This is a genomic window from Vibrio cionasavignyae, assembly GCF_050337155.1.
Lineage (GTDB): Bacteria > Pseudomonadota > Gammaproteobacteria > Enterobacterales > Vibrionaceae > Vibrio > Vibrio nomapromontoriensis.
This window is the reverse complement of record NZ_JAKJSR010000019.1, coordinates 115,343-173,013: the sequence shown is the minus strand read 5'-3', so window position 1 is coordinate 173,013 and position 57,671 is coordinate 115,343. Positions and strand designations below refer to the sequence as shown.

53 protein-coding genes (2 of these 53 running past the window's edge) are annotated in these 57,671 nt (G+C 43.2%); 27 read left to right on the top strand and 26 right to left on the bottom strand.

The features are described 5' to 3' along the window. Window positions 1-43, top strand: the 3' end of a protein-coding gene (locus L4D74_RS15880; protein ID WP_428753196.1) for a BatD family protein. Its footprint begins 1,595 nt before the window's first position; only the last 43 of its 1,638 coding nucleotides appear in the window; its start codon lies beyond the left edge, outside the window; the stop codon is at window positions 41-43. A gap of 130 nt (window positions 44-173) precedes the next feature. On the opposite strand, the gene L4D74_RS15875 is transcribed toward L4D74_RS15880, so the two are convergent. Together L4D74_RS15875 and L4D74_RS15870 are read right to left on the bottom strand one after the other, a co-directional pair. Then, complete coding sequence (locus L4D74_RS15875) at window positions 174-1,247, bottom strand: porin (RefSeq protein ID WP_428753195.1); 1,074 nt, start codon at window positions 1,245-1,247, stop codon at window positions 174-176. A gap of 412 nt (window positions 1,248-1,659) precedes the next feature. Next, window positions 1,660-2,733: a porin gene (locus L4D74_RS15870; RefSeq protein WP_428753193.1), complete on the bottom strand. Its 1,074-nt coding sequence runs from the start codon at window positions 2,731-2,733 to the stop codon at window positions 1,660-1,662. 709 nt (window positions 2,734-3,442) lie between these two features. Between L4D74_RS15870 and L4D74_RS15865 the strand changes: the two genes are divergently transcribed. From L4D74_RS15865 to L4D74_RS15850, 4 genes are all read left to right on the top strand, one after another. Then, window positions 3,443-4,495: a porin gene (locus tag L4D74_RS15865; RefSeq protein ID WP_428753191.1), complete on the top strand. Its 1,053-nt coding sequence runs from the start codon at window positions 3,443-3,445 to the stop codon at window positions 4,493-4,495. 189 nt (window positions 4,496-4,684) lie between these two features. Continuing rightward, a complete protein-coding gene (locus tag L4D74_RS15860; protein ID WP_428753190.1) occupies window positions 4,685-5,743 on the top strand; it encodes a porin in 1,059 nt (352 codons plus the stop codon). Between the two features lie 236 nt (window positions 5,744-5,979). After that, entirely contained in the window at window positions 5,980-6,858 is an 879-nt protein-coding gene (locus L4D74_RS15855; protein WP_428753189.1) for a DMT family transporter, read from the top strand. A 112-nt stretch (window positions 6,859-6,970) separates the two neighbouring features. After that, window positions 6,971-7,588, top strand: a complete 618-nt coding sequence (locus L4D74_RS15850; protein ID WP_428753186.1) for a glutaredoxin family protein — start codon at window positions 6,971-6,973, stop codon at window positions 7,586-7,588. Between the two features lie 128 nt (window positions 7,589-7,716). On the opposite strand, the gene L4D74_RS15845 is transcribed toward L4D74_RS15850, so the two are convergent. Continuing rightward, window positions 7,717-7,851 carry a hypothetical protein gene (locus L4D74_RS15845; protein WP_428753185.1) on the bottom strand — a complete coding sequence of 45 codons (135 nt, stop codon included), beginning with the start codon at window positions 7,849-7,851 and terminating at the stop codon, window positions 7,717-7,719. Between the two features lie 475 nt (window positions 7,852-8,326). On the opposite strand from L4D74_RS15845, the gene L4D74_RS15840 reads away from it, so the two are divergent. Beyond that, on the top strand, window positions 8,327-8,953 hold the full coding sequence (locus tag L4D74_RS15840; protein ID WP_428753184.1) for a response regulator: 627 nt from the start codon (window positions 8,327-8,329) through the stop codon (window positions 8,951-8,953). A gap of 136 nt (window positions 8,954-9,089) precedes the next feature. Here L4D74_RS15840 and L4D74_RS15835 read toward each other — a convergent pair whose 3' ends face one another. Together L4D74_RS15835 and L4D74_RS15830 are read right to left on the bottom strand one after the other, a co-directional pair. Beyond that, window positions 9,090-9,983 (bottom strand): LysR family transcriptional regulator, encoded by an 894-nt coding sequence (locus L4D74_RS15835; protein ID WP_428753182.1) that lies wholly within the window; start codon window positions 9,981-9,983, stop codon window positions 9,090-9,092. A gap of 67 nt (window positions 9,984-10,050) precedes the next feature. Beyond that, the gene (locus L4D74_RS15830; RefSeq protein ID WP_428753180.1) at window positions 10,051-11,436 is read right to left on the bottom strand and encodes a sensor domain-containing diguanylate cyclase; all 1,386 of its coding nucleotides are present in this window, start codon (window positions 11,434-11,436) and stop codon (window positions 10,051-10,053) included. Between the two features lie 397 nt (window positions 11,437-11,833). Here L4D74_RS15830 and L4D74_RS15825 point away from each other — a divergent pair, with 397 nt between their 5' ends. Further along, window positions 11,834-12,442 (top strand): acyl-homoserine-lactone synthase, encoded by a 609-nt coding sequence (locus tag L4D74_RS15825; protein WP_428753178.1) that lies wholly within the window; start codon window positions 11,834-11,836, stop codon window positions 12,440-12,442. Here the strand turns inward: L4D74_RS15825 and L4D74_RS15820 are convergent. Both L4D74_RS15820 and L4D74_RS15815 read right to left on the bottom strand, forming a co-directional pair. Further along, window positions 12,383-13,162 carry an autoinducer binding domain-containing protein gene (locus tag L4D74_RS15820; RefSeq protein WP_428753176.1) on the bottom strand — a complete coding sequence of 260 codons (780 nt, stop codon included), beginning with the start codon at window positions 13,160-13,162 and terminating at the stop codon, window positions 12,383-12,385. The two genes, L4D74_RS15825 and L4D74_RS15820, sit on opposite strands and share 60 nt — an antisense overlap. Window positions 13,163-13,273: 111 nt before the next feature. Beyond that, window positions 13,274-14,173: a LysR family transcriptional regulator gene (locus L4D74_RS15815; protein ID WP_428753174.1), complete on the bottom strand. Its 900-nt coding sequence runs from the start codon at window positions 14,171-14,173 to the stop codon at window positions 13,274-13,276. 336 nt (window positions 14,174-14,509) lie between these two features. Here L4D74_RS15815 and dcuC point away from each other — a divergent pair, with 336 nt between their 5' ends. After that, window positions 14,510-15,877, top strand: coding sequence for an anaerobic C4-dicarboxylate transporter DcuC (gene dcuC, locus L4D74_RS15810; RefSeq protein ID WP_428753173.1), 1,368 nt, complete (start codon window positions 14,510-14,512; stop codon window positions 15,875-15,877). Between the two features lie 95 nt (window positions 15,878-15,972). Here dcuC and L4D74_RS15805 read toward each other — a convergent pair whose 3' ends face one another. From L4D74_RS15805 to L4D74_RS15795, 3 genes are all read right to left on the bottom strand, one after another. Next, window positions 15,973-17,037, bottom strand: coding sequence for a BamA/TamA family outer membrane protein (locus tag L4D74_RS15805; protein WP_428753171.1), 1,065 nt, complete (start codon window positions 17,035-17,037; stop codon window positions 15,973-15,975). Between the two features lie 245 nt (window positions 17,038-17,282). Next, window positions 17,283-20,327, bottom strand: a complete 3,045-nt coding sequence (locus L4D74_RS15800; protein WP_428753169.1) for an efflux RND transporter permease subunit — start codon at window positions 20,325-20,327, stop codon at window positions 17,283-17,285. Window positions 20,328-20,355: 28 nt separating this feature from the next. Continuing rightward, a complete protein-coding gene (locus tag L4D74_RS15795) occupies window positions 20,356-21,447 on the bottom strand; it encodes an efflux RND transporter periplasmic adaptor subunit (RefSeq protein ID WP_428753168.1) in 1,092 nt (363 codons plus the stop codon). A gap of 293 nt (window positions 21,448-21,740) precedes the next feature. Here L4D74_RS15795 and L4D74_RS15790 point away from each other — a divergent pair, with 293 nt between their 5' ends. The 3 genes from L4D74_RS15790 to L4D74_RS15780 all read left to right on the top strand — a co-directional run bounded on the left by L4D74_RS15790 (window position 21,741) and on the right by L4D74_RS15780 (window position 26,307). Continuing rightward, the gene (locus tag L4D74_RS15790; RefSeq protein WP_428753166.1) at window positions 21,741-22,790 is read left to right on the top strand and encodes a cytochrome-c peroxidase; all 1,050 of its coding nucleotides are present in this window, start codon (window positions 21,741-21,743) and stop codon (window positions 22,788-22,790) included. Further along, window positions 22,787-25,627: a PAS domain-containing hybrid sensor histidine kinase/response regulator gene (locus L4D74_RS15785; RefSeq protein ID WP_428753164.1), complete on the top strand. Its 2,841-nt coding sequence runs from the start codon at window positions 22,787-22,789 to the stop codon at window positions 25,625-25,627. Before L4D74_RS15790 ends, L4D74_RS15785 begins: the two co-directional genes overlap by 4 nt. 89 nt (window positions 25,628-25,716) lie before the next feature. Further along, window positions 25,717-26,307 (top strand): HAD family hydrolase, encoded by a 591-nt coding sequence (locus L4D74_RS15780; protein ID WP_428753162.1) that lies wholly within the window; start codon window positions 25,717-25,719, stop codon window positions 26,305-26,307. A gap of 26 nt (window positions 26,308-26,333) precedes the next feature. Here L4D74_RS15780 and L4D74_RS15775 read toward each other — a convergent pair whose 3' ends face one another. The 8 genes from L4D74_RS15775 to L4D74_RS15740 form a co-directional block, all read right to left on the bottom strand. Next, the gene (locus L4D74_RS15775) at window positions 26,334-27,287 is read right to left on the bottom strand and encodes a GGDEF domain-containing protein (RefSeq protein WP_428753160.1); all 954 of its coding nucleotides are present in this window, start codon (window positions 27,285-27,287) and stop codon (window positions 26,334-26,336) included. Window positions 27,288-27,545: 258 nt separating this feature from the next. Then, window positions 27,546-29,999: a family 20 glycosylhydrolase gene (locus L4D74_RS15770; RefSeq protein WP_428753158.1), complete on the bottom strand. Its 2,454-nt coding sequence runs from the start codon at window positions 29,997-29,999 to the stop codon at window positions 27,546-27,548. Window positions 30,000-30,009: 10 nt separating this feature from the next. Next, complete coding sequence (locus L4D74_RS15765) at window positions 30,010-30,729, bottom strand: oligogalacturonate-specific porin KdgM family protein (protein WP_428753157.1); 720 nt, start codon at window positions 30,727-30,729, stop codon at window positions 30,010-30,012. 152 nt (window positions 30,730-30,881) lie between these two features. Continuing rightward, a complete protein-coding gene (locus tag L4D74_RS15760; RefSeq protein WP_428753156.1) occupies window positions 30,882-31,505 on the bottom strand; it encodes a bifunctional 4-hydroxy-2-oxoglutarate aldolase/2-dehydro-3-deoxy-phosphogluconate aldolase in 624 nt (207 codons plus the stop codon). A gap of 10 nt (window positions 31,506-31,515) precedes the next feature. Beyond that, window positions 31,516-32,439, bottom strand: a complete 924-nt coding sequence (locus L4D74_RS15755) for a sugar kinase (protein ID WP_428753154.1) — start codon at window positions 32,437-32,439, stop codon at window positions 31,516-31,518. Window positions 32,440-32,530: 91 nt separating this feature from the next. Further along, window positions 32,531-34,024 carry a sodium:solute symporter family protein gene (locus L4D74_RS15750; RefSeq protein ID WP_428753152.1) on the bottom strand — a complete coding sequence of 498 codons (1,494 nt, stop codon included), beginning with the start codon at window positions 34,022-34,024 and terminating at the stop codon, window positions 32,531-32,533. Window positions 34,025-34,214: 190 nt separating this feature from the next. Continuing rightward, entirely contained in the window at window positions 34,215-34,607 is a 393-nt protein-coding gene (locus L4D74_RS15745) for a RidA family protein (RefSeq protein WP_265674154.1), read from the bottom strand. 54 nt (window positions 34,608-34,661) lie between these two features. Beyond that, complete coding sequence (locus tag L4D74_RS15740) at window positions 34,662-36,101, bottom strand: N-acyl-D-amino-acid deacylase family protein (protein WP_428753228.1); 1,440 nt, start codon at window positions 36,099-36,101, stop codon at window positions 34,662-34,664. A gap of 198 nt (window positions 36,102-36,299) precedes the next feature. On the opposite strand from L4D74_RS15740, the gene L4D74_RS15735 reads away from it, so the two are divergent. The 4 genes from L4D74_RS15735 to L4D74_RS15720 all read left to right on the top strand — a co-directional run bounded on the left by L4D74_RS15735 (window position 36,300) and on the right by L4D74_RS15720 (window position 39,145). Then, window positions 36,300-37,553, top strand: coding sequence for an amino acid deaminase (locus L4D74_RS15735; protein WP_428753151.1), 1,254 nt, complete (start codon window positions 36,300-36,302; stop codon window positions 37,551-37,553). 10 nt (window positions 37,554-37,563) lie between these two features. Beyond that, window positions 37,564-38,427 carry a MurR/RpiR family transcriptional regulator gene (locus tag L4D74_RS15730; RefSeq protein WP_428753150.1) on the top strand — a complete coding sequence of 288 codons (864 nt, stop codon included), beginning with the start codon at window positions 37,564-37,566 and terminating at the stop codon, window positions 38,425-38,427. Between the two features lie 231 nt (window positions 38,428-38,658). Next, on the top strand, window positions 38,659-38,877 hold the full coding sequence (locus L4D74_RS15725) for a hypothetical protein (RefSeq protein WP_428753148.1): 219 nt from the start codon (window positions 38,659-38,661) through the stop codon (window positions 38,875-38,877). Continuing rightward, the gene (locus tag L4D74_RS15720) at window positions 38,855-39,145 is read left to right on the top strand and encodes a hypothetical protein (protein WP_428753147.1); all 291 of its coding nucleotides are present in this window, start codon (window positions 38,855-38,857) and stop codon (window positions 39,143-39,145) included. Before L4D74_RS15725 ends, L4D74_RS15720 begins: the two co-directional genes overlap by 23 nt. On the opposite strand, the gene L4D74_RS15715 is transcribed toward L4D74_RS15720, so the two are convergent. Continuing rightward, window positions 39,108-40,118, bottom strand: coding sequence for an AraC family transcriptional regulator (locus L4D74_RS15715; RefSeq protein WP_428753227.1), 1,011 nt, complete (start codon window positions 40,116-40,118; stop codon window positions 39,108-39,110). The two genes, L4D74_RS15720 and L4D74_RS15715, sit on opposite strands and share 38 nt — an antisense overlap. 125 nt (window positions 40,119-40,243) lie before the next feature. Between L4D74_RS15715 and L4D74_RS15710 the strand changes: the two genes are divergently transcribed. The 4 genes from L4D74_RS15710 (at window position 40,244) to L4D74_RS15695 (ending at window position 44,783) form a co-directional block, all read left to right on the top strand. Continuing rightward, entirely contained in the window at window positions 40,244-40,564 is a 321-nt protein-coding gene (locus L4D74_RS15710; RefSeq protein ID WP_428753146.1) for an MFS transporter, read from the top strand. Next, window positions 40,558-41,781, top strand: coding sequence for an HlyD family secretion protein (locus L4D74_RS15705; protein ID WP_428753144.1), 1,224 nt, complete (start codon window positions 40,558-40,560; stop codon window positions 41,779-41,781). Before L4D74_RS15710 ends, L4D74_RS15705 begins: the two co-directional genes overlap by 7 nt. 282 nt (window positions 41,782-42,063) lie before the next feature. Beyond that, the gene (elbB, locus tag L4D74_RS15700; protein WP_428753142.1) at window positions 42,064-42,714 is read left to right on the top strand and encodes an isoprenoid biosynthesis glyoxalase ElbB; all 651 of its coding nucleotides are present in this window, start codon (window positions 42,064-42,066) and stop codon (window positions 42,712-42,714) included. 227 nt (window positions 42,715-42,941) lie between these two features. Beyond that, complete coding sequence (locus tag L4D74_RS15695) at window positions 42,942-44,783, top strand: DUF3413 domain-containing protein (protein WP_428753141.1); 1,842 nt, start codon at window positions 42,942-42,944, stop codon at window positions 44,781-44,783. Window positions 44,784-44,850: 67 nt separating this feature from the next. On the opposite strand, the gene L4D74_RS15690 is transcribed toward L4D74_RS15695, so the two are convergent. The 3 genes from L4D74_RS15690 to L4D74_RS15680 all read right to left on the bottom strand — a co-directional run bounded on the left by L4D74_RS15690 (window position 44,851) and on the right by L4D74_RS15680 (window position 47,969). After that, complete coding sequence (locus tag L4D74_RS15690) at window positions 44,851-46,212, bottom strand: alpha-amylase family protein (RefSeq protein WP_428753140.1); 1,362 nt, start codon at window positions 46,210-46,212, stop codon at window positions 44,851-44,853. A 253-nt stretch (window positions 46,213-46,465) separates the two neighbouring features. Continuing rightward, window positions 46,466-46,822, bottom strand: coding sequence for a YibL family ribosome-associated protein (locus tag L4D74_RS15685; protein WP_428753139.1), 357 nt, complete (start codon window positions 46,820-46,822; stop codon window positions 46,466-46,468). A 292-nt stretch (window positions 46,823-47,114) separates the two neighbouring features. After that, a complete protein-coding gene (locus L4D74_RS15680; RefSeq protein WP_428753138.1) occupies window positions 47,115-47,969 on the bottom strand; it encodes a LysR family transcriptional regulator in 855 nt (284 codons plus the stop codon). Window positions 47,970-48,073: 104 nt separating this feature from the next. On the opposite strand from L4D74_RS15680, the gene L4D74_RS15675 reads away from it, so the two are divergent. After that, window positions 48,074-49,048 (top strand): haloalkane dehalogenase, encoded by a 975-nt coding sequence (locus L4D74_RS15675; RefSeq protein ID WP_428753137.1) that lies wholly within the window; start codon window positions 48,074-48,076, stop codon window positions 49,046-49,048. 10 nt (window positions 49,049-49,058) lie between these two features. Further along, entirely contained in the window at window positions 49,059-49,976 is a 918-nt protein-coding gene (locus tag L4D74_RS15670) for a short chain dehydrogenase (protein WP_428753135.1), read from the top strand. Window positions 49,977-50,082: 106 nt separating this feature from the next. Here the strand turns inward: L4D74_RS15670 and L4D74_RS15665 are convergent, their stop codons facing one another. Further along, on the bottom strand, window positions 50,083-50,361 hold the full coding sequence (locus L4D74_RS15665; RefSeq protein ID WP_250616217.1) for a peptidylprolyl isomerase: 279 nt from the start codon (window positions 50,359-50,361) through the stop codon (window positions 50,083-50,085). 188 nt (window positions 50,362-50,549) lie between these two features. Here L4D74_RS15665 and L4D74_RS15660 point away from each other — a divergent pair, with 188 nt between their 5' ends. Then, a complete protein-coding gene (locus L4D74_RS15660) occupies window positions 50,550-51,467 on the top strand; it encodes a chemotaxis protein (protein ID WP_428753134.1) in 918 nt (305 codons plus the stop codon). 38 nt (window positions 51,468-51,505) lie between these two features. On the opposite strand, the gene hutZ is transcribed toward L4D74_RS15660, so the two are convergent. The 3 genes from hutZ to hutW all read right to left on the bottom strand — a co-directional run bounded on the left by hutZ (window position 51,506) and on the right by hutW (window position 54,074). Beyond that, complete coding sequence (gene hutZ, locus L4D74_RS15655) at window positions 51,506-52,048, bottom strand: heme utilization protein HutZ (RefSeq protein WP_428753133.1); 543 nt, start codon at window positions 52,046-52,048, stop codon at window positions 51,506-51,508. A 75-nt stretch (window positions 52,049-52,123) separates the two neighbouring features. Continuing rightward, window positions 52,124-52,624 (bottom strand): heme utilization cystosolic carrier protein HutX, encoded by a 501-nt coding sequence (hutX, locus tag L4D74_RS15650; RefSeq protein ID WP_428753132.1) that lies wholly within the window; start codon window positions 52,622-52,624, stop codon window positions 52,124-52,126. A 46-nt stretch (window positions 52,625-52,670) separates the two neighbouring features. Beyond that, on the bottom strand, window positions 52,671-54,074 hold the full coding sequence (gene hutW, locus L4D74_RS15645; RefSeq protein ID WP_428753131.1) for a heme anaerobic degradation radical SAM methyltransferase ChuW/HutW: 1,404 nt from the start codon (window positions 54,072-54,074) through the stop codon (window positions 52,671-52,673). A gap of 206 nt (window positions 54,075-54,280) precedes the next feature. On the opposite strand from hutW, the gene L4D74_RS15640 reads away from it, so the two are divergent. The 5 genes from L4D74_RS15640 to L4D74_RS15620 all read left to right on the top strand — a co-directional run. Further along, window positions 54,281-55,114 carry an energy transducer TonB gene (locus L4D74_RS15640; RefSeq protein ID WP_428753130.1) on the top strand — a complete coding sequence of 278 codons (834 nt, stop codon included), beginning with the start codon at window positions 54,281-54,283 and terminating at the stop codon, window positions 55,112-55,114. A gap of 2 nt (window positions 55,115-55,116) precedes the next feature. After that, window positions 55,117-55,812 (top strand): MotA/TolQ/ExbB proton channel family protein, encoded by a 696-nt coding sequence (locus L4D74_RS15635; protein ID WP_428753128.1) that lies wholly within the window; start codon window positions 55,117-55,119, stop codon window positions 55,810-55,812. Then, a complete protein-coding gene (locus tag L4D74_RS15630; RefSeq protein WP_428753127.1) occupies window positions 55,809-56,225 on the top strand; it encodes an ExbD/TolR family protein in 417 nt (138 codons plus the stop codon). The genes L4D74_RS15635 and L4D74_RS15630 overlap by 4 nt, the downstream gene beginning before the upstream one ends. A 17-nt stretch (window positions 56,226-56,242) precedes the next feature. Then, complete coding sequence (locus tag L4D74_RS15625) at window positions 56,243-57,136, top strand: heme/hemin ABC transporter substrate-binding protein (protein WP_428753126.1); 894 nt, start codon at window positions 56,243-56,245, stop codon at window positions 57,134-57,136. Window positions 57,137-57,269: 133 nt separating this feature from the next. Beyond that, on the top strand, window positions 57,270-57,671 hold the 5' portion of the coding sequence (locus tag L4D74_RS15620) for a FecCD family ABC transporter permease (protein WP_428753124.1). Its footprint extends 633 nt past the window's final position; only the first 402 of its 1,035 coding nucleotides appear in the window; it begins with the start codon at window positions 57,270-57,272; its stop codon lies off the right edge, out of view.

Genomic DNA, 57,671 nt, shown 5'->3' with positions numbered 1-57,671 from the left:
TGCAAGGTTAACCAAAGAAGACCATGAATTACCGCCGCTATAAGGCTATTCAATGTGATTTAATGGATGAATAATCTCGTAAGACTTGAAATACTGGAGTACTACCCATAAAAAAGCGCCCTTAAATGGGCGCTTTAAGCAATGATTAACTCATTGTTAACATCGATGGTCGCTTATAGGTAGAAACGAGTACCGATGATGAATTGGTGATCTTGCTGTTTCTTGTACTTGCCTTCACCTTGGTTGTCGTAGTTGTAACCAGTGTAGGCACGTAGACGAGGTGAGATAGTGTATTCAGCTTGAACAGATGTACCAGATTTAACGTTTAGACCTAGCTCGTCATCTTTCATCACTTCATGCTTAAGAATCAGGTTTAGACCCATGTCTAGACCGTATGCAAGAATTGAGTCGAACGCTTTAGTATCTTTAAGTAAAGCGTTGTTATAAGAGTTCATGTACTCGTTAGACGCGTAAGTCGCAGCTACGTAAAGACCAGCACCGAAGTTACCGTATTTACCAGAAACAAGGTGAGATTCAGCAGTGCGAGCAATACCACGCTCTGTTAGGTTACCAGAGTTAAAGGCGTAGTTTGCGTTAAAGCCGTCAATTGAGTAACCCGCAGCGATTTGTGCACGGTTTTGTGAGTGCAATACTACATTTTTTGATGTAGTTATAGCACCAGTCGTGGTATTGGCTTTAGAAACAGTTTCCGTTACTTGGTTAGCACCCTGCCAACCCGCACCAAGCGTCAATGCACCAGCGGTATCAAAATCGATAGTGTTTGAGTAAGCAACCATCTTCTCAGCACGTGCAGTACCGAAGAAACCGTGGTTGTCGTATAGGAACTCGTTTGACCAACCGATTGGTGTATCAACAACACCAGCTGCCATGTAGTATGGAGACCACTGTGTACCAGCTGCTAGACGACCGTAAGTCTCGTGACCAAGACCGATGTAGCCTAGACGAGTCTTGAACGTGTTTTCAGCACCTTCAAGCATGTTCATTTGCCATTCTGCTTTGAAGTCAGCCTTGAAGCCGTTACCAAGGTCTTGGATTACTTCGATGTTTATACGTGGCGATTTCTCTTCAACACGAGCGTCTTGACCCTTGTGCGCGCCAGTTAGACCAACAGTTACGTGACCGCCGATGTTCATCTGCGTGCCTTCTTTGTTGTAAACTTCTAGTGCGTTTGCTTGAGTACCGATTGCAGCAGCTGTTACTGCAAGTGCTAATAGTGTTTTGTTCATTACGATTTCCATATTGACGGCTTATTATCGAGCTGTATCGCCCGATAGGTGTTTAAAGTGTTTCCTTAACGAGAGAAGCTGGCAGGCCACTCGGTGTTAAAGACGCTAAAAACGTGAACTTGAAATATGGAATTACTTTAAATTGAGAGTTCCCGAATGTGTCGTGAAACAAACTGAAATTTTAGAGAGCCAGAAACAAGAAATTTACCCACTCAAAAACAACAAGTTACACATAAAGATTTATAAACAGTGAGAACCTTATACTTATTCGTAGGTTTTCTTTTATTTTTTTCATTGGTTCTATGAATTAAATGCAATCACTACCATTTACCACGCAAACACAAGACGCAAAAAAGCCGCTCACAAGGAGCGGCTTTCATCAAACTGTTGGAGCTAAATGATCATTTTTTCCTTATAGGAAGAAACGAACACCTGCCATCCATACGTTGTCACGAGTGTTGTCTTCTTTGAACTTGCCTGTACCTTCTAGGTCAAATTCGTAGCCTGCGTATGCACGCATGCGAGATGTTACATCGTACTCAGCTTGGATTGCTGTAGTTGAGTACATTGTTTCGCCATTGTAACCTTGACCAACTTTATCACCGTCATATTTAACAGCTTCGTAGTTGATCGATAGGTTTAGGCTGTTAGATAGACCGTATGCAAGAATTGCTTCGTATGCTTTAGTGTCATCAGCTTGGATGCCATCATAGCTATTCATATACTGATTCATTGCGTAAACACCAGCTACATAAACACCTTTACCGTAAGTACCGTACTTAGCAGAAACTAGGTGAGATGTTGCTTTATCATCAACAGATTCTGTTGCTGATGTGATATCACCACCAGTGTATGCGTAGTTAATGCCAAAGCCAGCTACATCATAACCAAGAGCTACTTGTGCACGTTGACCTAGATTGTACTTAGCTCCATTTTGGTTGCCTGCTGTATTATCAATCTCAGAAGCACCTTGCCAGCCTAGACCTACGTTCAACGCGCCAGCGTTAGCGAAATCAAAACCGTTAGAGTAAGCAACCATAGATTCAGCACGGCCAGTACCTAGCGCGCCGTGGTTGTCGTATAGGAAGTCATTCGCGAAAGCGATTGGAAGATCCGCAACGCCACCAGCATTGTAGTAAGGTGCCCATTGAGTACCTACTGCAACACGACCCATTTCTTCATGGCTCACACCGATGTAACCAAGACGAGTAGTGAAAGAGTTGTCACCGCCGTCAAGCATGTTTAGCGCCCACTCACCTTTAGCATCAGCAGTAAAGCCATTGCCTAGGTCTTGAGTTGCTTCGAAGTTGATACGTGGAGAAACAGAGTTTACGCCAGCTGCTGTAGACTCAGCGTCTGCAACGCCTACAGATACGTGACCGCCTACTGCGAAAGTAGAACCGTCTTTGTTGTAAAGCTCAACTGCTTGTGCAGATGTACCGAATGCTGCAGCTGCCACTGCTAGTGCGATAAATTTTTTGTTCATTGGGATTTCCATATTTCAAGTTTTGTGCGCCAAACATCTACATAATGAATGACATAACGTACATGAAGCTGTTACGTACACAGACATAACACCTATGCATGTAACCCACTTAATGTAACGCTGGATTAACATGACGAAAATCACTCTAACCCTAAAGTTCCCAAAGCTTTCATAAAAAGACGTAAAAGATTAAAAACAGTGTTTTCTATTTCAATTAATCGCATTAAAACAAGAGCTTAAAATAAATATAAAAAAGATAAAACAACCTAAATAAGCGTAAATTTGAGTCATTTTTATGCAAATTGACTTTTTGCGTGGCGAGATTTTACACTCTACTAGCTTTTTATTGTTGCTTCCTCATGCGTAATTTCAATCGCTTAGCGGATCCTCCCTTCCTTAAACTAACGTGCAAATCTAGCTTAAATTTCGTTACCGAGGTGTAAACACCGTCCTTAACTTAGAAAAACATGCCCTTACCCATGGCTATTTCCCCTCCCCAAACATGAAATTGGTTATAAAAATGCCAATGAAGTACGCAATATATGAGCTACAGGTCACAAAACCAGCATAAAACTTGAACTTACCCCTTTAGGATCAGGAAAGTTCCGAATGCCGTTCTATTCTTGCTTTAGTTACTGATGTGTATGCAGGCATTGGTAAATAGCAATGGCGACATTGCAGTGGTGATACAAATTAAAGGAATATAATTATGAAAATGGCAGCCATCGCAGCAGCGATTACAACAACACTCGTCTCTGGTTCAGCATTAGCGGCAGAGGTTTATAATTCGGATGGGACGTCTTTAAGCATTGGCGGACGTGCTGAGTTCCGTGGAGACTTTCAAGGTCAAGCTTCAGGAAGTGAACTTGACGGTACAATGGATAACAAATCTCGAGTTCGTATAAATGTAGGCGGCGAAACGAAAATCACTGATGGCCTTAGTGGCATCGCATTTTATGAAGCAGAACAAACTGTTATAAACGGCAATGGCAATGGTTCCAGCAGTAATCAAAACACACAGAACAACGCATTTACACAACGTTATATGTATGCAGGCCTTTCAAGTAACGCCGGAGACGTGACGTTTGGTAAGCAAGATGCTGCAACCGTACAGATATCGCAAATGACTGATACAGTGACGACACACAGTGGTATTCAAAAAACCTTTATTGAAGCCGGTGATGAGCAAATCAATAACGCGATTAATTACTCGGGTTACTTCATGGATGCACTGTCGGTGAAAGCCAGTTTACTTGCTTCTAATGCAGCAGATGAGGATGGTTGGGCTCTATCTGGGTTATACACCCTACCGTTCGGCCTCGGTATTGGTTTAGGCTACGCTGCTAATGAAAACCCTGGTACTAAACAAGACTCTAAACAGGTCTTGGGTGGTCTTAACTATCGCTGGGAGGGGCTATACGTTGCTGCTACTTATACTCAAGGTGAAGGCTCTAAAAAATCCAATGTAAATAATGATTTTAATAGTGTCGAGTTTGTTGCTCAGTATCGTTTTGAGAATAATTTTGAAGCCGTTCTTGGCTACCAAAATGGCCAAATTGACCCCGATGGTAGTGCTAAAGTCAACGTAAGTGATTACTACGAGTTAACTGGTATTTACTACTTCAACAAATCGATACGTACTTATATCACGTATAAACTTAACAATTTAAAAGCCGAAGATGGACAGACATTTGCAGCAGTCGGTAATACGCCGCAAGATGCTGACAACTCTTTACGTCTGGGCTTACGTTACGACTTCTAGTTAAATATGCTTCACTCAAACAAAGGGCGATTAATTCGCCCTTTGTTACTAAGTAAGCGACTTCCTCTTCTCTCAACACCAACTGAAACCAAACTGCAATATCTCCTACATTTCACTGTAACAACCAAACCCTAACCTACCTGCATTCCAAAAAGACATGTGTCTACAGAGACTTAATAGGTAACTAAAATGAAAAAAGCAGTTTTGGCAAGTGCAGTACTGGCAGTGATGGCTTCTGGTTCAACCCTCGCAGCAGAAGTGTACAATTCTGAAGGTACGTCGCTGAAAATCGGCGGTCGTGCTGAGTTTCGTGGTGATTTCATTGGCAATAGCGGCAAAGAAATCGAAGGCACGATGGCAAACAAATCTCGTTTTCGTATTAATGTCGGTGGTGAAACGCAGATCACTGATAACCTAACTGGCTTTGGTTTCTATGAAGCTGAACAAGGGGTTGCATCAACTGGTGATAAAAAAGCGGAGACCGCTTTAAAACAACGTTATATGTACGCGGGTATCGGCACTCAATTTGGTGACATTTCATTTGGTAAACAAGATACAGCTGGCGTACAAATTTCTCAAATGTCAGATGCAGGCCAAATCTGGACTGGCGGGCAAAAGGCGTTCATCAACGCTGGTAACGAGCAAATCAACAATACTATTGCGTATGCCAACACCTTTGCCGACGCTGTTAATGTGAAGGCAAGTGCCATTTTAGGTTCAGAAAAAAACACTAATGGCTACGGACTATCGGGTATCTACGCAACACCAATTGGTTTAGATATCGGTCTTGGTTATGCCATGAATGACGTCAATAAAGATGAACTGCGTGGTTCAAATGCAACGACTAACGGTTCGGCAAATCAAGTTATTGGTGGTCTTAGTTATGCCATTGCAGGCCTGACCGTTGGTGGTACCTACACTCAAGGTACCTACGACTTTGATACTTCTGCTGATTACGATTACCGTGGCGTAGAACTATCTGGTACTTATAAGTTTGACAATGGATTTCGTCTTATGGCCGCTTATGCCAAAGCTGAAATCGAAGGGAAAGGTGCTGGCGAAAACAAGTTCAGCAAAGATGATTTTATTGAGCTAACGGGTCAATATCACTTCAACAAGTCTCTACGTACCTACCTCTCTTACAAGATTGATAACCGTAATAAAGACGATTACGCATCCATTGATGCGTCTAAGATTACTTATGACATTGAGAACACGGTTCGTTTAGGTCTTCGCTACGATTTCTAATCGAATTCTGATATTCAAACAAAGTATGTAAATAGCATAAGCCGAGGTCACTTCCTCGGCTTCTTTCCGTTTGATCAGATAACTTTTGATTAACGAATACAGTCAGCCCTTCGTCGACTCATTCTATCGCCGTGCTAACGCGCTTAGCATGCTAATCATCCAGACTCTGCCTACAATTATTGGTTAGTTTCGATTTTCATAGTAATATCAGCCAATAAAAACTAAGAACCCATACTATGAGTCAATCACATCACCCGCTTCAAGGCGCCGTTTGGATGCTATCCGCTGGCGCCGCTTTTGCGCTAGTCAATAATATTGCCCAAATTGTTAGCATTAATCACGGCATGTCGTCGACCATGATTGCTCTCATTCAATATGCGATTGCACTTATTGTTATCCTCCCTACCCTTCGTACTAGTGGACTGTTTCGCTCGCTCCGCACCCAGCATTTTGGCGCACACCTTTTCCGTATCCTACTCTCTGTCATAGGTATCCAATTATGGATGTGGGCGCTCGCTTACCCCGTGCCTATTTGGCAAGGGATTGCGTTGCTGATGACCTCCCCGCTCTTTGCGACATTAGGCTCAGGGCTAATACTCAAAGAGCAAGTGGGATACGCTCGCTGGTTTGCCACAATATGCGGTTTTATTGGCGCACTGGTGATTTTAGAACCTTGGTCTGATTCATTTAGCTGGGCAACGTTGCTTCCAGTCGGAGCGGCTTTTTTCTGGGCTTGTTATTCTTTGATGGTCAAGAAACTCTCTGCGCATGACGCGCCTTCTACGATGGTCATCTATCTATTGCTGCTCATTACCCCGTTTAATTTCATGTTAGCGCTGCCTACATGGTCTCTGCCATCCACGGGGCTCATCTGGGTCTATCTTATTGGTGCGGGCGCGTTAACTGCATTCGCTCAATGGGCGATTGTAAAAGCATACTCCGTTGCCGATGCGTCTTTCGTTCAACCTTTTGACCACGCCAAACTGCCTATGAACGTTCTCGCCGGTTGGCTAGTCTTTAGTTGGGTTCCGCCAGGGCGCTTGTGGATTGGCGCTGCTATTATTATTGCATCCATCGCGTTTATTACTCATTGGGAAACAAAGTCTAGAAAGTAAGTTCCATAAAATAATCATTTCATGTGAAATAAATCGGTGATGAGCGCGTTCTTATACTTATATGGACACATTTTCTTGTTCTTATATAAATACAGTTAAGAGGCAGATAACCATGGCGAAGCCAATCAAAGTCACTCTATATCGTTGGGCAGGGAGCTGGGGCCCATTCAAAGTCAATATTCCCTGCGGTGAATGCACATTGACCAAAGACATTCTTAACGATACGTTTGCTCACGAGTTGAATGGCGTACCGGTTGAGTTAGAAGTAAAAGACTGGCTGTCTAACTGGTGGGAGCCACTTAAAGTGGGCGCTTGGCACGCTCCGATTATTATGGTCGAAGGTAAAGTCATTAGCCAAGGAGAAGCATTAAACCGCGGCGTGCTGGTGCAGTCCATTATCCAAGAGTGGACCAAGCAAGATGAACTAACTGGCTCTATTGTTTTTGGTAAAGAAACCTGCCCTTACTGTGTCAAAGCAAAGCAGCTGCTTAACGAGGCTGGAATTGACTTCCAGTATCACGATGTGGTTAAAGACAGTGCGGCACTGTATCGAATGATCCCTGAAGTCAAAGCTCATATCGGCGAGAAAACCCCCGTCACGGTCCCACAAATTTGGATGGATGGAGAGTACATCGGTGGTGCTGAACAATTAGAGCAATGGCTAGCAAAGCAGCCTATCGCTTCTAGTAGTAACAATGTCGTGAACTTTAACGAAAAATCAGCGTCTTAGCGTGCATTTCGGACAATAACTAGCCGTCATGTGCGTATAAATGCAATGGCGGTTACGTAAATAATGGTTACGTAATAATTAAAAAAGCTCGCATTCTGCGAGCTTTTTTATGTTAATTCCGACTTTTCTTATTTGCGTAGCTTTTTCATCATTCGCTTAAGAAGTGACTTTTTCTTTGGCTGAGGTTTGCCATAAAGCATCTCATCAATCATTTTTTTGGCGGCAAGCTGGCTTACGTATGCGGCGCCTAATTCATAACCCATGATTTTTCTCACTAATCTATCAGTAGTTTTCAATTCGACGCGAATTCTATACTTAATCCAAAAAAACACAAGATATAGATCACATTTCTAGTGTAACTAGAATTTATATCTTGCATTATGTAACGTCTCTGTTAACAGATTTACTCACATCTTAGACCGCTAATTTAGGGTTCCCCTTCCGCTTACCTACGCGATATCAAGTCATTTCGTCAATCAAACATTATTGTCAGAACGATTAACACTACAAAAAATTCAATCGTAACCAATTGATATATATGTATGCTGTGTGTTTTTTATGCCATTCCATTTTGGCATTTCGACCATTCCACACTTTCACCGTATTGTTACTTATACTTTCCGCCATCAAATTCTTGTAATGGACATCAGAATAATCCTGCAACTGTCATGCAGCACCATGAGTGAAGGACCCAATTTGATTCTCTTTTAATCTCTCACTTTCAACAAGGTAATGCGAATGCTCCGCTCACAATCAAAAGACTGCCTCGTTATTGATAACTTTCCATTGGTAAGAGAGGCTATTTCACGCATCGTCTCTAGCATCGAGGATATCAACTTAGTTCATCAAATTTCTGACATCCAGGTCGCTCTAGACCTAGTAAAAGCAGGAAGTATTGACTTGATCGTACTAGACGTCAATCTAGCAGAAGCCGATGGGTTTGAGTTTATGCGTCGAGCGTTTGCAGCGGGCTATCGAGGCAAAGCCATTTTTATTTCTAGTTATGGCTACCCAATCTACTCAGAAACCGCTTATAAATTAGGTGTAAATGGATACATCAGTAAATCTGAAGATCCAGCTTTGATCCGAGACGCGATTAGCGGGGTCATGCGTGGTTACAATCTATTTAAAACCGACTATAAGGTCCGCAATAGAAAAATTGTCCTTTCTCAACGTGAAACCGTGGTATTTAACTACCTAAAGAAAGGCTATACCAACAAACAAATATCAGAATTTTTGTCGTTAAGCGCTAAGACCATTAGCACTTATAAATCACGTATTTTAGATAAATACGAAGCGAACTCTATCGTTGAGTTGGTGAATTCTCATGACGTGGTGGAAAGCGAAATACGCCTTGCCAGCTAAATATCGACCTAGCTAACTATCGACCTAGCTAAGTACCAACTACGCTAGATCGTAACTCAATGGTGACGAGCCTCTCGTCACCATTGATACTGCTTACAGTACAAAAAACACATCAATACGACTCGCCCTTTTCATGTCACTGGTTCGACGAACTCATCACTTTTTTGACAATTTTATGCAGCATCATGTGGAGCGGGCTCTGCCTGTTGCTCTGTTTCATACACGCGACCAACGGCGTGTGAGGCTGTATGTTTTCAGGAAAAGGGATAAATCGAAACTCAGAACCAGCCACAAGATGTCTGGCTAATAGCGCCGAATAATTATGCTGCCTTAACACTTGGTATGTGGTGGTTAGGTTATCCAGCCTTAGACGGTAGTCTAGATGATAATTATTCTGGTCCATTAACTTAATCAGCCGCTGGTGGATGTCATTCCAACCTCTAACTTCAAAAAAAATACTCGGGTGCTCAAAGACATCTTGCCAAGTTTGAATACTGCTCTGTCGTCCTACTAATGCCCCAATTTCTATATGAAACAAGTTCGTTTGGTAAATAGATTTAGGGCAGTCCTCATTAAATATTTGTACTCCCAAGTGTATCTTACCGTTACCTAAGTCTTGGTAAGTACTCTCTCTCCACGTTCTCAATTCAATCATAGCTTTTGGGAAAGCCTCACGAACTGCTTGGTAGATCGGCTCACCAAATTGTTCCAGCGCCACATTATAGAATGCTAGTCTTATTGATTGTTCGTAATTTTCCGCATCAAAGGTTTCACCATGTTGCAAAGCTTGCTCTACCGATTTTAATCCCTGCTCAATGCCCGGAATTATTCTTTCTAAATAGTGGGTAGGCTCAAAACCTTCAACCGTTCGGACAAACAAAGGATCTTTTAATTGCTCTCTTAACTTGGACAAGTGCTTACTCACCGCACTTTCTGTCTTACCTAAGTGAGCCGCGACTGTTGTCAGATTTCGATATTGGTAGATCATAACCAAGACTTTTAATAGGTTAAAATCGTGCTCTTTATGCAACTAAATATCCTCTCATTACTTTTATTCACATATTGCTGTTACTCAGCTAAAGCCTTCAGGTTAATACTCAATCTGGTGCGTATTTTTTTTCTTTTGCTAAGTAAAGCCGCGCATCCGCGCGTTTTAACACATTTTGTAACGATTCATGCTCTCGCAGTTCACTCACCCCAAAACTGATATTAAGTGCTAAGGCTTCAACTCCAAATGGTTTAGACGCCACTTCACTAGCTAGCTGCTTCGCAAGATTATAGGCTGCCGGCCACTTACACCCAGGAAGGATGACGATAAACTCGTCGCCTCCGCTTCGAATTAGATAGTCGCTCTCTCTAAAACATTGACGCATACTCTGTGCAATATGGATAATCGCTTCATCGCCAACATGATGTCCATATGTATCATTGATGGTTTTGATCTTATCGCCATCAATCGCAATAACAGTGATACCCTTCTTTTCCATCGCGTATTTTATTGCGCTGTCTTTCAATATTGCCCGATTATATAAACCCGTTAATTCATCTTTTCGTATCGCAACTTCAGCTAATTTAAGCTTAACGCGCTTAATTTTCAGTTCTTCTAATTTGTTGATCACATACATCAATACAAGAAATAGTCCAATAAGAAGCCAGCCATAATCAATGACTATCTTACTGTAAGGTAGCCGATACGTAGCTAAAAAGTCGTCATCAGCTAAATAATTGGCAGAGTATGCATGATCAGAAAAAGGATAGCGCAAGTCTTCAATAATCACTTGTCGACCAGATGAACTCTCTAGAGACACGTAATCCTTATTAACTAAAAATGGGAATTTGTCTAAATAAACATCAACATTGACATCACCTATCATCACGCCTTCGAAATAGACCGGACTGGATATCGTGATTATCGGTTGTTCTGTGACGCTGTCTTTGTAGACGTTGGACACAACGAGTCTGTCTTTCAAATCGCTATCGCTAGCATATTTGGAACACGCTAAAGAAGACTGGCACATTTTTCGAGAGAATACCGACTCAAAGGATAACGGGTTTTGATCAAAAGAGTGAGCCGACATGATTTTCTCGCCCTCATACGAGCGATAATAATATAAGACCTCTCTCACATTAACCAACTCTGGCATACGCGTAAAGATACGATTAACCGTGATACTGACGATGCGTTCGCTTTTCGTCAGTTCTGCGTGACTATCAGAAGCGTATACCTTACCATTTTTCAGATAAGGACCTTGTAAAGTGATGCCTTGCTTAGCGGCAATTTCAGCTTCAAACAGTGCTCCGAGCAAGTATAACGTAGACTTATAGTCAGAAATTGATTTCGTCACAAGGTGAAACTTCGCGACCTCGTTATCGACAAGCTTATCAACCGCTTTATACAACACAATCGTATAAATCCCCAAAGACAACAATACCGCCTTGAGTACAATCGTTGTATGGATTTTTGTCAGTTTGTGCATAGTCATCAAATACTTAATCCAAAGGTCTCGCGAATGACCGACAACGGTCAACAGCACTTAACTAAGTATTATCTCGATTTCAGCGAAGTCAAACAACTCAAACGCAACAATTATTGTCTAAAAAGAGAAGCGTAGCAGCAAGAGAAGGGAGAAGCTCTGTAAACCGAGAGTCACCTAGCCGAGTGTGACTTTATTTTAATCATTGAATCTATGTTCTGACGTTGTTTTAAGAGGTCTACAGAGCTTAACTGTAGTTTTACACTTATTAATAAATTAATAAACTGCAGAAAATGACAGGTTGACATATTGCTGTTTTTTAGAAAACAAGCTGAGCGTTCTATCAGTTATGCTTATGGTTCACTCGCGATAACCTCTGATTGTTATACAACCAAGAGGACATCCTATGGAACCGATCATTACTATTTGTACTTATAATGAGCTGACAGATCAGCAAAAACTCGAGATGCATCAGCTGCGCTATCAGGTGTTTGTCGAGCGATTACAATGGTCTATTAACACTAAGGACCAGCTGGATATCGACGAGTATGATCGCCCTGACTCCAAATATATTATTATTGAATATGAAAACAAGGTCGCCGCATGCTGGCGCTTGCTTCATACCAACAGCGCTTACATGCTCAACAATACCTTTCCTGAATTGTTACAAGGTGAGGTTTTTGATGATGAATCGATTGTAGAGCTCACTCGATTTGCCGTTGATAGAGAAATAGCCAAACGAGCAAGCCATATTAACTTTACCGCTATGCTGTTTTACCTCGTTGTGCAGTATGCCATTGAGCAGGGCTACACCGAGTACGTCACACTGACATCGACAGGGATTGAGCGCATCATGAGATTAATTGGTATTCCAAGTTGTCGAATTGGGGATGGTAAGGTACATCTACTCGACACTACACGCAGCGTTGCACTGCGCGTCCCTGTAGATGATGCTTTACGTCACTGGTTTGCCAACACTACGATACACCAACATAGGTTCGATAGAGCCAGTTAACAGTGCCTTAGACACAGCCTGAGTGCGAGAGAAAGCATTAAGTTTTTCACTCGCATTCTGGATATGAAAGTTAACCGTCCTTTCAGAGCAACCGATAATCTGTGACACTTCCCATGAGCTTTTGCCCTCTGCAACCCACGCTAAGCATATTTGTTCTCGTAAAGTTAAATCTGATTCGACAAAGCCTGGTTGCTGTTTACACACCTCGTACCTTACATCATTGATGTAGTCAGCAATTAGGCTGCCGACGTAAGTCGCCAATAGTGTTGACTCATTGGTCAATATGGACGAGCTCTTACGATTCGAAAAGCTAAGTAACCCCAAACAACCAAAATTGGCTCTAAGTGGCACTGTAATACCATCACCGAGTCCGAAATCAGACGCTAATTTAACGACATTTTTACTCTCATGCTGTCCATTTTTGATTATGTCATTCCATAAAATGGGGGCGGTGCTATTGCGGCAATGAAGGACAACTTCGTCAAAATACATCACCTCATTATTTTCATAAAAGTCACGCCAGTTGATTGGCTGATTCGTTAACACCACGTTTTCAGCGCGCATCAACGTCACAGGGACAGAAACCGCAAACAAGAAGTGCTCAAAATCAAGGACATCTGTGACCTCAGCTAATTTTTTATTGAGTCCATCTAAGCTAAATTCATCTGCTTCCTTGAGATCTCGCTTTAATATTTGATTGATTTTATCTACTGAATACACGTGGTTAAAGTGGCTCTTGGTTAAATAATAGTACGAGTTAACCCATAAAATGATATGCGGCTAATTGAACTAAGATAACTTGCACACTATAAAAATACAATCAGAGGATGTTCAAAGCGCATGCACAAAACAATTTTTCAAGAATGCCACGCATTCTTTAATGCGTTTAGGTTGGTATCGATCACGATGATAGATTAGCGACAATGGCACAGGTTTAATCCCCCAGTTTTCAAATACGGGAACTAATTGCTTCGAATCCAATTCAGGCTGGCAGTACATCGCTGGCACTCGAATTATTCCTAGCCCTGCTTTTGCACTATTAACCAACACTCGTCCATTCTTACAACTTAAACGACCATAAATCGTTGTTTCTACTTTTTCATCACTACTATCATGAATGAATTGCCACTTTGTCACCGAACCCGTTAAACAATTATGCTGCCTCAAATCTTTTGGATGCTCGACAGGGTTCGCCTTTGCTAAATAATGAGGGCTAGCCAAGGTTAGCATCTCAATATCAATTAAGTGTCGAGCAACATAGTTAGCATCGGGTAACTCTCCCATTCGGATAGCAATATCAAACTCTTCTTCAAGTAAATCAACGCGGTGACTGGAGAAATCTAACTCAATTGACACTTCGGGATACTGCAAAGAGAATTCAGATAGATACTTCGCAACCAACTCTTCACCAATGTAACCGCCCACACAATTAATATTGATGCGCCCTTTAACTGTATCAATATCATCGATTGCAGCATGAACCGCCTGATCAATGGTATGCAGGGCACTATCGCAACTGGCCAGTAAAGCTTTCCCTGCTTGAGTCAGCTTCATTGTGCGCGTAGTACGTATCAATAAACTCACTCCCATCTCTTTCTCAAGAGATTGGATTTGCCTAGATACGTGAGATCTCGATACTTTTAGCGCTTCAGCAGCTTTAGTGAAATTACCTAAGTTTGCTACTAGCACAAACGCTCGGACATCAAGCAAATTAACAGAAGGGTGCAACATATCGACTATTCCTATAAAAGCATGGTTTGATTTTGTCGTTATTTGCCAAATTTGCAACCGAAACATCACCAGTCATACATTTACCAATGAACCTGGTCAAAAATCAACCCAATGTGACCACTGCAATAGTTTTACATGATGACATTAATACGAAATTAACACCTACTCAACACTATTGGCACAGCCCAAAAACCTGCAGTTTTCATCCGAATTAATTTATTGTTTTAGATCATCGCTTCGTTAGGTAATTGTCGTGCCACAAATCAATTTCCTGTACATTTTCTGACACATTTAGAAATAAATTGTTGCGTATTTTAACTGAATAAAAGGACAATTATGTTAGAACTACTTATTGGCTTAATAGTGACAGTAGCCGTGGGCTATTTCATTGTTAAGGGCTACAAACCCGCAGGCGTTTTATTGACAGCTGGTATTGCACTGCTCTTACTCACAGGCGTGTTGGGGCACACTATATTACCTTCAAAAATCGCTTCAACGGGCAATATGGTTACGGACTCACTAGAGTACGTGAAATATATGCTCCAGTATCGCGGGGGTGGTCTTGGTATGCAAATCATGCTGCTGTGTGGTTTTGCGTCTTACATGACTCATATTGGCGCCAATAACGTGGTGGTTAAACAGTTTTCTAAACCATTGTCGTTCATCAAGTCTCCTTATGTATTATTGGTCGCGGCGTATATTGTTGCCTGCTTGATGTCGCTAGCGGTCAGCTCTGCGACTGGCCTGGGCGTACTGCTTATGGCAACCTTATTTCCAATGATGACAGCGATGGGCATCTCTCGTCCTGCAGCGGTTGCAGTGTGTGCCTCACCTGCTGCCATTATTCTTTCCCCGACATCTGGTGATGTTGTTATTGCTGCCGAGAAATCTGGACTCGCGCTTGACGTGTTTGCGGTACAAACTGTACTTCCTGTGTCTATTTGCGCCATCATTGTCATGGCCGCCGCGGCATTCTTCTGGAATAAATACTTAGACCAAAAAGAAAATACACCAATGGAGCGTGTTGATGTCTCCGAGATGAAAGTAGACGCACCAGCGTTCTATTGCTTACTTCCGTTCTTGCCTATTATTGGTGTTTTTCTCTTCAATGGTCGCACTATTCCCGGCCTATCACTCGATATCTATACTATTGTGGTCGGTTCAATTTTCATTGGTGCTGTGATCAACTTCATCACGCAAAGGTTCAATGGTAAAAAGACGCTAGAAGACTTAGAGTCATGCTACCAAGGGATGGCCGATGCATTTAAAGGCGTGGTGATGCTGCTGGTTGCTGCTGGTGTTTTTGCACAAGGCTTAATGTCTATCGGCGCGATTGATAACCTGCTTCATCTTGCGGACTCAGCTGGCGCTGGCGGCGTGGCACTAATGCTAATCCTCACAGGCCTTACTGTGGCAGCGGCAATCGCGACAGGCTCTGGTAATGCCCCGTTTTACGCCTTTGTTGAACTGGCGCCTTCTCTGGCAGCGAAAATGGGCCTTAATCCAGCGTTCTTGATCATTCCTATGTTGCAAGCCTCTAACCTTGGCCGTACGATTTCACCGGTTTCTGGGGTTATCGTCGCTACCTCTGGAATGGGTAACATCTCACCATTTGAGGTCGTTAAGCGTACTTCTGTTCCCGTCATTGCAGGATTGATCACCGTGATTATTGGTACAATGGTACTCGTACCAATGTCGGTATAACCACCGAATAGAAAGTAGACTCATTAAAAAGGGAAGCATCATGCTTCCCTTTTCTATATCCGCTCTAATTTATTCAAATGAGTGCTTTGAATGAATTAGAATGCTTCTCCAACCGATAAATAGAAAGCATTCTCTTCTGGCCCTTTTGCGACATCGAGTCGAATGTTCATTTTTTTCTGCTCGACAGGCTGCCATCTAAAGCCAACCCCTTTCGTCACGATAGTACTTTGACTAAGAATATCTTGCTGCGCTTCTGACGTTTTACCCAGTCCCAGAAACGCAACCAAACCAAACCTTGGCATAAATGTCCAGCGACCTTCAAACTGACCTTGCATGATATTGTCATTTCGATAACGTCCATGATTAAACCCTCGCATTTGTAAGGTAGGTTTCTCATAAAACGGTACGTCGCCGCCACTCATTTGCATGGTTACTTTAGAGGCAAAAACAACATTATCAATCACACTGGTATAATTACTTGTCGCAAACTTCCCTATCGCGTAATCACCATCCCCGCCCCATTGTTTGCCATAGTCCATATAGCTCAGCTGAGCAAACCATCCTGCCGTTGGGTAATAGTTATCATCTCGTGTATCAAAGTGAAGTACCGCCCCCACTCCAGCGGAGGACACTCGTTCGGCTTCAGGCCAGAATTCATTGAGATCATCGAATGCAATCTGGGTTTGCATGTAATTATATTGGGGTCCTAAATACCACGAAGAGTGACCAAGTTGAAATAGTGCTCTAAGCATCACACCACTCATTTCCATATTGTACTTTAGAGGATCATCAGCAAAAATTGGATCGTTGCCATCACCGAAATATTTTAGGTTCAACTTGCCATGAAAAATACCACCAGTATAACGAATGGAGTCATCTTTTAGCGCACCATCGTGAAAGGCTCCAACTAACCAGCTTTTCGTCGATGTCACCATACCTACGAGTGCTGTTGTGTCATTATGCGCTTTACTGTCTGGCTCCTTGGCATGCATATATAAGCCAACTAGCTGTACCCCAGTTCCTAGCGTCGGGTTAGACATTGGGATAGGTAAGGCGATAAACCCTTCCTTTTCTTCATTCGATTGCTTCGAGTCTTCTACTTGGTCTTTTTTGTCATTAACATGTTCTTGGTATTCAGCAGACGACGCCTGAACTGACATCAAAGTGCATCCAATACTGAGCATGATTAAAGAACGCTTTCCACACATCGTGATTCAATCCTTTGCAAAAGCCATATCTACCGTACATCGTACAGCCAATTTTAAAAAACATAAACCTTTGAATATTAAACAATAGGCTACTCTTGCACTCGCATACCCTGCCCATTTCACCACACAAAAAAAAGCCAAGTCAGCAATTAAACTGACTTGGCTTCCGTACTCTACCTAATAAAGTAATGCGCTACTTATGCAGGGTTTTTCGCTTTGAATAAGATGGCATACATGACAGGAATAAACACCAACGTAAGGATCGTCGCAAAGCCTAAACCAAACATCACCGTGATAGACATGTTTACAAAGAACACATCACCTAGCAACGGAATCATACCTAAAATAGTCGTACATGCCGCTAGCATTACTGGTCTCATACGAGAGATAGAAGAGTCAATGATTGCATCATAGACCGACTTTTCTTCCGCTTGCATATCGATTTCTTCTAGCAAGACTATCGCATTCTTAATCAATAGACCTATCAAGCTAAGTGCGCCCAATAGAGCCATAAAGTCAAATGCACCATCAAGCAGTAGCAGACCGGCTGTGATACCAATGATTGCTAATGGAACAGTAATCCAAATGATCAGTGGCTGTTTTACTTTACCAAACAGTAATACCACTACAATGATCATCATAATAAACGATACAGGTATCGCGCTAAACAACGCGCCTTGTGCTTCCGCTGAATCTTCAAATTCACCACCCCAGTCCATAGAATAACCTGGTGGCAACTCAATCGCTTCAATCTGAGGCTTTAAACGCTCAAATAACGGCGCAGCAAGTTCACCTGTTGGGTTAGCCGAGGCAATAATCGTCGTCAATCGGTCACGACCACGAATCATCGCATCTTCCCAAACGGTCTCAAAAGCCACGACAACTTGCGCAATTGGAACCGTTTTTTCTAGTACAGGACTGTAGACCTGAGCATCCATCAGTTGGGCAACGTTTTCACGTTCGCTCGCATCCGTACGGAAGTAGATCGGCAATAGCCTCACTCCATCACGATAGATACCGACTTGCGAGCCTTCACTTGCCGCTCGTAATGATGCGGTAAGCTCTGTACGCGTGATGCCTAGCTGACGAGCTACTTGCTCATTGAAGATAGGCTTGATCAACTTAACAGGCTGTCTCCAGTCGTTACGGACTTCTTTCGCTTCTGGATCCGCAAGCATTATCGCTTCTGCTTGAGAGGACAAATCCCTTAATACCGCAGGATCAGGACCAGCAAATCGCGCTTCAATTTTAGAGTCTCGTCCTGGACCAATCCGTAGGCTCTTAATTTTAGGCTCGATGCTATCGATATTGTCCGTCATGAACTTATCAATGTTCGCTTGCAGTGCAGCGATCATTTCACGGTTCTCAGTTCGAACAATAACTTGACCATACGCTTTGGTTGTATCTTGAGGCGTATAAACCAAGGAGAAACGTGATGCCCCACCACCGATAAAGGTTGCAGTCCATTCAACACCCTCTTGCTCACGAATAAATTCCGCAACCTTCAAAGTGTCATCACGAGTTTGACGTATATCGCTGCCTTCCACCTCCCATACATCGACAAAGAACATCGGAGTATTTGCATTCGGGAAAAAGGCACTTTTAACAAACCCAAAGCCCCAGACAGATGCAACAAACATCGCCAGAATAATACTGATGGTCAGCGCTCGTTGCTTAAGTGCAAACTGAAGTACACTCTTATAGATTACAAAGCCCGCACCAGCGTATGGGTCTTTCTCTTCCTCACCCTCTTTGCGATCTTCTTTCTTAAGAAGTAAAGCACATAGTAGCGGCGTCGTTGAAACTGCCGTCACCCAACTCAATGACAGTGAAATCAAAATAACGTAGAAAAGTGAACGGGTAAATTCACCAGTATTACTTTGGGACATACCGATAGCTGCAAACGCTAGAATACCTACCGCAGTACCACCGAGTAGTGCCCAGCCATTGGCTCCAACAACTTCTCCGGCGGCCTTCATTGCTGGTACACCACGTTTAATACGAATCATCATGCCTTCGGCAACCACGATGGCATTATCCACCAGCATCCCGAGCGCTATGATCAAGGCTCCGAGTGAAATCCTCTGCAGTTCAATCCCGTACAGGTGCATAATTGCCAACGTACCTGCGACGGTAATCACCAGTACAGCACCGATGATCAAACCCACTCTCAGCCCCATAAAGGCCAATAGCACAACAACAACAATGATCAACGCTTCGACCGTATTGGTCACAAAGCCAGCAACGGATGCGTCAACTTCTTGTGGTTGGTTATAGATAATATCAAGGTTCATACCTAGAGGAATTTGATTCTCTAAGCTTTTGATTTTATCGTTAATTAAACCACCAACTTCTACCACATTCTTACCGCTTAGCATCGAAATACCAACAGTGAGTGACGGCTTACCATTAAAGTAAATAAGTTTCGACGGCTCTTCTTTATACTCACGAGTAACTTCTGCGATATCACCCAAACGAATGAGTTTTTTATCATCACTAGCAATCAGTAAGTCTTCAATCTCACTAACATGTTTGAAGCTTCCCGTCGGCTCGATTCGAATGAACTCAGGGCCAACACGGAATCGGCCTGAATCTGACACTAAGTTTTGAGAACTCAGTAGCTTTTCAATTGTCGCCATGTCAATGCCAAGCTTCGCCATCTTGTTGCGAGACATTTGAACATAGACAACTTCTTGCTGATCACCATCAATAGAGACTTTTCGTACCCCAGGAACCAGTACCAATTGTTTCTTAAGGTTATCTGCAACATCTTTTAGCTCACGGAAGCTATACCCTTCGCCGTTTAGTGCTAAAAAGCCACCATAAACATCGGCGAAATCATCAATGATTTGCGGCTCACCTGCGCCCGGAGGGAGCTTGTGTTTATTATCGGCGATCTTACGTCTGAGCTCATCATAGATACCCGGCATTTCTGCAGACGTGTATTCATCTTTAAACTCAATGGTAATATCGGATAGCCCTTCACGGGTAACCGAACGTTTAATACGCTTCACCTGTCCTAATAGACGTACCGCATCTTCAATATGATACGTCACCTCGTCATAGACTTCCTCTGGAGAGGCGCCTGGATAGGTTGTAATAATCTTGGCTTCTTTGATAGTAAAGGCTGGATCTTCCAGCTTACCCATTTCAAAATACGCCAAAACTCCGCCAACCGTCATTAGCAGCACTAATAGCCAACTATTGACTTTATTTTTTACTGAATACTCACCTAAATTCATAAAACATCTCTTCTCGCTGAGTCAACAGTTATTGAGCTTGATCGATTTCTGGCATCAGACTTACTTCCATTCCTTCATTTAAGAATGGAACACCGACCGTTACAATGCGCTCACCCATCTCTAAGCCCGACAATACCGTGATACGGTCACCAGACATTGTCGACACTTCAATCGACTTTGGAGAGACGGTGTTGTCGTCATTGACTACCCAAACCGTTGGGTTATGTGCGTTGTCACTTACAACGGCAGTGCTTGGAACCTGAATCGTACGTTTCGTATCATTCAAGTTTGAAAAATCAGCCGTCACATAACCCGTCATGCCAGGAAGAATATTCTGATCACTTGGCGACTCCAACGTCACCGTGACTTCAAATGTTTGTGTATCTGTGTCTGCTTTAGAGGAAACTTCCGTAATCTCTACCGGATATGGCTTCTCACGCGAGCGATCAAAATAAGCAAACACGGGGATTTCAACTGGATTGTCTGCTTGCTGATCGCGAATTTCTCTAACCAATTTTTCTGGTACGGCAAACTTAAGTTCCAGTGTGTTTAAGTTTTGAAAAGAGAACACTACCTGCTTTGCTTCGACGTTTTCAAAGTTTTGAATACTACGTTGAGCAACATAACCATCAAAAGGGGCGACGAGCTTGGTATAGCTAAGTTGCGTTTTGGCATTATCATAACCAGCTTGCGCTTTAGTTAAGTCTGCACGAATTTGTTCATAATCTTTCTTCGAAATAAAGTTATCTTTTATTAACTCTTTCGCTCGTTTGAAATCAGCTTGCAAACGCTGCAACGTCGCTCTTGCATCTCTCACTGCGAGTTTAAAGCGCGTATCATCCAGTGTAGCTAGGACAGTACCCTTTTTCACATCATCGCCTTCTTTTGCCGGAAGAGAGTCGACCTTGCCAGAAACTCTGAAAGCCATTTCTGCGCGATCAGACGCTAAAACTCGTGCAGGAAATTCGCGAACCATATTCTGATTCTCTAACCCAATAACCAACGTTTTTACTGGACGTACAACAGGAGCTTCAACTGTCTTCTCTGGTTCTGGACTGCATCCAGTCAATGCAACGCCAATTAGCGCCGTCAGAGTAAGAACACGTAAATGAGTTTTCATAACAACCACCCAAAATAAAAATTTATAAAAGTTAAGACTATTATAGGCTAACAAAATCAATAACTACTTAATGGTACACGTTACATCAAGCCAAGCAAAAAGCAACATTGTGGACACAAAAATTCAACTTGAAATATCAGTGATTGAGTAAAAGTACGGATTGCAACCAATAGCCCTCTATAAGACCCATCTTTTAACGTAAGTTCATTATTCTTAGTTTTTTTTTACATCACATTGAACCGACAAATAAGTATCCCATACTAATAAATACAACCAATAATAGTGCGAGCGGTATGAATAGCTATTTAGCGAAATGGATAGTCGCTGTAACCTTTCTAATTATTTTTGCAGCATGGCTGTTGCACAGTTTTAACTCGCCCCTAACTCTCCATCAACTTGAAGAGCATGAACATCATTCGCTCGCAGATAAATATGATGCGCAACCAACCCCGCTAATTTCTCCTATTGAGGTAACTCAACTTAGCCCTAGAGAGAAACAAATAGCTAAAATCGGCTTTCAACTGTTTATCGACCCTAACCTTTCATCTAATGGCCAAATCAGTTGCGAATCTTGCCATCATATTTTCGACAATGGAGCAGAAAAGACCAAAGTCTCAACGGGCGTAAAAGGAGCAGGCACTAGGAATTCTCCGACAGTGTTTAACATTGCAAACAACACGCGATTTTTTTGGGATGGCAGAGCGTCGAGTCTCGAACACCAAATGGATGGGCCTGTTCACAATCCGCTAGAGATGGATACGAATTGGGATAACATCATCAATTACGTTGAATCCATACCGCATTATCGTGATCAATTTGACATCGTATGGGGTGGGGAAATAAACCTAGCTAATATTAAAGCATCTCTTGTTACCTTCATGGGGTCTCTCACTACACCGGATGCCCCGTTTGATCATTATTTAAAAGGCAACAAAATTGCCATCGAGCCGATAGCGGAAAAAGGCTGGCAAAAATTTCAGTCTTTGGGCTGTATTGTGTGCCATCAAGGTACAAATGTTGGCGGTAACTTATTTCAAAAGTTTGGTAATGTAAAAGAAACAAGTATTCAAAGCCAAGACTTAGGTCGCTACAACATAACAGGCATTGAAATTGACAAAAACGTATTTCGCGTTCCAAGCCTTCGTAACGTGGCCAACACTCCCCCCTACTTTCACGACGGACGAAGCTTAACGCTAGAAGATGCCATCATTACCATGGCGAAGATCCAACTTGGTCAAGAGTTAGATGCTAGCACCGTCATAGAAATAAGCGCATTTTTACACTCACTTTCCGCGCCTGCCCCGCCCTATCTCGAGGAGCTATCTCAAGGAGTCATCCAATGAGTAACCGATTACTGACAAAACGCCGAGCCGAATTTCTGTATATCATGGCTATTTTCCTTTCGGCGGCTTGGCTCATTGTTAGTGCCGTTAGTACTTACGTAAGTGATTCCTATCAAAAAGCATTTCTATCCCTATCCCAAAATATTACTCATAGCCTCGAAGAAATATATTCATTTGAATATAGTCCCACTAAAACCTACGATAGATTTTCCAAAGAATTAGTAGAGTTAGAGCGACTATCTGAACAACTTTATGACAACATTACACAAAACAGCCAAGCCTTTCCCTCTTTTGTCAGCCCAATGCCACAAGAAAGTGTCTCGTATGCGCTGAAGGTGAAAAACAACGTCCTCATTTTTACTCAACGACTAGAACGTCTGCTTAGTGCAAAGGTATCGATGGAGTATTCAAGTAATACCCTTAAAGTGCTCAAAACTAATCTAATCTCCAACACACATTCAACCGAAGACAAGCTCGCTATTTATCAATATCTAGATTTTGCACAATCGAACGCTGATATTCCTAATGAATTGAAACAGAACAACGACCTACTCGCACTTGACGGGTATATCAAACTTCATAATAGAGTAAGAAATAGTATTCGCTTGGAAAAACTAGCACTGGTCGATAGCGAGATTCATGTTCTCATGAATGAAACCAATAATTTTTGGCTTGAGCGCTCACTATCAACCAAAGCCCACATTTCCATTGCATCATTTTTATTACTGCTAACTATCGGCTGCTATTTGTATCGAAAACAGCTGATACATCAGTATAAAGAAAGGAAGTTGATCGCTGACCTGCTCGTCAAAGAAAAAGAGCGTTCTCACCTCGCGATGGTGGTCGAGCACGCAAGCGATGCGATCATTATTACAGATAAACAAGGTAATACATCTTGGGTCAACGCCGCATTCGAAGCCATCTCAGGCTTCAGCCTGAATGAGGTTATCGGCAAAAAACCTGGTGACATGTTACAAGGTGACGAGACCTCGCCTAGCGAAGTAACCCGTATTTCTAAAGAGCTCAAGCTTGGAAATACCGTTAAGTCAGAGCTCATCAATTATAATAAAAGTGGTCAACCGTATTGGATTGATATTGTCATCACACCGATTCTCGACGCAAACAATCAAGTCGAGCAATTTATTGCTGTCGAACGCGACAGCAGCGAACGAAAACAGCTTCAAAAAAGCCTCGAAAATGCTGTTGAACGAGCAGATGCTTCTAATCGCGCTAAATCTACGTTCCTTGCCACTATGAGCCACGAATTACGCACACCGCTCAACGGCATCCTAGGAATGGCCCAAATTCTTGAATCCTCGGTAACGAATGCTCAGCATCGACAGCAACTGCATATCCTCCTAGAGTCAGGCAATCACTTGCTGTCATTACTCAATGACATCCTCGATATTTCGAAGATTGAAGAGGGGAAGCTGGATCTGGAAGTTTTAGACTTTTCTATCGAAGATATTTGCGACCCAATAGTCAGTACCTATAGCTCTTTATGTAAAGAAAAAGGCATCAATTTTCAATTGATTAATCAACTATCTCCCGGAAAATCATATCGAGGTGACAAATCCAGAATTCGTCAAATTATTTTTAACTTACTCAGTAACTCTGTCAAATTCACCGAAACAGGCCGAGTCACCATCACCTTGAGTAAAGATGCATCCGTCCGCAATGACAAATACTCTAATGTTGAAACTCTCGTGATTGCTATTAGCGATACAGGAATAGGCATACCCACCGATCGCTTAGCATCAATATTCGACCCTTTTATTCAAGCAGAATCATCAACAACTCGACAGTTTGGTGGCACTGGGTTGGGCCTAGCAATTGTCAAACAGCTCGCTAATCTAATGGGGGGAGATGTCAATGTCACTAGCAGTATCGGTAAGGGGAGTACCTTTTCTGTTACTCTAAAACTGATACCGATTCAAACGGTTCAAGCCGCTCATGAAAAAACAGTGTCTCTTGATGACCAAGCTATTGCCTGTTCACTAAACATCCTTCTTGTGGAGGATAATAAAGTCAACGCACTGGTAGCTAAAACATTTTGTACAAAACAAGGCCATCAGGTTGACGTCGCCCAGAATGGAAAGATTGCGGTTGAATGTGTCCATAACAATACTTACGACCTTATTATTATGGATAACCATATGCCCGTCATGGATGGTATTGAGGCAACTAAAATCATTCGACAACAGCTCAAGTGTAATACCGTTATTTTTGGATGTACCGCAGATGTCTTTAAAGAAGCCCATGATAATTTTATGGCAGCAGGTGCGAACCACATCCTAACAAAGCCGTTACAAAAAGAGAGCTTTATCGACGCGCTTCAACGTTTTCGTCATCAGTTGATGATTCCATCCAAGAAAAATACTCACCCCAATATCTTGCATTTAATTAGACATGACGTCACTAAGTTAGCAGGGATTAGCAACACCGAAGCCGAGTTAAGGATGACATCGAACTTGCATTCAATCTCTCCCATCGATATCAATCAGATAGCCCAATTTAAAGATGTGGCAGAAAAGTATCTCGATATATTAGTAAAAGTTTACCCCGAGAAAGCCATACCAGAAATATTGACTACCCTCACATCGCTACAAAGTGAAATTAGCGAACTTAATCTTACGTTGGTTGAAAGTAAACTGACTATGCTCATTGCATTTCTTAATAGCGGACAACAACCTAGTATCCAAGATATGCAATCCCTAATTAACTTGGTTGAGGTTAATATTCACCAAGCTATACGAATTCTTGACCAACAAAGCGTTAAAGATAACCAGCCTAGTTTACTGGCTATTGACCCGCAAAAAAAACATTTTGATGGGTAACAACCTCACAGTTACACCATCAACAACTACCCAAGCCGATTAAGCTCACCTATTCTGCAATCATCTAAGACTGCTTTGGTGCACTATTCTTGAGCCTGTATAAACTTAAAGCGATCGTATTTGATTTAGACAACACTCTCATTTCTTCAGATATCGACTTTACGCAGCTACGCCATCATCTCCAATGCCCACAAGATCGTGACCTTCTGATCCATTTAAAACAGTTTGATCTAGAAGAACAAAAACGATTATCCGATATTGTCAGAGAATACGAACTTAAAGACGCGGTAAGCAGCGCCCTTATGCCCGGTGCTGCCGAGTTGATTAGTTGGTTAAAGCAAAAGAGATATTACACAGCGGTGATTACTCGAAACTGTCGTCAGGCCGCGACTGCCAAAATACAAACCCATCAACTGCCCATCGAACACTTGCTAACCAGGGAAGAGTTTGCCCCTAAACCGGCGCCTGACGCGTTACATCATCTAATGAATCAGTGGCAACTCACCCCACAAGAAGTACTTTACGTAGGCGATCATTACTACGACATTGCAACAGCCAAAAACGCGGGTTGTCAAAGCTGTTTCATTGCCAACGAGAACATTGAAGCAAATATCCCCGCTCACGCTAACTTCTGTTTTTCGTCGCTAATAGAATTACTCCGCGCTCTCAAAGTGCGTTAATCTCACTTGGGTTAATCGTGCTTGTATTAATCGCGATTATATTGATACATCGCTCTATCAGCGCGCTCCAATAGCTCATTGTGGTCAATGTCTTCTAACGGTGAGCATGACACGACCCCAACCTTATACCCCAGTTGATAAATACGAGGATGAGCGCTGTTAAACTTCATTATCTCTTCATCAAATCGAGTCATAGGATAGCGGGCATCTATACCGGTTGTGCCCGACATTAGGACCACAAATTCATCTCCGCCGATACGAGCGATGACATCAGAGTCTCGAAAGTTATCAATTAACAATCGAGAAAAAGAGGTCAACGCATCATCACCAATAGAGTGACCTAACGTATCGTTGATTTGCTTGATATCATTCAAGTCAAAATACGCTAAGCTGTATGGCTCCATTAGAAAACGACACTTACTGATCACCTTGTCTGCTAATTCATTAAAACCGCGTCGATTAGAGATCTGCGTTAATTCGTCGATGGTAGAGTTTAGATTGGCAACCAGTTCACCTTCTGCCAACTTTGCTAGGTCAATGAGGTCATGTACTTCTTGATCGGTAAAGTGGCGGGGATCTCGTCCTATGATACACAACGTCCCAACCCTAGCACCCTCAGTCAGTTTGAGGGGCACACCCGCATAAAAGCGTATCTTCGGATCACCTTTTACCAAGGGGTTATCCCAGAATCGACGATCAGCCAATGCGTCCGGAACGATAAATGGTTCATCACCGAGTATCGCGTGACCACAAAATGAAATATCTCGATGAGTTTCGGTAGCATCAATCCCAACCCCTGATTTAAACCACTGTCGCTTTTCATCAATCAAACTGACTAATGCAACATCAACATTAAACATACGTTTAGCGAGGCGGGTCACCCGATCAAATCGCTCTTCTCGCGGCGTATCTAAGATCTTTAGTTGGCGAAGAAGATGTATTCTGTAGTCTTCGTTGACGGGAATAGGTGGTGGTTGCATGGCATCATGATTCTCTTAACCCTAATTCATTTAAAACTAGTCGATATGTGCTCTATTTCCACTTGGATGTCAGCGGAAACAAGCAGCACAACCCGTATATCAGACCGCTATCACAAACTAAATGATGAGTGTATAGGCAAATTTTCACTGACTCACTGAATTGCCCCATTCAACTTAGAAGTCCTCCTACCCTAACTCTTGATCAAAAAAGCGCCCCCCGATGGGAGCGCTCAAATTAATACCAGTTAAACAACGTGGCTACTTATTGGCTAACGCATGAAGCAACCTTTCCGTTGGCACTGTAATCGCAACAATCGTTTCGTCTTTGATCACCGCCACCGCATCGATCATCTTCTGATACTCTCTAATATCTGCTGAAGATAGCGTGTCTTGATTGCGTGCGCGCTCGATCAAAGTCTGTCCTAGCTGTGCAATGCTAACCGTCGACTTGGCTACATCAACCGTATCGATAGAAGCGATGTTATTAGCAAAAATCGTGGCTGAAGTTTCAGCTGCCGCCGCGACCTTTACATAGTGCAGTTCCAATCCATCTAGTGCGGTTTTATCACCCAATTGATAGGCTTGTACTAAATCGTTCATTTCATAGACAGCATAACTTTCTACAGCGAGTGCGTCGGCAAAACGATTTAAACGCTCATGTTGATTATACAAATCACCTGGAGTTTCAGTTTGAATCCACTTCTCCCAGTTACGTGCATAATATTGAGCTGGTTCGGTGTAGTCAGCCAGAGTCAGCAAAGGCTGTGGATTTGCCCCGTTAGCCAGTCTTTCAATTAGCACTCGTGCATTGGCATGATGACGCATTCCTACCGAGATCTCAGACCATGTATCGATCGCACGCATACGCTTATACATACTTGCTTCATCAGTCAACGTTTCGTCCGACCATAAACGTTCTGCAATAACATAGCTACGAGGCCAGATGCGATTCTCAACCGTTAGTGAGTTATAGTTCTCACCCCATACCGTAATTTCACCACCAAGAATTAGGGCCTTTTCATCATCGGTAAGCTCTGCTGGGTATCCACCAGTTGGAGCCGGAATTGACGAGCCTTCTTTAGCAGAAGAAGCCACAATCTTACCGGTAGTCGGCCAACGAACATTACCAATTAACTGGTAGCTTCCTTCAGCCAACTGCTCACCTGACAGATTAAGATTAAATTCGGTATACGACATAAAGTTGTCAAAGTGACCACGGAAGCTTTCCCCTGGTGTGTACTCGATGATGTTAACTTCAGTACGTGATTTACCATTGTAGTCTGTGAATGCACGAACTTTACCGTCTTTTGCTTGTATGATGGTCAGTAGACCTTTACGTGGACCACCTTTGGTACGCGGCTTTTCCCATTGGTAACTAACGAAACGTTCACCTTCATGAAGCTGATCATCCACGGTAATGCCTTGAGGCATTGGATCATTTCGATAATGGTAACTCGTTGGTTGTGGTTGATCTAGGTAGTAACCTGTTGATAGTAGACCTTGGTAACCTTCTTGTGCTGCGCGACCAATACTATCGTGGCCACGCCAACTTTGGATCACGATGGATTTTGGTAGATCTTTGTGCCAAATTTCATCCCAACCAGACATTTTTTTGCCTCGTTGCTCTAGCATCTTTTCAACTTTCGCGTTCAAGTAAGATTGTAAACCACGTTCACCATCCAACTTATTCTCTTTGATAAATGCTTGAATCGACGGATTTTCTTGCCATTGCTTATAATTTGGCTCATCACCACCAATATGGAAGTACTCATCTGGGAATAGCTCAACTACCTCATCAAACACGCTCTCTAACATCACGTACAAGTCAGGGTTAGTCGGATCCATTAGCGGTTCGAATACCCCCCACTCTCTTTGCTGTTCATAGCTTTGTTCACCCATACCAGACATTAAGTTTGGATAAGCGTGAGCGACAGCGGAAGCATGGCCTGGCAACGAAATTTCTGGAATAACACGAATACCACGCTGACGCGCATACTCAACGACATGGCGAATGTCATCTTTGGTGTAGTAATCACCATCGGTGGTGTCTTCCCACAGCTTTGTGTAGTTGTCGAGTTGAATACGTATGCCCTGATCATCCCATAGGTGCCAATGGAACACGTTCATTTTTGCCGATGCCATCGCATCAAGCTGTCGTAAAATAACCTCCATTTCAACAAAGTGACGAGATGTATCATAAGAAACCCCTCGCCAAGGGAAACGCGGTGCATCGTCAATATTTACTTCCGGTACGTGGTAACCTTTTGCATCCGTGACAACAAGCTGAAGCAATGTTTCAATACCTCGAATTGCCCCGTAAGGACGATTAGCCTTTAATGTAATTTGACCATTTTTCGCGACTAGCTGGTAGGACTCATCGGCATCCATATCTTGCACATCATTTTGAGGTGCATCCGCAATATCAATAACAAACGTTGCCGAACTCTCAGAATCAGCGTTCCAATTTAAGGTAGGCAAACCGGTCTGTCTTTCTAGACGTTCAATGAATCGCTTAGCGGTAAAGTCAACTCGCTCAGAACGATAACCTTTAATATAAATACTAAAATCTTTTGTGAGCTCAACTTGACCAGTTCCCAATTCGACCGATTGTGGATAAGGCATCAAATTAAGATCCGTGTTTGGTGCCGCCGCCCATGCCGTTGCTGACATCAATGAGCCAGCGACGAGCAATGATAATACATTCTTTTTCATTCTTACTTCCTTAGAATACAAAGTTTAATCCAATTCTATAGCGCCATTCCGTCTCGCCAGTATTTGGCGCTGGAATATAAATATTTTTATCAGCATCAACAATTTCAGCATACGGTCTCATGAAACTAGAGTATTTATATAAAAACTTAAACGTATGCTCTCTCGCAGTTTGCTTACCATTAGCGAGCTCACCAGGGTGATTCGTTATTTGGTCGAAATAGGTATAGGCATAAGAGAACGTATACTTATCCGTGTTATATCCTGTCCACATATCGTAACGGTTGCGACGGATAGTTTCGTTTTCTCCTGCTGCATTTTTAGCTTCTGCACTTGAAAAGTCATATCGATAACGTCCGTGAATAAAGAATCCACTATCAAAGTTATAATTTAGCTTTAGATACGGCATATAAAAGGTATTTGAACTCATAAAGTTCATGGTTAAACCGGGATTTAAAACAAAGTTATCATTGACAGCATAGGTGTAGTAGTTAGTCACTTCTGTATTCGACAAACGTAAGTTACTGCCAAAGCTATCGCCGTAAGTCCCGTGGTTCACATTGGTCAGCATCTCAATGCCATAGCCGTTATCAAAATGGTGACCTAAAATAACTCGGCTACGATGACGGTCTGACGGATCTCGGTATTCGTGTCTTAGATCAAGATACGTAGTTGCAGAATATGCTGAAGAGGACATTAATATAAGTAACGCAGAAGGTATAATTTTATTCATAATAATTTTCTATCAAAGCAATATCGTGACGTGCCATATAAAACCCATACGGCAATGATCATCACTAAAAAAGGAAATGGCGCCTATAAAACAGCCAAGTGAATTATAATGGATGTTTTACATAACCTAATATTTAGATTGTTTTATTCGAGCTATTCAACACAATTAACGGCATCTTGAACTAAGATCGACAATTCATCCCATTTCTCGTCATCAATTAATTGTGGTGACACCATCCACGTACCACCACAACAGTGCACGCGATCAATGGCGAGATAATCATTAATATTTGATTTACTGATACCACCAGTTGGCATAAAGGCGACCTCTCCATAAGGCGCTAACAACGATTTAATCATTGGTAAGCCACCTGAAGCCTCGGCTGGGAAAAACTTCAAAAAGCTCAATCCCAACTCTAATGCTTGCTCTACCTGACTCGGGTTATTAACCCCAGGGACGATGGCAATACCTTTTTCTTGGCAGTACTTAACGGTTGTCGGGTTCAGGCCTGGAGCAACAATGAACTCAGCTCCGGAATCTATCGCGATATCGACTTGCTCAGTCGTCAGCACCGTACCCGCACCAATGCATAGCTCAGGATAGGCTGCTCTCATTGCTCGGATTGCGTCAGCAGCGGCTTCCGTTCTAAATGTGACTTCTGCAACTGGTAAGCCATTTTCAACCAATACTTTTGCCAACGGGATAGCTTGTTCAACATGGTTAATTTGAATAACGGGTATTACTTTAAATTGTTTTAGTTTATCTATTAACGACATTACACTTCTCTTATATTAAATGGTCCATAGCACCCAACGGAATAACGGCACCAGGGTGTTGAATAACCGTAGACGCCAATTTGTGCCCTAATAACGCGGCATCATCGCCACTTTCACCTGTCAATCGAGCCGCTAAATATCCAGCGGCAAACGAATCCCCAGCTGCGCACGTGTCGACTACGTTTGCAACGAGGGTCGCAGCAACATAGCTTGCCGTTGGGACGTCTGACTGCAAATCTGCAACAACCTTGCACGGCTCATGCCCACGCTTAATCACAAGCTCTGATACACCTAAACGTTGACAACGACTCTCTACCAACTCCTCGTTACCCCAAATCATCACGTCGTCATCTTCTGTCATTAACGCGATATCAACATGTGGCAATATGGCTTGGTACCAGTGTTTGGCTTCTGCAGTGCTCCAGAGTTGTGGACGAAAGTTATTATCAAAAATCACTTTCCCGCCACGAGATTTGAAAGACGTGATTGCGGAAAGTAATCGCTCTCTCGCGGAGTCATCAAGAATCGCAATACTGATTCCACTGACATAGAAAGCATCAAATTGATTAGTCGCCAATGCGATCTCTAATTTTGTCGCTACCAAAGAAAAATAGTGTCTAGCAGCGCTGTTTTCTCTCCAGTACAAAAACGTTCGTTCACCTGACGCATCAGTTTCGACTAAATATAAGCCAGGTTGTTTACCAACTATGGTTTCTACCAAATTCGTTTCAATCTGTTCATCTTGCCAATGTGACTTCATGTCAGATGAAAGCTGATCATCACCCAGACCAGTAGCATAAGAAACTTGAATGCCTCTTCGCTGGCCGAGTCGAGCCAAATATAGAGCCGTATTCAACGTGTCACCACCGAATGTTTTTCTCAGCGGTTCACCACTAAGCTCAACCATGCACTCGCCAAAAAACGCTATTTTCATGTTTATACCTTGGGAGAAATAGCTTAGGAACATTACCTAAGATAAATAGGTGAAAAATATGGAGCGTTTTGCAACGCTCCATTCCGCTTAATTACTCTGTCACAGGAGATGACTTAATTGTGGAACCAGAGGTATCACTCAGTTCCATCTGTGCTCTTTCCGCATCGAGAATTGCTTGCGCTTGCTCAGGAGTAACCGTATTAGCAGGAGTCAGTAAACTCACAACCACACCGGCTAGCGTCGCAACTAACACAGAAGGAATGACCGGGTTGCCCCAATACGTTGTCAATGCTGGGCTTAGCATTACCGTGAATGATGCACATGACGCACCTATCAAAGTCGCGATGGCACCTTGCCAGTTATAACGCTTCCAGAAACGTCCTAGCATGCCGCATACAAACATCCCAGACATTACGGTTGAAATCATTTTCGTGATGTAGCCAATGATATCGTTTGAAGTTAACGCAAATAACAGTGCGAAACCAATCACCACAATCAACGCCAGACGAGAATAGTTCAGCATGGATTCTTTGTTAGGCATACGTCCAGTAAACATCACGTACACATCACGAAGAAGAATCGATACACCAGCAATAGCATCAGAGCTAGCACTCGACATCGTAGCCGAAAGACCTGCAATCAATACAATCATCCCTACGCCTACTGGCAATACCGTCGCAGCTACATAAGGGAATGAAAAGTTGGGGTTTTCTAGCGATGGGTCAATCGCATGAGCAGCCATACCAATAATGGCAGGAATGATGGAGAAGAATAGATACAACACACCAGACATCACAAATGAACGACGAATGGTAGAAACATCTTTACCTGAGTATATGCGCTGACGGAACGACGGCGTAGCCAATACACCAACACCAATCACAACCGCAAGTGAGACAGCAGGCACTACACCTAACTTTTCAATCGCTAGGAAGCTTGTCGCGGCAGGGTCCATCGCAGCATAAAGGTTATCAAGACCACCAATGTACTGCACTGACATCACTGCCATCAAAATAAAGCCAACAAACAAAATAATCGCTTGAATGGTATCGGTCCAAACCACAGCCGTGTAACCACCAATTACAACGTAAATCGTAAAGGCTGCGGCAATAATCACTTTGGCAACGTTTAAATCAATATCTGCAATCCATGCGAGATACATCCCGCCACCAAGAATATGGGCACCTAACCAACCAATAGAGGCGATAAAAATCAGCACACCAACAACATTTTTCACCACGCGATTAGCGCCAACGTAATACGCCAGTTCTTCACTCATGGTCATGAAATTGAGTTTACGTACAGGAGCAAACCATAGAGCTAACAACAAAATACCTAACGCACCACCAATGCCATACAAGGCACCAGCCCAACCGTTAGCATAACCAAAGCCGACCGCGCCCATACTTGAGCCGGTTCCTACCATGGTGGCAACCGTGGTACCTAAAACAAGAAACAAAGGTAAGCCGCGGCCACCTAAAAGGAAGTCTTCCCCAGACTTTTGATTACGTGATACAAACCACCCTAACCAAATAAGAAAACACACATATATTCCGAAACCAGTTAAAAAGAGTGTACTGTTCATTGAACATCTCCAAATATAATTGTGGCGTGCATTAACCACTTATTGTTTTACGTTATTATCTAAAAGTAACATTTATTGGTTGAATAATTTTAATTCAAAGTGAATTTTTATTGTTATGTGAAGGGCATCATCATGCCCTTCTAATGTTACTTAATATACATCCCATTAATTATATTAATAGGAGTAACGCCTAAGCACGATCTGAGCGATAGCAAGTCACATCAACTTCTACTTTTACATCAACGACTAAGTCACAAACCATGCAGATACGTGCCGGTGGGTTAGCACCAAAAAACTCGCGGAATACTTTATTGAACGATTGGAAGTAACGAGAATCCGTCAGCACTACTTTTACATGCATCACGTCTTCAAGGCCGTAGCCTGCTTCTTCCATAATGTCGACACAGTTTTGGATAGCAAGACGAGACTGATCGATAATGCCCCCTTCGACCACTTCACCATCGGTCATTGGTGTTTGACCAGAAACATAAAGAAAACCGCCCGCTTCTGTTGCTCTCGCAAACGGAAGATGCTGACCACCAGTACCCACACCACCTTCAACACCGTAACGTTTAATAGTCATTTTAACTCCAAAATTTATAATTAATTACTTACCTAAATATTGATTAGATCAATATTACTCTTTATGTCGATAAATAAATCGACCAAACCTATTCTTTGCAACTTCTTTATTGCTATAGCTAATATTACCGTTAACTAGAACACAATCTATTCCATCAGCAACTGATATCGGATTTTCAAATGTTGCCGTGTCTTTAATTCTATTTTTATCAAATATTACTAGATCAGCAAATGCCCCTTTTTCAATTATTCCACGCTGCTTCAAATTATATCGCTGTGCAGACAGTCCAGTCATTTTATGTACCGCTTCTTCAAGTGAGAATAGTTTTCTATCTCGGCAATAATGACTCAATACTTTTGGGAACGTCCCCCATAATCGAGGATGCGGATGCGGGTCATTCGGCAAACCATCAGAACCCACCATCGTCAATCGGTACTTAAGAACACGCTCAACGTCCGCTTCATCCATACAATGGTAAACCGCCCCTGCTGGTTGCAATGCATTTGCCGCCTCAAGCAATGGTAAATCCATTTGTTTTGCGATGTCTTTTAGCATTTGCCCCGCAAACTTAGGGAAAGACTCCGACCATGTAATGAAAATATCAATTTCATCCGTAACTTGTTTAAGATCGAGTGTCGAAGAGCTAGCCGAATACGGGTAACAGTCACAAGAAACATCCTGATTTTTGACGGTTTCCTCCATCAACTCCAAAACCTCAACCGTTCTCCCCCAATTTCCCGCGCCAGCACACTTCAAGTGAGAAATAACAACAGGCACCTTGGCATGTTTACCTGTTTCAAAAGCTTCTTCCATCGCCTCTAAAATCGCCTCAAACTCTGTTCTCATGTGTGTGGTATAGATGCCACCATGATCGGCGAGTACTTCAGCTAAGCTCATGACTTCTTCAGCCGTCGCTTGTTTGGCACTGGCATAAGCTAAACCAGAACTCAGACCAAGCGCTCCTTGCTCTAACGCTTGCGAAAGCGTTGCTTTCATAGACAATAGCTCGCTTTCACTTGCCTCACGAAGCAATTCATCCATGACGTTATTTCGTAACGTAGTGTGACCGACAAGTGCAGCAACGTTTACTGCTGGCTGTGCCGTCATCACAGCATCGGCATAATGCCCAAACGTTGGATACTTAAAATCCTTTTGTTGACCCAACAAGTTCATCGGATCAGGTGGATCACTGGCTAACACTGCCGGAGACGCACTAATGCCACAATTTCCCACAATCACGGTCGTCACACCCTGACTAATTTTGGGCAGACATTCTGGGTAGCGAATAACATTCGTGTCATCATGGGTATGAACATCAATAAAACCAGGGCTAAGTACTTTTCCCTGACCATCAATAACATGCTTAGCTAGCCCTGCATCCATTGGTGCAATCTCAGCAATTCGATCACCAAGAATTGCCACATCCGAAAAATACGCTTTAGAGCTCATTCCATCGACAATTTCTACGTTTTTTATAATGATGTCGAACAACATAGTCATCTCTCTTATTCCCATTCATTTCACGAAGCCTATGTTAGAAACTATCCTTAAACATTTCAGTGACCAAACACACAATTATCACCATGAAGTTTGATAGTTTCTAACACAACATCTAATATACCCTTAATCAAACCACTAAAAACAACAGCTTACATTAAGTTATCTAACATTTCTTGTCCGGGGAAAAATATTATGAATGATAGAAACAATCACAAACTAATGGATTTCTCATCCATTAGAGGCATGAAAGGATTACCTATTACCTCTCACCAAGAGCACCGTTACTACGTGACTAACGAGGACATTAGCTTGCCGGTTGCCGTCATCAATAAGCGAGCTCTAGAACACAACATGGACTGGATGCAACAATTTGCGCTTCACCATAACGTAAAGCTATGTCCGCATGGGAAAACCACCATGACACCCGCGTTTTTTCAGCAACAAAAGGAGAAAGGCGCTTGGGGGATTACCGTTGCCACCGCGCCACAAGCAGAAATAGCCGCTCACAGCGGTATTACCAATATTATTATGGCGAACCAGCTTGTCGGCAAAACCAATATGGCGATCATTTCTCGCCTAATCGAAGAGACGGAAAGCCAAGTCATATGCTGCGTTGACTCCCAAACCAACGTTGAGCAACTCAATACCTTCTTTGCGGCAAAAGAACAAACGATTAACGTACTCATTGAGCTAGGCGTGGAAGGCGGTCGATGTGGGGTAAGAAACCACGATGATGTCATTACGTTAGCGCAATACATCGATGCAAAATCCAACGTCAAACTCGTTGGTATTGAAGTTTATGAAGGCGTTATTCATGGCGGAGATGAAGAGCAACGAGTTCGTGACCTATTAACATCCACCATCCAGTTAGGTCGCCAGTTACTCAGCGATAAGCTTCTTCCCTCACTACCCATTCTCACTGGAGCTGGGTCGGCATGGTATGACGTCGTTGCAGAAACGCTGGCAAACCTCGATGACTTTGAAGCCATCATTCGCCCTGGCTGTTATGTTATCCATGACACGGGTATTTATCTGGAAGCACAAGAAAAAGTCATGGCACGAGCGCAAAAAAATAGTGGTTTTGCCTGTGATTTAGGAGGTGACCTTACCTCTTCCCTTGAAGTCTGGGCTTACGTTATTTCAAGGCCTGAACCCAATAAAGCCGTGATTGGATTGGGCAAACGGGATGTCGCCTTTGACGCTGGACTGCCAACCGCTGAACGCCGCTATCGTGACGGGAAAGCACTACCGGTAAATGGTATCACCACGACTAATGTCATGGATCAACATACATTTTTGGAGATTCCAACTGACTCCGATATCCAAGTTGGTGATATGATAGCGTTTTCAACTTCGCATCCATGCCTAACGTTTGACAAGTGGCGCTATATTGCCATCAGCGATGATGAACACGTTGTAGAACAATGGGTTGAAACGGCTTTCTAAGGAAAAAACTGTGAATGTAGACGTCGATATTATTTCGCAAATAACTGAGCGCTATAGTGCGCTTCGTGATGCAGAAAAAAAAGTAGCCGATTTAGTGATGGATGATGTCAGTAGTGCAGCTAACGCCAGCATCACCGAGTTAGCTCAACAGGCTAATGTCAGTGAAGCGACCATTACGCGCTTCGCAAAAGCGGTTGGATGCATTAATGTTCGTGATCTCAAGATTAAGCTTGCCCAGTCTCTCGCCGTTGGCCAGCGGTTCATTATTGAGCCGCCCGATCATACTAGCCACCAAGGTATTTATGAGTCGATTAAACAAGCTCTCGACATCAACCGAGCGCTCATCAACGAGCAAGATATAACCCAAGCCGTTGCCATGCTTCACTCTGCAAGACAAGTCATAGCAATCGGTGTGGGTGGCGGATCCACTATTACCTCGCAAGAGCTACAACACCGCCTGTTTCGCTTAGGCTACCCGGTTGTTGCCTACAACGATGGTTTGCTGACTCGTATGGTTGCCGCGACCGCCGATCCAAACGATGTGATGGTGTTGATTTCGGCTACGGGGCATACACCACAGGTCATTGAATCTGCGGTTATTGCAAAAGAATATGGTGTTAAATTGATCGCGATTACACCATCCGATTCTCCATTGGCAAATACCTGCGACATAGTGCTACCCATCATTCACCAAGAAACGGATTTTATTTATAAGCCATCCGCTTCTCGCTATGCCATGTTAGCGCTGGTCGACGTGCTTTCTATGGAGTTGGCGGTGAATCACAAACGTCGCTCCCGAGATCGCCTGCGACGGCTTAAACTGGCTCTTGATTCGCATCGAACAGGCAGTGATCGCCAACCTTTAGGTGACTAGCCGTGCTTATAGGCTTTATGCCAACCATGAGTATTAGGTAAATCCCGCAAATAATTCTAAAGCTGCATTCGTGCAGCTTTTTTGATCTTCTCACGACTCATGCGACCAATATCCGATTAACCAAAATACCCACTTTCACAGTATTAATACAAACCGTATTCAATTGTTCATGTTTGATTCAGAATCAAAACGGTATGCTAACCCCCTACTCGCTTTTTATCAGAGGTTACTATGAAAAACTTACTTATTACCATTAGCGCGTTGATCATTGGTTTCTTTGCGATGATATTCAGTTTGCTAATGGCAATCCCACTGGCCATCGCCGCATTTATTACTGGCAACCGTATTAAAAAGCAGATGGAACAACAATTAAACAACCAACAATTCCGCCAAGACGCCGCCTCTGGAGCGACTATCGAAGGTGAATATGAAAACGTCTCAACCAAATAGCCAGCCGCAGCGGTTAAAAGCACGGCATCGCCGAAAAATTGTTGCCTTTGTGTTTTATCTAGCAGTATTTATCAGTGCCGGAGTCATGGGATGCGACAACCGCACTCTGTCAGATTGGGATAATCAAAATACGCAGAAACTAACCACTCCTCAAGCCCAATATTCAAATGAAATGACGCGACATCATCGCGTCATTTCACCCTCACCATCATTAGTGACGCTCCCTTTTTCTAGTATGCCGACAGGTAATTCTGACGATATTGCGTAGGGGTGATACCGCGGTACTTTTTAAACATACGACTAAAACTTGTCAGATTACGATAACCGAGACGAGAGGCGATCTGTTCAAAGGGCATCCCTAGAACAATCATATTTGCCGCTTCTCCTGAGAGAACAAACCCCACAATCGAAGTAAAATTCAACCCTGAAGATTGCAACCTTCGCTGCAATTGCTGCTCAGATAAAGACAAAAGACTAGACACCCGCTTTAAGGTCGGCAGTCCAGAATGACGGGCGTAATTCACCACTTCATACAGAACCTTCATATGATCTTGTGGATCAGGCATGTTTAGGTAATTATCAAGGTCGGCAAAACTCATCGATAGTTTATCAGCCGCTATGGATGGTACTTTACTCCCTTCAAGGCGGAGTTTGTTAGGTAACCAAACTTCAACTTGATTATGCCCCCACTCAATGGGACAGCCAAAATACTCCTGATATTTTTGAGTGTTGACTCGTGACCCCGGTATGCAAATGCGGTCAGGCGTAAATTGACTGCCCAGATAACGCATCAGTACATTGCACATAAAATTAGCCACTCGAATGCCATCATGCACTTTACCCCGAGCTGAAATCGAATCATTTAAGTAGGTCCACTTAACTAATGGCCCAACTGCTTCTCCCCTAAAGAAAGCGCCCGACTGAATACAGGTCACTCCAAAATTAATTCTGCGAATGGCAGACGCTAAATCATGGCCAGAAAAAAACCAACGACTGATAGAACCCAACTGCTCTAAGTTTCCCCTACGCACCAAATTAAGGACTGCGTCAGGATCACCCGTCACCGCCTCGATATTTTCGTAGTAGTGATTAAGAACAGAGACTGGTATTAAAGTCATTGAAGAATCAAATACGGAACTAGGGATGCCAAACACCGCGGTTTTAACACCATATGTAGCGTACAACCCTTCCATCAACCCTTTAATCGCTATTGCACGCACAAAATGAACATTTTCGAACATCCCCTTCACCACTAGCATCAATTCAATCAAGTATTGATGATTTTTGATGAAATCAATCATTTTGTAAATCAATATTTCGTAGTCGCATAGACTCTGCACTCTTCGTAAGAACAAGAGAGCAAACAATGAGTTTATTAAGTGTCCCGTTTGTGGGGACAGGAGCCGATACCGCACTACACATTGTGTCCGCCGTGATGCTAGTCGCCACTATTAGCGCCGCTATTTATGGCTTCTGGCGTATTCATGAGCTGCCTATCAATAAGGCTCATCGCCATGATCATCATCAATTAGGCTTAATTACCACGCTCACTTGGATTGGTTTTGTCTGGCACTGGGTGTGGGTCATCGCCGTTATCATCGCGTTTGTGGATATGGAAAAAGCCATCATTCGATTGAGAGACATTTGGTTAGGTAAACACGACAACGTGGAGGATACAGCATGCTAGAAGGGTTAGCGGTATGGGCTTTATTTATCTACTTACTACGCCTAGTTGGTATGCCGTGGAACAAGCTTTCCAAAGGTTTTGCTTATATTGGCGGAATCAGTTGGTTACTTTTCGTTTGGGTCGGACTCATCAATTACACCCCTATGGATTTATCCGGTGGTTCTTTAGTACAAGCGCCTCATATCCAACTGCGTCCAGACTCGTCCAATGTCTCCGGAAAAGTCATAAAATTGCATATTAAGCCCAACCAACAATTAGAAAAGGGGCAACTCATCTACGAAATTGATCCCAAGCCATATCAAATTGCTTTTGATCAATCACTGATTCAGCGTGATATTGCAAAAGGCGCCTATGACAGTGCTATTCAGGATGTTGACATCGCTGAATCCAATTATGACTCGATGCTAAAAAGTGTACAAACATCAAAGAGTCAGCTTCGTTCGGCATCGGTTGACTATCAATTGCAGACAAAGATGCTCAAGCGCTATCAAGAACAAAATTCAGCGGTGAGTAATACCATCACTGAAAGCGATATCGACAAGCAAATCAGTCTTGTTGAAATGGCAAGACACAAAGTCAATACCATTAGTTCACAACTCGATAAAAAGAAAATCGACGCTCAAAAAGCCTTTTTGGCTATCAATAAATCACAGCTAGCGGTTGAAAGCAGGAACAATGACTTGAAAGCCGCAGATGAATCCATTGAACGAGCGAAATGGGATCTCGACAGCACTCAAGTCACCGCGCCTAGTGATGGCTTTGTCACCAACTTTATTTTACGTGAAGGTCAGCTTTTATCTCGGGTGCCGAGAATACAAATGTACACCAACGAAAAGTACGTTCTAATGCGAGTCAATCATCAAGCGATCCGCAATATCAAGCCTGGTCAACCCGCTGAATTTTCCACCTCGGTATACCCAGGACATGTCTTCGCCGCAGAAGTAGAAGGGATCATTGAAGCAACAGGTGAATCACAAGGAACATTACTCGGTTTAGATCAATCTGTGCGAGCGACCACAGGCAAAAACCTAAACAATAAACATCACTTTGTACGGTTAAAAGTGTATGAAACCGCTGGCTATGATATCCCTGTTGGTGCTGTCGGGCTTGCTTGGATAAGTGGAGAAAAACCCATCGCGTTCCTTGGTTTTCTGGATGTGATACGGGGCATCATTTTAAGAATGAAGTCTCAGCTTTACTACTTCTACTCAATTTAATGTGTCTAGATATCCCTACATAAAAAGAACCGGGTAAAATAACTCAGGTTAACTTTCCAATGTGTTAGCCACTCTCATAGAGTGGCTTTTTACTCAATAAGTCTTAACAATTAACGCCTAGTAAAGCTGCGGACTTCAATCGCTCGAGTTCGCTGTAATAGCGATAAGCGGCTAACACATCACGTTCTGTCAATAAGTAGCAATCTTTACTGCAATTAACAGACAGGAGGAGCAGTTTCATACTAATATCATTAGGTTATGAATATTAAAAAGGCAACCACCATGAAAAAAATAGCGGTCATACTTAGCGGCTGTGGCGTTTACGATGGCGCAGAAATACACGAATCGGTATTAGCGCTGCATGCAATCGAAAAAACAGGGGCAACATGGCATTGTTTCGCCCCGGATATTGAACAGTTACACGTCGTTAACCACCTTACCGGTGATACCACAACGGAAACTCGAAATGTCCTCGTAGAAGCAGCACGTATTGCCCGTGGCAACATTAGCAATGTCAATAAACTGCACGCCAGTGATTATGACGCGTTGCTCGTTCCTGGTGGATTTGGCGCGGCAAAAAACCTGACCGACTTCGCAATCAATGGCGCAGAATGTTCCATCAATGCGGATGTCGCACAAGCCTGTCGCTCCTTTGCTCAAGCAGGAAAACCAGCGGGTTACCTTTGTATCGCTCCGGTCATTATTCCCATGGTTTATCCTCAAGGGGTCAACGGCACAATAGGGACAGACCATGGTACTGCGCAAGGGTTTCTAGGATTGGGTGGAGAACATGTTAATTGTAACGTAGATGATGTCGTCTATGACAAGCAACACAATGTCCTTTCCACTCCTGCTTACATGGAAGCCCAGACATTATCGCAAGCCGCAAGCGGCATCGAGAAGCTCGTTGTGCAACTGGTAAAACTGGCATGATCAAGTGAAATTGCGACACATTGATGATGCATTGACACTTGTTACTTTTCGTCACAGTAACCTATCGTTCGACGTGACTGCATGGGTTAAAGCGAAAAGTAACGATTTGTCACCAATCACTCTTTTTCGTTTCAATTTTATGCCTCACTCCCCTACAATGTGCCACATCCTAATCTCAGGTTACTGACCTGTTGTATTAACGTTACTTAGTAAATTGGTTAATCAAAATGTTTAAACTATTTAAAACGCGCTTAAGTGCTTATTATGAGTTCCTTATTCTCAACGCGTTGCTGGCCACGCTGATTGGCGTTCGCTACTTCTTATACTTTCCAGAGTTGCCATTTGATGGCATCCAAACCACATTTGCTGCAACAAGTCTCTTTAGCCACATGAGCCTATTGGCGTTGGTGTTTTGGTTACTTGGATTGGTTCTTTGCGTTCTCCCACTCAAGATTAAAAGACCCATTCTTGCCCTTGTCGCCACTGTGGGCCTGACGTTTTTATTCGTCGACACCATGGTGTTTGGTTTCTACCGGTTTCACCTAAACTACCCAGTGCTATCACTGGTGATGTCTGGTCAAATTGTAGAGTTCCCACTATCTGCATGGGCAATGCTTGTTGCCGGACTTGGCGGTGTATTTGCACTGCAATGGTGGGCGCTAGGTCGAATGGAAAGCCAATCTTTTGGTTTCACTAAATCACTGCGTAAAATCTTTTTCCCACTGTTTTTAGTCACGACATTGACCAGCCATGGCATTCACATCTGGGCATCAGCTAAAACCTACCAGCCGGTAACATTTGTAAACCAATATCTACCTGTGTTTTACCCAACGATCGCCAACTCTTTCCTAATCAAACATGGATGGCTTGACCGAGAAGAGCTTGAAAAAAGTCAGGCAAAAACACCAAAAATCCAAGGCGGTTTGAATTATCCTATCCATCCATTGGTGGGAGACGCTCCAGCTCAACCGAAAAACATCATGTTGATCCTGATTGACTCATGGCGACCAGATACCGTGACACCGCAATACATGCCAACAGTGTATGAGATGTCTCAAGAAGGTCTATCCTTTGATAAACACTACGCATCGGGCAACGCAACCCGCATGGGCACATTTGGTCTGTTCTACGGACTGCCGGGTCCATACTGGCACCCAATGCTAGCCAACCAGCGTCCAACCGTATTGATGGATAGATTGCAACAACTCGACTATCAAATTGGTGTGTTTACCTCTGCGCACATTGAGTCGCCTGAGTTCAATCGTACCATTTTTGCCAAGATCCCTAACTTACGTCTTCGTGGTCAAGCAAAAGGTGATGCGTCGGACAGAGACATTGAACTCGTGGAAGATTGGAAAACGTGGTATGACAACCGTACCGACAAACCCACCTTTTCATTCATGTTCTTTGATGCGCCACATGGCTTCGTATTCCCTAAAGATTACCAGCCAAGATTTGAGCCAATGTCTGGACCTAATAACCCGTTTGTTCGCAGTAATAACTCGGATCCAGAGCCAGTGTTAAATCGTTATCGCACCAGCACACACTTTGTTGACAGTAAAATTAAAGAAGTGGTTGAGAAGCTTAAAGCGGAAGGCACGTACGACGATACATTAATCATTGTCACGGGTGACCATGGGGAAGAGTTTAACGACAACGGACAAAACTTCTGGGGTCACAACGGCAACTTTACCGAGGCGCAAATCAAAGTACCATTTATCATGCTAGGGGCGGGTATAGACAAAGCCAGCAACCAATGGCCAGCAGGTATGATGACTACCCACTTTGATCTTGTCCCAACGCTGATGAAAAACTACTTAGGCGTCACCAACAATCTCAAAGACTACACCATTGGTGAAGACCTCTTAGGAGAAGCGGTTGATCGACCGTTTACCATCGTTGCTGACTATGGTGACTACTCTATAGTGTCACAAGATAAAATCTTCTCGTTGAAAGGTAACGGACTATACGAAGTCAGAGACGGCAGCAACCGACTGCTACCAGAACAAGAGATTGATCGTGAACGTATGCAATACGCGTTAGAAGTGCTAACTCGATACACAAAATAGCCGGGTCACCCCTTTAATTAGTGCAATTAAAAACGGAAGAAGCGGTCGCTTCTTCCGTTTTTTTCATTCAGTCGCCTCGTGCCTTGGTATAGAAAACTTCTGCACTACACCTCGCAACTCGCACCTCTCCTTGAGTGTCCTTTTGACGAGTATCAAAGGCGGACACTAACTGAATCGTCGGCTCAATAGATATGGTCTTATCGCGCTGAGATTTATTAATCACGACTAAACCTTTACTGCCACGAGTGAAGGCAAGAATATCTTCATTGGCTTCTATCACCTCAAAGCTCTCACCATGCATACGATGATAAAACTCAATCAACCGCGATAGTTTAGGATCTTTCCAGCTGTTGACCCACCTTGGCTGCCCTTGTTGATTGGTGATCCCACTAGGATCCAAATCCGCATAAATGAGCGGAACCCCACCATCTCGACCTAAGATATATACATAAGCAAGCCATTCATTTTGCTCTGTTAATACCAAATTTTTGAATACATCATTGTTGGGAATGTCATGGGTAGTTGCAAACGTTATTGAACGAGCGTTGGTGAGGGCTTGACCAAAACAATAAGGGTCAATAAGCGAGGCCATACTCCCTTCATTTTCTAACACGTCAAACAAGGTATTAAACAATGGAAAGTCATACGCCGAAAGACGAGTTTCTTCCAAATATGGCTGCAAAAACAGCTCATATTCTTCTTTAGTTGCACCACCATCAGTAATGATTTCCCCGAAGACGTGCATTCCATCCGTGATATCGTCGGTGAATACCGCCTGAATATGTTCTAGGCTGAGGTGCTTTGCCGCATCAATACGGTAGCCTCGAACCCCAAGATCCTTCATCGCACGTAAATATGCTTGCTGCTGTTCAATCACCCGCAGAGCCGTTCTTAAGGTTGGCAAGCCAGGATCCTTGGGACCTCCCGTCAGCCGTCCATTTTGAACCTCCCATCGATCTTTCCAATTTTTAATACCAAATGCCTCAACAAAGTCATTTTCATCAAAAAGTGGCTCACTAAGATCCCCAAATAGCTTTTGTTGTTCAAAGTACTGACGATGAGAACGATACTGTTCTAGGTCTGAAGAACTCGGATACTGAAGGTCTAATCTAATACTGGATTCATTGGCCATATGATTAAAGACCACATCGATATATACCCATAAATCAAGTGTATTGAGGGTTAACATCATTGCTTTGAAATCTTCGGTATTACCCAGTTTATTATCAATCACTCGATAGTCTTGCGGTTGATAAAGCTGCCACCATTGAACAGACGTAGATTGTCTAAATGATTTCATCGGAGGTGAAACCAGTATCGTCTTATAGCCTGCAGCTTTAATCTCTTGTGCTCTTTCTGTTACCAATGCATATGGCCAATCAAAGGCATGCAGAATGACATTACTCTGGCTCAGTGCCGAATGTGACATGTTGACTCCTGTCAATAATGCGTGTGTGACTCTATCAGCCATTATATCGAAACTAACCATGCCCAAATCCTCCTCTACTCGCTTTCTTTTGTATGAGAAGCTAGGCGTAGCTATCACTTGGTATTGAAAACGACACTCGTGCTATAACCATTGATAGCTTCTATCACCGCTACTGCCGAAGAATTAGGCATAAAAAAACGCGCCGTTAAAGGCGCGTTAATCTCTCTCTACCAGTCTATCTGACTTCACAGAGTTAAAACTTCTTAGGTGCGAATCCTGTCATCACATCTAGACGTAGCTCTTTACCAATTTTCGTCATTGGGTGAACAACCACTAAGCCTTTCACGCTCTTTTTCAATTTGCCTAGGTCCGCTTGTTCTGCTTTAGTGATTTCACGGTAGAACGGCATGTCTAGCAAGCTCTTACGCTCTTTATTCATGTCATAACTTGCTTTATGTTGAAGCTGAGCCAGCTTCTTTGTCAGCTTATCAATTTCATCCGTAAACTTTGAGATCATCTCATTGTCTTTACGAGATTGAGCACTGTTTAGCTTATGACGACAAGCATCAAGACGGTTTTTAAGTGTTTGGATTTCTTTTTTCATGCTCATTGTAATCTGAACCTAGTAAACGAATGAATAAAATGGAGACGGAGTGTACCACAGACTCTGCATGCATGCTGTTAACTTTAAGTACTGTATAAAACGTTAGGTATAAAGTTCATTCAAGTACAATACTAACACCCTATGTCCCCGAGGTTCTTGCAAAGCGTACATAAAACACAAGATTCACGCGCGGCACTCCGTAAGGTGAAATAATGTCACTAAGGTGACGGTATGAAAGTGAACCAAGGCTAGCATCCAATAGTGTCGGTTCATCCATTTCTATTTTGGATATCGTTTATTATTCATCAAAATATCGCCAAATGGCTTTTGCTACTGGTCCTTGTGGTTTGCTTTTTAGTTTTGCCACATAAATCGGCAAGTTCAATTCATCATAAATATCTAATACTAGTAGCTGTCCGCTTTGGATTTCTTCATGAACGAGATGCAGTGGCATTCTCCCCCAACCTAACCCCGACTCGATTAACGCTTTTTTGGTCGCCAAATCGGTCACGTACCATTTAATAGTTTCATCTAAGACCCCTGTGTCTGGAGACTGTTGATCAGACGATTTCATAATCACTTGTGGATATTGTAGCAAATCGTTTTCAAACAAAGGCTTTGAAAGTGAAGGGACCAACGTTTTGGATATGACCAATGGAATAGTAATGGTATCAATTCGAAGATAATCTACCGAACTGTGGCGACTTAAACTGCCGTAAATCGCGATATCAACATTCTTATCAACTAAGCGTCGTTCCCCAGATGCGACTTCAATATCTAAATGTATCGTTGTCTTTGGAAACTTTTTCTTAAGATCAAGCAATAACCCTGTAATTTTATCTATTGGAAACAATGAACTAACACCTAACCGTAGCTCTGTTTCAATGTCCCCTTTCATCTCTATAACAAAGGTTTCAAAGTCACTTGCATGCTGGAGTAATCGTCTTATTTGCACAATAAGTACCTTACCCTCAGCAGTGAGTTCCGGGCGGTACGTATCTCGAGTAAATATTTGTACTCCGTAATGAGATTCCATCTGCTTTACAGCATAAGAAATAGCAGAGCGCACTTTATATAACTTTTCACTCGCCTTCTGAAAGCTACCTTCGTCACAGATCGTCTCAATTACTTGGAGTTGTTCTAAATTTGTCATGGTCAAATAATATGACCATATACGTCAAAAAGCTATGCTTTTTATTGACCATTGATAGTTCTAAAGTGTGTTTGAGCCACTAAACACGCATAGAAGGACTGACTATGAAAATCAAAGCGCACACCATCCGAACTCCTGACAACCGGTTCGATGGTCTCATCGATTACCCATTTTCCTCGCACTATTTAGACGTTGATGGAATGCGCATGCATTACTTGGATGAAGGCAGTGAACACGCAAAAACCATTTTCTTGTTCCACGGGCAGCCATCATGGAGTTACCTGTATAGGCATATGATTCCGTTACTCGTTAATGAAGGCTACCGAGTTATCGCACCCGACCTCATTGGCTTTGGTAAATCGGATAAACCCACTCAAGCGTCTGCTCATACCTATGCACATCATGTGCAATGGATGACAAGCTTTGTTCGTCAAATCAATATTCAAAATGCCGCGGCATTTTTTCAAGATTGGGGGGGGATGATCGGTCTGCGAGTGCTCGCTCAAGAACCTTTATGGTTATCTCGGCTCATTTTATCTAACACTGCCCTTGCAGAAATGAATGGCCTTGAAAAGTTCATGGTTCCTAAAGTGCTAAAAATACTCGCTTCTGTTGCAGGCAAAGCTGACTTAGCTGCACTAAATCGTAAAATCAGTTATGGGAACTGGGCGAGTTACTTTCGACACGCCGATACATTAAAAATAGGAGAGATAATACAAGCACTAAGCGTGAAGAATCTGTCCGATTTGGAAAAACAAGCCTATGACGCTCCATTTCCAAACGCTGACCATTATGCAGCCCCGCGCAAGATGCCACAAATCGTGGCCTCTGACCTAAATCAAGTCAACGCCGATTGGGACAAACTGAAAACGTGGAATCAACCAGTTTTGACCTTATTCAGCGACCAAGACCCGTTCTTAGCTGATAAAGGCTACGACGTTAAATTTCAAGATAATTTTACCGGCGCTCAACATCAACCTCATTCAACCATTAAAAATGCTTCTCATTTTTTACAAGAAGATGAGCCTGCTCAGTTAGTACAAAAAACCGTCTCTTGGTTACAACAAACAAATTTTTAGGATATCCAAAATGAAAATACTCGCAATTGGTGCAAATGGCGTCATTGGACAAGCCGTTGTCGCAAACCTCAATCATCAACATGAGGTCATTCGTGTGGGCCATAGCCACGGTGACTTAACCGTCGATATAGAAAGCAAAGTCTCAATTAAAGCGATGTTTGAGCAAGTCGGAATGATCGATGCTATCGTCAGTATGGTTGGCAATGGTGAAATGGGCTCGCTTACTGAAATGAAAGATTCAGGGTTTGCGACCGTTTTAGACAATAAAGTCATGGGGCAGGTCAATATAGTTCGTATAGGGCTAGAGTACTTAAAACCTAATGGCAGCATTACTCTAACTTCCGGTGAAGCCGCCTTTAACGCTATGCCGGGTGTCAGCGCTATTGCGATGGGTACTGCCGCGATAAATGCGTTTGTCGCCAACTCAGCACTAGAGCTTGGGAGCGGAGTTAGGATCAATGCGGTTTGCCCTAGCATGGTTAAAGAAACGATGGATATGTGGGGCATTGATAGCTCCTCCGGCATTAAGGCTGATGATGTAGCTTCCTATTATTCAGCCAGTATTGAAGGCACAGACACAGGAAAGGTATTTAGAGCAATCCGTGGAGCATATCAAACCCCAAAAAAACCTGCCTATTTAGTGTCTTCTAGCCTTTACCCTATGGGACACCCATCACTAGAAAAATACGCTACAGCGTGTGCACCCATATTCCAAAAATATGGCGCGAAGCCACTGGTTATTGGTAAAACTCAACAAAAGTTCGAAGTGATTGACGGGCAGTGGCCAAGCAAAGACGCGAAAATGTCTATCGTTGAGTTTCCGTCAATTGCTCATATACAAGAATGCTTCGAGTCTTTGGAATACCAACAAGTAAAACATTTACGCACTAATACTATTAAAACTTACTTCTCGCTCGCGGTTGAATAGCTCATCGCTTGAGAAAGGTCCAAGAATATATATAGAGAGAGAACATGGCAGGTTGAAACGACCAACGAAAGTTAAACCTGCCATTATTAGAATAAATATCTAGAAACTATGTTCTGTAAAGAACCTTTACAATATGCCAGCCAAACTTTGTTTTCACTAGATGAGGCGTTAACACTTCGCCAGTAAAGCAGATTTTATCAAATTGTGGGACCATTTGACCTTTTCTAAACTCACCGAGGTCTCCTCCTTTTTTGCCAGAAGGACACGTAGAATATTTCTTAGCAAGAGCCTGAAATTTAGCACCTTTTTTCAACTGACCCATAATGTCGTCTGCTTTGTCTTTATGCTTAACAAGGATGTGAAGTGCGTGTGCGGTTCTTGCCATGACGTGTCTACCCTAATACAAAATGAAGAGATGCTGCTAATAGCGCAAAGTGTAAATCAAAATGAGAGCGAAATCACGTTTACAATCCAAGCCACTTCAACTTTATTCTGATCTGCCGCAGATAAGTTAGGGAAAAGTAAAACTATTCTATAGAATTAGACTGTCACCAACTTAGAGTATGAATTCCAATGTCGACAAAAATAAGTAAAGCCAATCAAGCACAAGGTATGCTGCTGTTTACGCTGAATATGCAGAAACAGCGCTTTGCCATCGGCACACTTAAAGTTCGAGAAATCGTGCCATTTTTGCCTACAACACAAATCCCTTACTCTCATCGTCATGTGGTTGGCACAGTGAGCATCCGTGGCTTAACCGTTCCCGTCATCGATATGGCGGCGGCAATTGGCTTTAGACCGATTACTCCCGAAGAGTATTCCACGACTTATCTTGTTGTGACCGACTGTCTGCGCACCGTGGTCGCCTTTATGGTGAGAGAAATCGATAAAATCATAGAGTGTAATTGGAAGGAAATAGAGCCTGCTCCAGAAAGCTCTGGAAAGAACATCTTCGTTACCGGGGTTACTAAGTTTAATGACGACATTGTTCAGCTACTGGATGTAGAGTTACTATTGTCGAAAATTTACCCACAATACGCTGATACTAAAATCCCGATGCTCACAGATGTGCAACGAGAGCGAATGAAAGCCTTGAACGTATTGCTTGTGGATGATTCATCTATCGCGAGAAAGCAGCTCGGCGATGCGCTGAACCAAATCAATATCCCCTTTGAGATCTGCAAAGATGGCAACAGCGCTTTGGCTTTTATGCGTGAAAAAGCGCACTCCTCTCAAGCGATTGATATCCTTGTGAGTGATATTGAAATGCCAGGACTCGACGGTTATGAACTTGTTTTTGAAGTGCAAAATGACGCATCATTGAACCGCGCCTATCGAATCCTACACACCTCTTTATCTAGCGAAATGTGTACCGATCGCGCAAGGCAGGTGGGAGCTCACGAAGCGTTAGTAAAGTTTAATGCCGGAGAGCTCATTGAGGCTATGTTACGAGGCGCCGAAACCTTTGTGGAATCCAAAGCGGCCTCATAACAGATTCTGCATCGATTATCGTATTTACAATAAAACCATTACTCTACGGTATCGCTGTTTTCTATGCGGCGATGCCCCTCTTGTAAGTGGACAAAGTCGACTAAGTCCTCACCAGATACCTGATACGCCTGACCAAACCCCTTAACAAATAACCCTTGTTCCGCCTTTAGGTTAAATAATACAAAATCTTGCAACTGACTTAAGCCATCAATAATCTCACCAAAACGCGTTTGCATCTGAGCGACCACTGCATGCCATTGCTGTGTGTCCCTTTCAACTACGGTTGCAACGGCATCAAACGTCAAACGCTTACGAGCGAACAACTGCTTACTTTCAGATTCATCCTCAATCATCATCAAGGATACGTTTGGGTTCACTTGTAAATTACGGGCATGACGTGCGATTTGTGAAATCAGCACAAAGTAGCCATCTTGATTTTGGACAAATGGTGCATAGCTAACATTCGGGCAACCTTCCCCATCGACGGTAGCAAGTTGAATCGTTTTACGCGTTTGGCGAAACTCTTTGATTTCAGGACCTAATCGCCCCTGTAGTCGCTCTTGCTTAACTTGCTGATCCATTTTCTGTTCCTTTTCTGACTGTACTTTGATTATTTTTATCGTGTTATAAAGTGGGTTTTTCGCTGCCGTATCGTACTATTGGCGTAATTTACTTTGCATCGTTTTAAAACGAGTCACCTGCTCTGGCAACAGTTGACGCTTGTCGTCACGCCCAAGATAAATCTTAAACACGTTATGACCAAGTGCATCAAAAAAGCCAAAGTAGTGGCTTTCATTGCCCATAAAAGGCTTACTCACTAACGCAACATGAGTAATCAGATCTAACTTGAGATGTCCATGTAACTCGCCTTCTTTACCCATAAGATTATAATAACCTCGTGCCATTTTACCTTTTGGGAACGGGGCTTTAACCTCAAAGATGGAGCCGAACGAGTGGACAATCGTTGTCACAGGTCCCCACGTGGTGATGGATTCCAAGACTTCTTGGGCAATACTCCCTCCAGCGACAGCAACCATTTCACTAGGTAATGCGCACACTACTTCACACTCACTTACCGCGAGTTTATCTGCAATCGCAGCGGGTAGTAATTTAGGTTCGTCCGCCAGAATCGCTGCAACTTTTTGCTTTAACGTCATTTGTTGTTCCTATTTAATCTAATGATTCATCATCGCATTTCGTCAATTAGGCGACGAAATGCAACTTTTTATTACCATGAGACAGCGGTGATGAAACGGAAAGCTGCCCATGACTCAACGTCGACAAGGCAGATATCGCCCCTTGAGCTAAGGTTACCGCCCAAAAGCTGCCTGCTAGCGTCAATAACAAGTAGTCCCCTTTGAGTTCAACTAAACCATTTTTCTCCCACACTTGAAACAGAGGTGTAAGCAGCTCAAAAGTATCGTACCCTTGAGTCATGGCTAGTACGCTTCGACGTACTACGCCGCTATCAAACCCAGCTTTCAAACTCGCAAATACTGGCTCTAGTGAATGGTGTTTGCTCATCATCGCAATAGTCGTGTCTCCTGAGCGCATCGCAGACATATATGACTCCAATGATCGATGGTTCATCATTCCATAGCCACCTATATTGCCGCCAGCCCCGCACCCTATTGGCAACACTTCCGCATAGGTCTTTGCAACACTGTTGTATTGGCTGCGTTCTCTGTTGTCTCGTGCCCAATGATTAACACTGAGTTGCTTAATAAAGTGTTCATTCATGAATGCGACACCGTATTCGTACATAGAAGCTTTCTGCGCAGAATTGGCTGGTGGCTCTATACGTCCTTTCTCTACCATATTAAGCATTGGCGCATTACCACCAACAACAAGCTGATAAAGGTCAACGCCATGCGCACCTGAATCCTTGAAGTCGGCAAGATCTTGAGCAAAGACTTCGAGTGTTTGATATGGGAGTCCATAGAGCAGGTCGATGATAATGGGGGCTTCGTCCAATGAACTTAAGTGAGAAACCCGTTCAAGCACAACCTCACGATCGTCAAGTCTTTTGGCACTGCGTCTTACTTTAGTATTAAAACTCTGCACACCAAAGGAAAAGCGATTAAACCCGCCTTCCAATGCTTTATCGAACATTTCATCGCTAAATCGGTTAGTTCTTCCTTCTAGCGTCATTTCACAATCCGTCGCTAAGGGAAACGAGTGACGAATTGCTTTGCCCAATCTTTGTATCTGATCAGGGGACAAATCCGTTGGCGTTCCACCACCAATATAAACGGCATGAAACAAACCGGTTTGAGTCCAAGCAAGTCGTGATTTCAACTCAATTTCTTTCAGTAGTGCTTCAAAATAATCATCGACTAGCTGCCGACTGGCCGCGTTTTGAAAAAAGTTACAAAACGTACAACGTACTCGGCAAAAAGGAATATGGATGTAAAGGCAGCGCTTGCTCGAGCGCTTTGAAGACATAGAAGTCAGTGATTGAAATAGAGACTCATAACGCGCGGATTCTATCGGCGTGCCCATACCACCAGCATGAGGCGACGTCTTCTGAGTAAAAGCGAAGCGCAGCGGATCGGGCGAAGAAACACCGAAGTGTGTCGCATCAAGATGAGTTAAGTCGATTTGCATATCTATTCTCTGTTACCGATCACCCCCGTAATTAGGGGTCGTAGAAGATATTCACGATCATAAATTGGTGATAATGATAATGCAATTGATAATTGATCTTATTTTCATTGTGATACATAATCGCCTTCTCTCGTTAGTGAAAAAGCAAATGACAAGAGAAAGCGCTCGGTCGTCAGTCGAGAATTTAAGTGAATAGAGGTTGGGTTATGAACATCAAAAGGTATGTCGTTGCAGGAAGCTTATCTGTGGCATTCCATATTGGTTTTATGCTTGTCGACGACACACAACAAGTCTTTGCAATGCCGTCAGGTAGCCACTCTACATCGGTATCACTCAATTTTATCGCTCAATCTTCGGCTGCAGCGGCATCATCGACACCTCCAAGTGATACAGACGCTCCATCGGACACGGCAGAAAAAGCACCTATACCACCTAAATCCTCTGAAACCACTTCTGCTAAGGCTAACTCTACTGACAATAAGCCCGCAGAAAGTCGCTCTGTTCAGAAAGCCGTAACGAAAGCGAACAGTTCATCGGTGACAAAAAACAAAAAGCAACCTGTAAAACGGGAAAAGGCTGTTAACAAAGCGCCGAAAAGCACATCGGCGAACCAAAAGAAATCACCGAAGGAGCAAACAACTCCTGCTCCTAAAAAAAGTGAAATAAAAGAAGAAATTAAAGAAACAAAAACATCGGGGAACGATTCCGCACCCACTTCGGCGCAACCAGCCATCGTCAATCAAGGGGTAAGTAATGAACCCGTGCTAAGAAACACCCCTTCTTTCACTACGACACCTGTGCAACCTAGATATCCGAGAATTGCCAGAAAGCGCGGCATTGAAGGCACTGCAACCTATGAAATCTGGCTAGATGAATCCGGAAACCAAACAAAACAAGTACTTGTATCTTCATCTGGCGCCACTATTTTAGATAAGACCGCACTTGACGCAATCAAACAATGGCAATTTTCAGCCTATACCGTTAAAGGGGTTGCGGTCGCCCATCGTATTCAAATTCCTGTTCGTTTTAAATTGGATTAATCATGGAATCACTACACTACCTACAACAGCAACTTGGGTTGATGACTTGGCCGTTGCTTATTTGCTCAGCGATAACTTCGATGATCATCATCGAACGACTCTTCCAAATCGTCATTAGTACTGGCGTAGGCATGAAAGCCATTCGACAAAAGTTAAATCAAATATCACCTACTGACGCGAAAGAGATCGAGCAACTTGCCACAGTCTTGTCTGACAAACGTCCATTGCTGTACCGTGGTGTCGCCATGCTATTAGCGCATCACTCCTTTGCTAAGTCACTGCGTGAAGATGCCGCCAGTATTTGGCTACAGGATAAACGCCATCAACTTCACTCAGGTTTAAAACTATTATCGCTAATCGGTGTTATCAGCCCATTAATTGGCTTGTTGGGAACGGTGCTTGGGCTGATAGATATGTTTCAAGGTATTGCGGCTGCTTCCGGCAATGTCACACCAAACGATCTCGCACAAGGTCTTGGCCTTGCTATGCGAACAACCGCTGCTGGTCTTATGATCGCTCTACCCGCCATAGCTGGCGCTCAACTTATTGGTTTATGGGCGGACAGAATTGTCGCTAAATTGGAGCATACCCTTAACTTTGTCAACCTATGGCTTGAGGGGATTGAAATGCCGCATTCCGACAAAGATCCAGTACAGACCCGCAACCTCGATAAATTATCAGTAACGGATGCATCATGATCAAAGTCAGTGACCCTTCATCCAGCGCGTCTATTTACCCTGACCTTACGCCGTTATTGGACATAATCTTTATTGTCATGGTGTTTTTGATGCTTACCGCCTCAGTTCGTTTGGAGTCATTAAACGTTGAACTACCGGCAACGGATTCCAATGCCGTATCAGAAGTGGCTAATCAGTCCCTTACTGTCAACATCCTTGCTGATGCTCCATATTGGGCATTGAATACCAAACAATATATCGACTGGGACAACTTCAAAATCGCGCTACTGGAAGAGTCAAAATCCACCGCCCAACCGATCATTATTGCAGCCGACAAAACGGCTGATGTTCAACATTTAGTCAAGTTGCTCGCCTTTATGCAAGATAACGGCATTCCCGCAACGCAGCTCTTAACCGAAGACTCTGCCAAATAATTAGGAATTTTCATACTATGTTTCAACTATTACGTAAAACGCTAATCATCAGTACCATCACATCCATGATGGCTTTTAGTGTCTTTGCTCAGTCCACTCAAGTAGAAGCGACGGTATTACCCGAAGAGACACAGAATATCATCAGTGCAGGGGCATCGGTTACCGAGTTGCTACTTGCCCTTAACGCTCAACACCAATTGGTTGCGGTTGACGTAACGAGTGTATTACCCTCATCTCTTGTCTTGCCCAAAGTAGGCTATCATCGTGCACTGTCAGCGGAAGGCTTACTCGCGATGCACCCTGATCTCATCATTGGCACTGATGAAATGGGTCCGAAACCAGCTCTGGATCAGATAAAGCAAGCGGGTGTTAACGTTGAGGTTGTTGATACATCTGCTAGCATCACTGGGCTTAAAAAAAGAATCGACCAAATAGCGGCGTTAACTCATACCCAAGATAATGTTGCCGCATTGAATGATAAAATTGATGCCCAACTCCATGCCCTCACCTCTAACCAACCGTCAACATCAGACGAAAAGAAAAAGATTCTGTTCTTACTTATCCATGAGGGTAGACCTGCGAATGTGGCTGGCAGTGGTACCACGCCCGACGCCATTATCTCGCTTGCTGGGGGCATTAATCCTGCTGCTAAACAGCTAAATGCTTATAAACCATTATCAAATGAAGCCATCATTGAAATGCAGCCAGACATCATTTTGCTCAGTGACCGCAGCTATCGTCAATTAGGCGGAAGCGATGCCTTACTAAAAGCCCTACCTATGCTTGCAGCGACGCCGGCCGGGAAAAATCAGCAATTTGTCACCATTGATGGTCACGCGCTAGTCGGTGGACTGGGGTTAAAAAGCCTCTCGGAAGCGCAAAGATTGAACGAGAAGATCTATCAAAAATAACTACCTATCAGCCAATGGGACATTGTAAATACTACAACCTCATTGGCTATCGCCCGTTTGTTCCCATCTTTTTTATTAGACTGCGCAGCACTAAATTAGATTAACCTTAACTTTAAGCGGCTCTTGTAAACTTATGCTTAGACATTACTCTCTACCAGTTATTTTCATCGGCTTTATTACGCTACTTGTCGTCGCAACTGTTTACTCCATAACGGTGGGACCAATGGCGATTTCGTTCTCAGATAGCTTAATCGCATTGACTACGCGCTCCAATGGACTCGCGCCTCACATCCCTTTAGTCGTCAATGATATCCGTCTGCCCCGCACTTTATTGTGTCTCGTCGTTGGAGCAATCCTAGCCATTTGCGGCACTGTCATGCAGGGGTTATTTCGCAACCCCCTTGCGGAGCCCGGTATCATCGGTGTATCGGCTGGTGCCTCGTTGGGTGGCGCGATTGCCATCGTCTGTTTTTCTACACTCGGCACACAATTCCCTGAATTGATGAATCTCGCCGTCGTCCCCGTTTTCGCTTTC

Bases quoted from the DNA above. Each gene is read 5' to 3' on its own strand.
- L4D74_RS15875 (WP_428753195.1), bottom strand. From the start codon at position 1,247: ATGAACAAAACACTATTAGCACTTGCAGTAACAGCTGCTGCAATCGGT.
- L4D74_RS15870 (WP_428753193.1), bottom strand. From the start codon at position 2,733: ATGAACAAAAAATTTATCGCACTAGCAGTGGCAGCTGCAGCATTCGGT.
- L4D74_RS15865 (WP_428753191.1), top strand. From the start codon at position 3,443: ATGAAAATGGCAGCCATCGCAGCAGCGATTACAACAACACTCGTCTCT.
- L4D74_RS15860 (WP_428753190.1), top strand. From the start codon at position 4,685: ATGAAAAAAGCAGTTTTGGCAAGTGCAGTACTGGCAGTGATGGCTTCT.
- L4D74_RS15855 (WP_428753189.1), top strand. From the start codon at position 5,980: ATGAGTCAATCACATCACCCGCTTCAAGGCGCCGTTTGGATGCTATCC.
- L4D74_RS15850 (WP_428753186.1), top strand. From the start codon at position 6,971: ATGGCGAAGCCAATCAAAGTCACTCTATATCGTTGGGCAGGGAGCTGG.
- L4D74_RS15845 (WP_428753185.1), bottom strand. From the start codon at position 7,851: ATGGGTTATGAATTAGGCGCCGCATACGTAAGCCAGCTTGCCGCCAAA.
- L4D74_RS15840 (WP_428753184.1), top strand. From the start codon at position 8,327: ATGCTCCGCTCACAATCAAAAGACTGCCTCGTTATTGATAACTTTCCA.
- L4D74_RS15830 (WP_428753180.1), bottom strand. From the start codon at position 11,436: ATGACTATGCACAAACTGACAAAAATCCATACAACGATTGTACTCAAG.
- L4D74_RS15825 (WP_428753178.1), top strand. From the start codon at position 11,834: ATGGAACCGATCATTACTATTTGTACTTATAATGAGCTGACAGATCAG.
- L4D74_RS15815 (WP_428753174.1), bottom strand. From the start codon at position 14,173: ATGTTGCACCCTTCTGTTAATTTGCTTGATGTCCGAGCGTTTGTGCTA.
- dcuC (WP_428753173.1), top strand. From the start codon at position 14,510: ATGTTAGAACTACTTATTGGCTTAATAGTGACAGTAGCCGTGGGCTAT.
- L4D74_RS15805 (WP_428753171.1), bottom strand. From the start codon at position 17,037: ATGTCAGTTCAGGCGTCGTCTGCTGAATACCAAGAACATGTTAATGAC.
- L4D74_RS15800 (WP_428753169.1), bottom strand. From the start codon at position 20,327: ATGAATTTAGGTGAGTATTCAGTAAAAAATAAAGTCAATAGTTGGCTA.
- L4D74_RS15795 (WP_428753168.1), bottom strand. From the start codon at position 21,447: ATGAAAACTCATTTACGTGTTCTTACTCTGACGGCGCTAATTGGCGTT.
- L4D74_RS15790 (WP_428753166.1), top strand. From the start codon at position 21,741: ATGAATAGCTATTTAGCGAAATGGATAGTCGCTGTAACCTTTCTAATT.
- L4D74_RS15785 (WP_428753164.1), top strand. From the start codon at position 22,787: ATGAGTAACCGATTACTGACAAAACGCCGAGCCGAATTTCTGTATATC.
- L4D74_RS15775 (WP_428753160.1), bottom strand. From the start codon at position 27,287: ATGCAACCACCACCTATTCCCGTCAACGAAGACTACAGAATACATCTT.
- L4D74_RS15770 (WP_428753158.1), bottom strand. From the start codon at position 29,999: ATGAAAAAGAATGTATTATCATTGCTCGTCGCTGGCTCATTGATGTCA.
- L4D74_RS15765 (WP_428753157.1), bottom strand. From the start codon at position 30,729: ATGAATAAAATTATACCTTCTGCGTTACTTATATTAATGTCCTCTTCA.
- L4D74_RS15760 (WP_428753156.1), bottom strand. From the start codon at position 31,505: ATGTCGTTAATAGATAAACTAAAACAATTTAAAGTAATACCCGTTATT.
- L4D74_RS15755 (WP_428753154.1), bottom strand. From the start codon at position 32,439: ATGAAAATAGCGTTTTTTGGCGAGTGCATGGTTGAGCTTAGTGGTGAA.
- L4D74_RS15750 (WP_428753152.1), bottom strand. From the start codon at position 34,024: ATGAACAGTACACTCTTTTTAACTGGTTTCGGAATATATGTGTGTTTT.
- L4D74_RS15745 (WP_265674154.1), bottom strand. From the start codon at position 34,607: ATGACTATTAAACGTTACGGTGTTGAAGGTGGTGTGGGTACTGGTGGT.
- L4D74_RS15740 (WP_428753228.1), bottom strand. From the start codon at position 36,101: ATGTTGTTCGACATCATTATAAAAAACGTAGAAATTGTCGATGGAATG.
- L4D74_RS15735 (WP_428753151.1), top strand. From the start codon at position 36,300: ATGAATGATAGAAACAATCACAAACTAATGGATTTCTCATCCATTAGA.
- L4D74_RS15725 (WP_428753148.1), top strand. From the start codon at position 38,659: ATGAAAAACTTACTTATTACCATTAGCGCGTTGATCATTGGTTTCTTT.
- L4D74_RS15720 (WP_428753147.1), top strand. From the start codon at position 38,855: ATGAAAACGTCTCAACCAAATAGCCAGCCGCAGCGGTTAAAAGCACGG.
- L4D74_RS15715 (WP_428753227.1), bottom strand. From the start codon at position 40,118: ATGTTCGAAAATGTTCATTTTGTGCGTGCAATAGCGATTAAAGGGTTG.
- L4D74_RS15710 (WP_428753146.1), top strand. From the start codon at position 40,244: ATGAGTTTATTAAGTGTCCCGTTTGTGGGGACAGGAGCCGATACCGCA.
- L4D74_RS15705 (WP_428753144.1), top strand. From the start codon at position 40,558: ATGCTAGAAGGGTTAGCGGTATGGGCTTTATTTATCTACTTACTACGC.
- elbB (WP_428753142.1), top strand. From the start codon at position 42,064: ATGAAAAAAATAGCGGTCATACTTAGCGGCTGTGGCGTTTACGATGGC.
- L4D74_RS15695 (WP_428753141.1), top strand. From the start codon at position 42,942: ATGTTTAAACTATTTAAAACGCGCTTAAGTGCTTATTATGAGTTCCTT.
- L4D74_RS15690 (WP_428753140.1), bottom strand. From the start codon at position 46,212: ATGTCACATTCGGCACTGAGCCAGAGTAATGTCATTCTGCATGCCTTT.
- L4D74_RS15685 (WP_428753139.1), bottom strand. From the start codon at position 46,822: ATGAGCATGAAAAAAGAAATCCAAACACTTAAAAACCGTCTTGATGCT.
- L4D74_RS15680 (WP_428753138.1), bottom strand. From the start codon at position 47,969: ATGACAAATTTAGAACAACTCCAAGTAATTGAGACGATCTGTGACGAA.
- L4D74_RS15675 (WP_428753137.1), top strand. From the start codon at position 48,074: ATGAAAATCAAAGCGCACACCATCCGAACTCCTGACAACCGGTTCGAT.
- L4D74_RS15670 (WP_428753135.1), top strand. From the start codon at position 49,059: ATGAAAATACTCGCAATTGGTGCAAATGGCGTCATTGGACAAGCCGTT.
- L4D74_RS15665 (WP_250616217.1), bottom strand. From the start codon at position 50,361: ATGGCAAGAACCGCACACGCACTTCACATCCTTGTTAAGCATAAAGAC.
- L4D74_RS15660 (WP_428753134.1), top strand. From the start codon at position 50,550: ATGTCGACAAAAATAAGTAAAGCCAATCAAGCACAAGGTATGCTGCTG.
- hutZ (WP_428753133.1), bottom strand. From the start codon at position 52,048: ATGGATCAGCAAGTTAAGCAAGAGCGACTACAGGGGCGATTAGGTCCT.
- hutX (WP_428753132.1), bottom strand. From the start codon at position 52,624: ATGACGTTAAAGCAAAAAGTTGCAGCGATTCTGGCGGACGAACCTAAA.
- hutW (WP_428753131.1), bottom strand. From the start codon at position 54,074: ATGCAAATCGACTTAACTCATCTTGATGCGACACACTTCGGTGTTTCT.
- L4D74_RS15640 (WP_428753130.1), top strand. From the start codon at position 54,281: ATGAACATCAAAAGGTATGTCGTTGCAGGAAGCTTATCTGTGGCATTC.
- L4D74_RS15635 (WP_428753128.1), top strand. From the start codon at position 55,117: ATGGAATCACTACACTACCTACAACAGCAACTTGGGTTGATGACTTGG.
- L4D74_RS15630 (WP_428753127.1), top strand. From the start codon at position 55,809: ATGATCAAAGTCAGTGACCCTTCATCCAGCGCGTCTATTTACCCTGAC.
- L4D74_RS15625 (WP_428753126.1), top strand. From the start codon at position 56,243: ATGTTTCAACTATTACGTAAAACGCTAATCATCAGTACCATCACATCC.